Source organism: Flavobacterium sp. UMI-01, from assembly GCF_019656315.1.
Taxonomy (GTDB): Bacteria; Bacteroidota; Bacteroidia; order Flavobacteriales; family Flavobacteriaceae; genus Flavobacterium.
In genome coordinates this window covers 1-57,671 of record NZ_BPLU01000006.1, presented here as the reverse complement: position 1 = coordinate 57,671, position 57,671 = coordinate 1, and the positions used below count along the sequence as shown (strand labels likewise).

General features: G+C 34.3%; 49 protein-coding genes and 1 pseudogene (1 of these 50 running past the window's edge). 45 read left to right on the top strand and 5 right to left on the bottom strand.

What is annotated here, in order from left to right; translation table 11 throughout:
- From K5R64_RS02595 to K5R64_RS02445, 31 genes are all read left to right on the top strand, one after another.
- Positions 1-305, top strand: the final stretch of a protein-coding gene (locus tag K5R64_RS02595) for a polysaccharide lyase family 7 protein (protein ID WP_220760576.1). It extends 562 nt beyond the left edge of the window; 305 of the gene's 867 nt are visible here — the last part of the coding sequence; its start codon lies beyond the left edge, outside the window; the stop codon is at positions 303-305.
- Between the two features lie 112 nt (positions 306-417).
- A complete protein-coding gene (locus tag K5R64_RS02590) occupies positions 418-1,143 on the top strand; it encodes a FadR/GntR family transcriptional regulator (RefSeq protein WP_220760573.1) in 726 nt (241 codons plus the stop codon).
- Between the two features lie 171 nt (positions 1,144-1,314).
- Positions 1,315-2,583 (top strand): MFS transporter, encoded by a 1,269-nt coding sequence (locus K5R64_RS02585; protein ID WP_220760572.1) that lies wholly within the window; start codon positions 1,315-1,317, stop codon positions 2,581-2,583.
- A gap of 51 nt (positions 2,584-2,634) precedes the next feature.
- Positions 2,635-3,399: an SDR family NAD(P)-dependent oxidoreductase gene (locus tag K5R64_RS02580; protein WP_220760570.1), complete on the top strand. Its 765-nt coding sequence runs from the start codon at positions 2,635-2,637 to the stop codon at positions 3,397-3,399.
- Positions 3,400-3,770: 371 nt separating this feature from the next.
- A complete protein-coding gene (locus K5R64_RS02575; protein ID WP_220760568.1) occupies positions 3,771-4,793 on the top strand; it encodes a sugar kinase in 1,023 nt (340 codons plus the stop codon).
- An 11-nt stretch (positions 4,794-4,804) separates the two neighbouring features.
- Positions 4,805-5,473 (top strand): bifunctional 4-hydroxy-2-oxoglutarate aldolase/2-dehydro-3-deoxy-phosphogluconate aldolase, encoded by a 669-nt coding sequence (locus K5R64_RS02570; protein ID WP_220760565.1) that lies wholly within the window; start codon positions 4,805-4,807, stop codon positions 5,471-5,473.
- Between the two features lie 652 nt (positions 5,474-6,125).
- Positions 6,126-9,155, top strand: a complete 3,030-nt coding sequence (locus tag K5R64_RS02565; protein ID WP_220760563.1) for a TonB-dependent receptor — start codon at positions 6,126-6,128, stop codon at positions 9,153-9,155.
- Positions 9,156-9,178: 23 nt separating this feature from the next.
- Positions 9,179-10,726: a RagB/SusD family nutrient uptake outer membrane protein gene (locus K5R64_RS02560; protein WP_220760561.1), complete on the top strand. Its 1,548-nt coding sequence runs from the start codon at positions 9,179-9,181 to the stop codon at positions 10,724-10,726.
- 214 nt (positions 10,727-10,940) lie between these two features.
- The gene (locus K5R64_RS02555) at positions 10,941-11,615 is read left to right on the top strand and encodes a FadR/GntR family transcriptional regulator (RefSeq protein WP_220760559.1); all 675 of its coding nucleotides are present in this window, start codon (positions 10,941-10,943) and stop codon (positions 11,613-11,615) included.
- A gap of 148 nt (positions 11,616-11,763) precedes the next feature.
- Entirely contained in the window at positions 11,764-12,591 is an 828-nt protein-coding gene (locus K5R64_RS02550; RefSeq protein WP_220760556.1) for a hypothetical protein, read from the top strand.
- 261 nt (positions 12,592-12,852) lie between these two features.
- Positions 12,853-15,633 (top strand): chondroitinase-B domain-containing protein, encoded by a 2,781-nt coding sequence (locus K5R64_RS02545; RefSeq protein WP_220760554.1) that lies wholly within the window; start codon positions 12,853-12,855, stop codon positions 15,631-15,633.
- A gap of 185 nt (positions 15,634-15,818) precedes the next feature.
- The gene (locus tag K5R64_RS02540; RefSeq protein ID WP_220760552.1) at positions 15,819-17,057 is read left to right on the top strand and encodes a T9SS type A sorting domain-containing protein; all 1,239 of its coding nucleotides are present in this window, start codon (positions 15,819-15,821) and stop codon (positions 17,055-17,057) included.
- A 168-nt stretch (positions 17,058-17,225) separates the two neighbouring features.
- Positions 17,226-18,497: a serine--tRNA ligase gene (serS, locus tag K5R64_RS02535; RefSeq protein ID WP_220760550.1), complete on the top strand. Its 1,272-nt coding sequence runs from the start codon at positions 17,226-17,228 to the stop codon at positions 18,495-18,497.
- Positions 18,498-18,640: 143 nt separating this feature from the next.
- The gene (locus K5R64_RS02530) at positions 18,641-20,419 is read left to right on the top strand and encodes a tetratricopeptide repeat protein (protein WP_220760548.1); all 1,779 of its coding nucleotides are present in this window, start codon (positions 18,641-18,643) and stop codon (positions 20,417-20,419) included.
- 78 nt (positions 20,420-20,497) lie between these two features.
- Positions 20,498-20,809 carry a DUF4286 family protein gene (locus tag K5R64_RS02525; protein ID WP_220760546.1) on the top strand — a complete coding sequence of 104 codons (312 nt, stop codon included), beginning with the start codon at positions 20,498-20,500 and terminating at the stop codon, positions 20,807-20,809.
- A 94-nt stretch (positions 20,810-20,903) separates the two neighbouring features.
- Complete coding sequence (gene rsmA, locus K5R64_RS02520) at positions 20,904-21,692, top strand: 16S rRNA (adenine(1518)-N(6)/adenine(1519)-N(6))-dimethyltransferase RsmA (protein WP_220760544.1); 789 nt, start codon at positions 20,904-20,906, stop codon at positions 21,690-21,692.
- Positions 21,673-23,025, top strand: coding sequence for a magnesium transporter (gene mgtE / locus K5R64_RS02515; RefSeq protein WP_220760542.1), 1,353 nt, complete (start codon positions 21,673-21,675; stop codon positions 23,023-23,025). Before rsmA ends, mgtE begins: the two co-directional genes overlap by 20 nt.
- An 84-nt stretch (positions 23,026-23,109) precedes the next feature.
- Positions 23,110-23,889, top strand: coding sequence for a pyrroline-5-carboxylate reductase (gene proC, locus K5R64_RS02510; protein WP_220760540.1), 780 nt, complete (start codon positions 23,110-23,112; stop codon positions 23,887-23,889).
- A gap of 182 nt (positions 23,890-24,071) precedes the next feature.
- A complete protein-coding gene (locus tag K5R64_RS02505; protein WP_220760537.1) occupies positions 24,072-25,025 on the top strand; it encodes a 2-hydroxyacid dehydrogenase in 954 nt (317 codons plus the stop codon).
- 127 nt (positions 25,026-25,152) lie between these two features.
- Positions 25,153-25,434 (top strand): TM2 domain-containing protein, encoded by a 282-nt coding sequence (locus K5R64_RS02500; RefSeq protein WP_220760535.1) that lies wholly within the window; start codon positions 25,153-25,155, stop codon positions 25,432-25,434.
- Between the two features lie 315 nt (positions 25,435-25,749).
- Positions 25,750-26,331 (top strand): Crp/Fnr family transcriptional regulator, encoded by a 582-nt coding sequence (locus K5R64_RS02495; protein ID WP_220760533.1) that lies wholly within the window; start codon positions 25,750-25,752, stop codon positions 26,329-26,331.
- Positions 26,332-26,412: 81 nt separating this feature from the next.
- Positions 26,413-27,033, top strand: a complete 621-nt coding sequence (locus tag K5R64_RS02490) for a hypothetical protein (protein ID WP_220760530.1) — start codon at positions 26,413-26,415, stop codon at positions 27,031-27,033.
- 115 nt (positions 27,034-27,148) lie between these two features.
- Positions 27,149-27,781 (top strand): hypothetical protein, encoded by a 633-nt coding sequence (locus K5R64_RS02485; protein ID WP_220760528.1) that lies wholly within the window; start codon positions 27,149-27,151, stop codon positions 27,779-27,781.
- A gap of 10 nt (positions 27,782-27,791) precedes the next feature.
- Complete coding sequence (locus tag K5R64_RS02480) at positions 27,792-28,241, top strand: DUF6326 family protein (protein WP_220760526.1); 450 nt, start codon at positions 27,792-27,794, stop codon at positions 28,239-28,241.
- A 165-nt stretch (positions 28,242-28,406) separates the two neighbouring features.
- Entirely contained in the window at positions 28,407-29,492 is a 1,086-nt protein-coding gene (locus K5R64_RS02475) for an AraC family transcriptional regulator (protein ID WP_220760524.1), read from the top strand.
- 110 nt (positions 29,493-29,602) lie between these two features.
- Positions 29,603-30,613: an alpha/beta hydrolase gene (locus tag K5R64_RS02470; protein WP_220760522.1), complete on the top strand. Its 1,011-nt coding sequence runs from the start codon at positions 29,603-29,605 to the stop codon at positions 30,611-30,613.
- Positions 30,614-30,633: 20 nt separating this feature from the next.
- Positions 30,634-31,314, top strand: coding sequence for a hypothetical protein (locus K5R64_RS02465; RefSeq protein ID WP_220760520.1), 681 nt, complete (start codon positions 30,634-30,636; stop codon positions 31,312-31,314).
- A gap of 282 nt (positions 31,315-31,596) precedes the next feature.
- Positions 31,597-31,989, top strand: a complete 393-nt coding sequence (locus K5R64_RS02460; protein WP_220760518.1) for a hypothetical protein — start codon at positions 31,597-31,599, stop codon at positions 31,987-31,989.
- A gap of 15 nt (positions 31,990-32,004) precedes the next feature.
- Positions 32,005-32,493 (top strand): porin family protein, encoded by a 489-nt coding sequence (locus K5R64_RS02455; protein ID WP_220760516.1) that lies wholly within the window; start codon positions 32,005-32,007, stop codon positions 32,491-32,493.
- A gap of 84 nt (positions 32,494-32,577) precedes the next feature.
- Positions 32,578-33,108: a hypothetical protein gene (locus K5R64_RS02450; protein ID WP_220760513.1), complete on the top strand. Its 531-nt coding sequence runs from the start codon at positions 32,578-32,580 to the stop codon at positions 33,106-33,108.
- 64 nt (positions 33,109-33,172) lie between these two features.
- Complete coding sequence (locus tag K5R64_RS02445; protein ID WP_220760511.1) at positions 33,173-33,541, top strand: nuclear transport factor 2 family protein; 369 nt, start codon at positions 33,173-33,175, stop codon at positions 33,539-33,541.
- A gap of 122 nt (positions 33,542-33,663) precedes the next feature.
- On the opposite strand, the gene K5R64_RS02440 is transcribed toward K5R64_RS02445, so the two are convergent.
- A complete protein-coding gene (locus K5R64_RS02440; protein WP_220760509.1) occupies positions 33,664-35,466 on the bottom strand; it encodes a lysophospholipid acyltransferase family protein in 1,803 nt (600 codons plus the stop codon).
- A gap of 138 nt (positions 35,467-35,604) precedes the next feature.
- On the opposite strand from K5R64_RS02440, the gene K5R64_RS02435 reads away from it, so the two are divergent.
- From K5R64_RS02435 to K5R64_RS02425, 3 genes are all read left to right on the top strand, one after another.
- Positions 35,605-36,369, top strand: coding sequence for an exodeoxyribonuclease III (locus tag K5R64_RS02435; protein WP_220760507.1), 765 nt, complete (start codon positions 35,605-35,607; stop codon positions 36,367-36,369).
- 34 nt (positions 36,370-36,403) lie between these two features.
- Entirely contained in the window at positions 36,404-37,345 is a 942-nt protein-coding gene (locus K5R64_RS02430; RefSeq protein ID WP_220760505.1) for an OmpA family protein, read from the top strand.
- 96 nt (positions 37,346-37,441) lie between these two features.
- Positions 37,442-38,482 carry an NADP(H)-dependent aldo-keto reductase gene (locus K5R64_RS02425; RefSeq protein ID WP_220760503.1) on the top strand — a complete coding sequence of 347 codons (1,041 nt, stop codon included), beginning with the start codon at positions 37,442-37,444 and terminating at the stop codon, positions 38,480-38,482.
- Positions 38,483-38,543: 61 nt separating this feature from the next.
- On the opposite strand, the gene K5R64_RS02420 is transcribed toward K5R64_RS02425, so the two are convergent.
- Positions 38,544-40,529 carry a transglycosylase domain-containing protein gene (locus K5R64_RS02420; protein ID WP_220760501.1) on the bottom strand — a complete coding sequence of 662 codons (1,986 nt, stop codon included), beginning with the start codon at positions 40,527-40,529 and terminating at the stop codon, positions 38,544-38,546.
- Positions 40,530-40,669: 140 nt separating this feature from the next.
- Here K5R64_RS02420 and K5R64_RS02415 point away from each other — a divergent pair, with 140 nt between their 5' ends.
- The 5 genes and pseudogenes from K5R64_RS02415 to K5R64_RS02395 all read left to right on the top strand — a co-directional run bounded on the left by K5R64_RS02415 (position 40,670) and on the right by K5R64_RS02395 (position 44,959).
- On the top strand, positions 40,670-42,208 hold the full coding sequence (locus K5R64_RS02415; RefSeq protein WP_220760499.1) for an RHS repeat-associated core domain-containing protein: 1,539 nt from the start codon (positions 40,670-40,672) through the stop codon (positions 42,206-42,208).
- A gap of 10 nt (positions 42,209-42,218) precedes the next feature.
- A complete protein-coding gene (locus tag K5R64_RS02410; RefSeq protein ID WP_220760496.1) occupies positions 42,219-42,893 on the top strand; it encodes a CPBP family intramembrane glutamic endopeptidase in 675 nt (224 codons plus the stop codon).
- Between the two features lie 276 nt (positions 42,894-43,169).
- On the top strand, positions 43,170-43,649 hold the full coding sequence (locus K5R64_RS02405) for a hypothetical protein (protein ID WP_220760494.1): 480 nt from the start codon (positions 43,170-43,172) through the stop codon (positions 43,647-43,649).
- An 11-nt stretch (positions 43,650-43,660) separates the two neighbouring features.
- Complete coding sequence (locus K5R64_RS02400; protein ID WP_220760492.1) at positions 43,661-44,257, top strand: hypothetical protein; 597 nt, start codon at positions 43,661-43,663, stop codon at positions 44,255-44,257.
- A 147-nt stretch (positions 44,258-44,404) separates the two neighbouring features.
- Positions 44,405-44,959: pseudogene (locus tag K5R64_RS02395) on the top strand (transposase).
- A 170-nt stretch (positions 44,960-45,129) separates the two neighbouring features.
- Here K5R64_RS02395 and radA read toward each other — a convergent pair.
- The 3 genes from radA to panC all read right to left on the bottom strand — a co-directional run bounded on the left by radA (position 45,130) and on the right by panC (position 47,914).
- Entirely contained in the window at positions 45,130-46,491 is a 1,362-nt protein-coding gene (gene radA / locus K5R64_RS02390; protein ID WP_220760490.1) for a DNA repair protein RadA, read from the bottom strand.
- A 179-nt stretch (positions 46,492-46,670) separates the two neighbouring features.
- The gene (gene panD, locus K5R64_RS02385) at positions 46,671-47,021 is read right to left on the bottom strand and encodes an aspartate 1-decarboxylase (protein WP_220760488.1); all 351 of its coding nucleotides are present in this window, start codon (positions 47,019-47,021) and stop codon (positions 46,671-46,673) included.
- A 14-nt stretch (positions 47,022-47,035) separates the two neighbouring features.
- Positions 47,036-47,914, bottom strand: a complete 879-nt coding sequence (panC, locus tag K5R64_RS02380; protein WP_220760486.1) for a pantoate--beta-alanine ligase — start codon at positions 47,912-47,914, stop codon at positions 47,036-47,038.
- Positions 47,915-47,992: 78 nt separating this feature from the next.
- Here panC and K5R64_RS02375 point away from each other — a divergent pair, with 78 nt between their 5' ends.
- From K5R64_RS02375 to K5R64_RS02350, 6 genes are all read left to right on the top strand, one after another.
- Entirely contained in the window at positions 47,993-48,799 is an 807-nt protein-coding gene (locus K5R64_RS02375; RefSeq protein WP_220760484.1) for a glycogen/starch synthase, read from the top strand.
- Between the two features lie 20 nt (positions 48,800-48,819).
- Positions 48,820-50,382 (top strand): DUF4270 domain-containing protein, encoded by a 1,563-nt coding sequence (locus K5R64_RS02370; RefSeq protein WP_220760482.1) that lies wholly within the window; start codon positions 48,820-48,822, stop codon positions 50,380-50,382.
- 8 nt (positions 50,383-50,390) lie between these two features.
- Positions 50,391-52,235: a glutamine--fructose-6-phosphate transaminase (isomerizing) gene (gene glmS / locus K5R64_RS02365; protein ID WP_220760480.1), complete on the top strand. Its 1,845-nt coding sequence runs from the start codon at positions 50,391-50,393 to the stop codon at positions 52,233-52,235.
- A gap of 281 nt (positions 52,236-52,516) precedes the next feature.
- Complete coding sequence (locus tag K5R64_RS02360) at positions 52,517-55,396, top strand: TonB-dependent receptor domain-containing protein (RefSeq protein ID WP_374758126.1); 2,880 nt, start codon at positions 52,517-52,519, stop codon at positions 55,394-55,396.
- Positions 55,397-55,644: 248 nt separating this feature from the next.
- The gene (gene atpD, locus K5R64_RS02355; RefSeq protein ID WP_220760476.1) at positions 55,645-57,156 is read left to right on the top strand and encodes a F0F1 ATP synthase subunit beta; all 1,512 of its coding nucleotides are present in this window, start codon (positions 55,645-55,647) and stop codon (positions 57,154-57,156) included.
- 77 nt (positions 57,157-57,233) lie between these two features.
- A complete protein-coding gene (locus K5R64_RS02350) occupies positions 57,234-57,515 on the top strand; it encodes a F0F1 ATP synthase subunit epsilon (protein ID WP_220760475.1) in 282 nt (93 codons plus the stop codon).
- Positions 57,516-57,671 lie beyond the last annotated feature (156 nt).

Here is a 57,671-nt window from a genome sequence, read left to right as displayed (position 1 = left end):
AAGTACTTAAAGATTTGAACGCGCCTTATAAAGAAATGCTTTCAGAACATGCTTGGGGTGATGATGAAGGTCGAAATTTTAAAGAGAAAATCGATTTAAACACAAGGTTTACTCTAGAAGTGAAAGTTTCGGATGGGCGAATGGAAGTGATTTTAAATGATACAGAATCATTGGTTTACGATGATATTCACATGAAAAAATGGGGGATATTCGAAAATTATTTCAAAGCAGGGAATTATTTTCAATCTAAAACACCAGGGACCTTTGCAAAGGTAAAAATATATTCTTTACAAGTTACTCATTAGTAACGGTTTAGCTAATCTGTTTTAAAGTGTTCTTTTTTATTTTCGTGTTGTTTTTTTTTATAATTTTATCAACCAATCTGGTTAACCAGAAGTTTTAATTAAAATAATAAGTATGAAGTTAGAAGTAATTACCAGAAAAGATAATAAAGAGTCGCTAAATGCAATTATAGCTAAGATTAGAGATTATATTAACTATAAAAATTTAGAGCCACAAGACAAGCTTCCGTCTGAGCGTATGCTGTCTGAAAAATTTGAAGTGAGCAGAAGTAGTGTGCGTGAAGCAATCCAGAAATTGGAGTTTTACGGTATATTGAAATCAATACCTCAAAGCGGTACTTTCGTGGCTAATATTGGGAAAATAGCTATCAACGGCATAATAGACGATATTTTGAGATTAGGAACATCCGATTTTAAATCATTAGTAGAAACCAGAATTTTAATTGAATTAAAAACAGTTCGTTTGGCTGCTACTAGAAGAACAGAAGAAGATTTGGTAAACATTAAGCAAGCATTAGATGCGTATGCTGCTAAGGTGAATTTAGGAGAAGATGCTGTTCAAGAAGATTTGATATTTCATCTAGCTATTGCAAAAGCAAGTGGTAATAGCACAATCAACAACTTGATGTTGATTATCACTCCTGAGATTTTGACCAATTTTGAAAGATACCATGTGTGTGATAAAAATGGGAATGAAGGTGTAGAAAGAATTAAAGAACATACTGAAGTTTACAATGCGATTGTTGCTCAGGATCCACAATTGGCTAAACAAAAAATGAAAGAACATTTCAAAGCATTATATGAATATTGCTATAATAGTTCAGACAATACAGAAGAGTAAGTACAAAGATTAAAGGTTTAAAATCAAACACTTTCTGGGGATACGTTTTTAAACTCTAAATCATTTTTTTTTAAAATTTAATACAATTTGCCTAATCCATTAATAATAGGTACAAGGGATTCTTTGGCTTTTTTTATTAGGAAATAAAAGGTGTAATAAACAGATAATATTATGAAAGTAAAAGGTTTAAGATGGTGGATTATTACGTTAATCTGTCTCGCAACGGTGATTAATTATATTGATCGAACTGCTTTTGGAATCATGTGGCCCGAAATGGGAAAAGATTTGGGGATGGATGAGGCGGATTATGCTATCATGCTTAATATTTTTATGATTACGTATGCGGCGGGTAAGTTTTTGTCGGGTAAATTATATGATATTATCGGTACCCGATTGGGTTTTACAGTATCCATTGTAGTGTGGTCTGTAGCGTCTATTTTTCATGCTTTTGCCAAAGGATTATTCTCATTGACTTTGTTTAGAGGATTGTTAGGGTTAGGAGAAGCAGGAAACTGGCCTGGTGCTGTAAAGAGTAATGGTGAATGGTTTCCTATTAAGCAAAGAGCGATTGCTCAAGGTATTTTTAATGCAGGAGCTTCTTTAGGAAGTGTAATTGCACCAGTGTTAATTGCGTTTTTATATGCGCAATTTGGTTGGAGAATGACTTATATAATAATTGGTGCTGTGGGTGTTTTATGGGTTATTCCGTGGTTGTTTATTAACAAAGCCACTCCAGACAAACATCCTTGGATTACTGAGGAGGAATTGAATCTAATTGTTGCCAGTAGTAAAGCTACTGATAGTACTCCTACTAAAGAAAAAGGATTGAGTGTGATGAATATTTTAAAATTCAAACAGTCTTGGGGGGTACTTGTGGGGAGTTTCTTTATAGAGCCTATTTGGTGGTTGTTTGTGGGTTGGATGCCTTTGTATCTACACGATAAATTTGGATTTGGTGTAAAAGAAATTGGTTCTACTATTTGGATTTCTTACCTAGGAGGTATGGCTGGTAGTATAATTGGTGGCTGGTATTGTGGAAAATTAATTGAAACAAAATCAGTTGATGCGGCAAGAAAAATCACGATAGGTATTGGTTGTGCCCTGATATTAATGGGATTGTTAGGAATCATATTTTTGATTGACGGTAGCAATGCGATGTCGTTTATATACATTGTTTCTTTGGTTCTTTTTGGTTTTCAATTTGCTATTGGAAATTTACAAACCATATCAAGTGATTTATTCAAAGGGCCTTCTGTAGGAACTTTAGCTGGATTGGCTGGTGCTATTGGGACATTTTCAGTAATTATAATGAACTGGTTAATTCCTCAAATTACGACGGTTTCTTATACCCCAGCGTTTATCATTATAGCTGTATTAGCACCGTTGACAATTTTGTCAATCATGTTTTTTATTCGAAAAATAGAACCAGTTATCAAATAAGTAAAATAGAGTTTTTAAAATAAAGTAGTAAATAATTAATTTAGAATAAAGATGGGTAATTTAAATGAAAAAGTTGCAGTAATTACTGGAGCCACAGGTGGAATAGGTTTTGCTGTAGCGCAAAGATTGGGTAAAGACGGATATACCGTAATCTTAAATGGTATCGAAGATCAAAAAGGAGCTGAACGCGTTGCTGAACTAGCTGCTGAAGGAATCAAAGCTGAATATTATGGATTTGATGTTACTAATGATGAAGAAACAACAGCTAATATTACTAAAATTGGTGAAAAATACGGAAAAATTGATGTTCTTGTAAACAATGCAGGTGGTATTGGTATCAGAGCTAGATTTGAAGAAATGACCACTGCAGAATATAAATTTGTTATGGCTTTGAATCTTGATTCAGTATTCTTTGCTTCAAGAGCTGCTATACCATTTCTTAAAAAAGGTGAAAATGCTTCTATCATCAACTATACTTCAAATGCAGCATGGAATGGTGCAGGACCAGGAGCAGGTATTTATGCTACATCTAAAGGTGGTGTTCAATCCATCACAAGAGCTTTGGCTAAAGATTTAGCTGAGTACGGAATTAGAGTTAATGCAGTATCTCCAGGTACTATTGATACGCCTTTCCACGCTCAAATTAAAGCTACAAAACCTGAAGTTTTTGCATCTTGGAAAAGCAGTGTTTTATTAGGTAGATTAGGTGAGCCAGAAGAAGTTGCGGGTGTAATTGCTTTCTTAGTAAGTAACGATGCTTCATTCATAACTGCTGAAACAATCCAAATTGGTGGAGGTCAAGCTTTAGGAATATAAGTTGTTTTTTTAATGATTGTAGAAAGACTATAAACTAAGACGCCTTTTTTGTCCTTGATTAAACTTATAATGAGTAACAATACTGATTTCACAAAAGACTGAATTTGTGTGAATGTTATACGTTAAGAATTTTAAAAAAGGATAAGACGCTTTAATAATAACGTTTCAGGTGTTTTTTTACCTTTTGTAGTTTGTTATGAATCACTAAAAAGCGATGTAAATAGTAAGTGAAGATTGGCTTTTGATAAAAAAATAATCTGATTTACATTTAAAAAAGTTACTTTTGAACCTTCTTTCGAAAACGATTGAAGGTTTTTTTATATTTATTTAGCTAAGCTAAAATAGTGTTAATCAATTTGGAATTAAATAAGATGAAAAAAGTAGTCACTTTTGGTGAAATTTTACTCCGTTTGTCAACAGAAAGACATTTGCGCTTTTCTCAAGCAGAATCGTTCAAAGCTACGTATGGTGGAGGTGAATTCAATGTAGCAGTATCATTAGTAAATTATGGTATGAATGCTGAATATGTAACTAAAATCCCTAATAATGAATTGGGAATTAGTGCTTTGAAAGAAATGCGTAAACTAGATGTTGGTTGCGAAAATGTTTTGTTTGGAGGAGATAGATTAGGAATTTATTTCTTAGAAACAGGAACAAGTACCCGAGCTAGTAATGTTATCTATGACAGAGCCAATAGTTCTATGGCAACATTGCAAAAAGGCGAAATCAATTGGAAAGAAGTTCTTAAAGGCGCTACTTGGTTTCACTGGAGTGGAATTACGCCAGCACTTTCTGAAAACGCCGCTGAAGCTTGTATGGAAGCCATTCAAGTGGCGCACGAAATGGGTTTGACAATCTCAACCGATTTAAATTACCGTGCTAAACTTTGGAATTATGGAAAACAACCTAAAGAGGTAATGCCAGAAATGCTTAAATACAGTAATGTAATTTTAGGTGATATAGATACCGCTTACTTTATGTTAGGTTTAGATAAAGTAGATCCAGATTATACAAAAGGAGAAATATTACCTTCTTTATATGATAAGATTTTTCAATTATGCCCTGAAATGAAGTACGTAGCTACTACGTTACGTTATTCAGTAAGTGCTTCTCATCAAAGAATTGGTGGGGTAATGTATGATGGTAAAAAAATATACAATGCCGCCGTTCAAGAGGTAACGCCAGTAGTGGATCGAGTAGGTAGTGGGGATGCCTTTATGGGAGGATTGATTTATGGTTTAAATGAAGAGCCATTGGATAATCAAAGAGCCTTAAACTTTGCTGTTGCGGCTTGCTGTTTGAAACACACCATCTCAGGAGATTATAACTTAGTAACCAAACCAGAAATTGAAAAATTGCTATCAGGTGATTTTTCAGGAAAAGTTTCAAGATAAAATAATAAAATATGGCTCAATTTTCAAGAATAGAAGTAGCACAAGTGATGAAAGAAACAGGTCTTGTACCGTTGTTTTATCATAAAGATGTAGAAGTAAGTAAAAAAGTATTGAAGGCTTGTTATGATGGAGGGGCTCGTTTGCTAGAATTTACTAGCAGAGGAGATTTTGCTCATGAAATTTTTGCAGCCTTAGTGAAATATGCAGTAGCTGAGCTTCCAGGAATGATTTTAGGAGTTGGTTCTGTAACAGATGCAGCGGCAGCTTCTTTGTACATGCAATTAGGGGCTAACTTTATTGTTACGCCTGTATTTAGAGAAGATATCGCAATTGTGTGTAACCGTCGTAAGGTAATGTGGTCACCAGGTTGTGGTTCCTTGACTGAAATTGCAAGAGCCGAAGAAATGGGTTGTGAAGTAGTTAAATTATTCCCTGGTGAATTATATGGACCGGCCTTTATCAATGGTATTAAAGGGCCTCAACCTTGGACAACGATTATGCCTACAGGTGGAGTGTCACCTACCAAAGAAAGTTTGACTGAATGGATTAAAGCTGGAGCAGTATGCGTAGGTATGGGGTCTAAATTAATCAAGCCAGAATCAGATGGTAATTTTGACCTAAATAAAATTCAATCGTTAACAAAAGAATGTATTGATATCATTAAAGAGTTAAAACAATAAATAGCGTAAGTATTTATTTTAGCTCTATTTAATTTTTAAATCCCAATTTACATCAATGTGTAAATTGGGATTTTTTTTGCATTAACTTGAAATGGGTTTGCCTTCTAGAACTTGCGCTGGCTATACTACATTTCAAAGCTAAGTTTTATTCGTTAGACTTTTTATGATTTTCAAATTCCATAGAACTATTCCCAGTTCAATTAGTAAGTTCTAGCCCTATCATATTAATGAAAAATTAAAATTGGTTTATAACTATTTTTTGTTTTAACTCCTTACCTACATTTTTTATAAGAATATTATTCTTTTTATTTCTAAAAATTTTGTTAACCCTTGTCGGTACTGCATGCATAGGTGTTTTTTAAAGATTGGCAATTTTTAATATTTTTTTGCATTAAGTATATTTTTTAGTGCTTTTTTTAGGTATTTGTCTCTGTTAATTAAACTTTTTTTGAAGAAAACTTATAAAAATCTTTTTTAACAAAAAAATAATAATTACATTTGGAAAACCAGATTGGAAAACCAAACTAAAATTTCAGATTGACTTTCCACTTTTTTTTATTAATCATAAATTTTAAAAAATGTAAAGTAAAATACATTTCACACCATTGTTTCATCCTCAATTAACACATTTAATTACTAACCAGATTTAATTATGAATTTAAAAACTAAATTATCCATAATGTTGATATTGATTTTCAATATCACATTATTTGCTCAAGAGGGATATGTATTATCCGGAACAGTATCAGATGGCAGTAAAATGCCTATTCCTGGTGCTAATATTATTGTTGCTAATTCCACGAATGGCACCGCTACTGATTTCGATGGGAATTTTAAACTGAATGTTAAAAGCGGAGATGTACTTCAGTTTTCATATATAGGATATATTACTCAATCTATAAAAATTACCAATCAAAAGAAACTCAACGTAGTATTGGTGGAAAGTGAAAAACAACTAGAAGAAGTAGTTATTGTAGGGTATGGTGCTCGAAAAAAGAGTGATATTACTGGTGCAGTGTCTTCAGTAAAAGCAGATGAAATAAATGCGTTTCCATTAGCCGATGCTACTCAAGCGCTACAAGGCCGTGCAGCTGGTGTTGTGGTTCAGTCTAATAATGGTGGGGAGCCTGGTGCACCTATCAGTATTAAAGTAAGAGGGAATACTTCTATCAATGCGGCGAGTGATCCACTAATTGTTGTAGATGGTTTTGTGGGAGCAACAATGCCACAAGCAAGCGATATACAATCGATTGAGGTTTTAAAAGATGCATCTGCCACCGCAATTTATGGTTCTAGAGGTTCTAACGGGGTAGTTATGGTAACGACTAAAAAAGGTAGAGTTGGGAAATTAACCGTTGAAATGAATACTAATTATTCACTGCAAAATACATCTAACAGACTTGATTTATTAAACGCCGAAGAATTTATTGCGTATAAAAAAATAACCAATCCAAGTTTTGTTGCAGGAACAGCAGATACTGATTGGCAAGATTTATTATATAGAACGGGTAGCACACAAAATCATCAATTTTCATTTTCTGGAGGAAGCGATAAAATTAATTTTTATGCCTCAGCAAATTATTTTAAACAAGAGGGTATTGTTATCAACTCTGATTTTGAAAGATTAACTTTTTTATCCAATATTGACGCACAAGTGACCGATAAATTAAAATTAGGTTTTAATCTTTTCAGCAGTCGAGGAACTAAAAATGGAGTGCCTACACAATCTACAGGTTTAACAGCTAACGGAGGTGGTGATGATGTTATTTCGTTAATGTTTAGATTTAGACCCGATTTTGGTGTCAAAGATCCTGTTACGGGTTTGAATACAACAGATGCTACTGGAGATGAGGTAGATAATCCGTATGCAATTGCTACTGAAGCAGTAAATAACACGAAAACGGATATTAATAGATCGAATTTATATGCCAATTATGACATTATCAAAAACCTAACTTTTAAAACTACGTTTGGTTTTAGTACAACTAATGAAACTTTCGGAACTTTTAGACCATCAACCTTATTGGTTACCGCTGGTAGAGGTACAGGAGGAAAAGCGAGTATCTCTAATCTTAAGAAAACGGATGTATTGAGTGAAAGTTACCTTACCTACAACAAAGAAATAGGCAAAGGAACTTTGAATTTATTAGCAGGTTACTCTTATCAAAAAACAACTTCAGAACGATTTTCTGCTGGAGCTCAAAAATTTGTTGATGATAGTTTTTCATACTATAATTTAGCGGGTAGTGCCGTAACAGTGTTGCCTACCTCTTCATTCACGGAGCAAGAAATTGAATCACAATTTGGAAGATTAAATTATGATTACAATGATAAATACCTTTTAACGGCTACATTAAGAAGAGACGGGGCGTCCAACTTTGCTAAAAATCATAAATATGCGATTTTCCCATCAGGTGCTTTGGGATGGAAAATTTCGAATGAAGATTTCTTAAAAGATAGCGAGACGATTTCAAATTTAAAAGTAAGAGCTAGTTATGGTGTAACGGGTAATCAAGCGATTTCTCCATACCAATCTTTGGCAAGTTTAACCACCGTTTATACCGGTATTAATAATCAGGTAGTAGGAACTGTTGTTCCTAATCAAGCTGCCAATGACAATTTAAAATGGGAGTCTTCTTATCAAACCAATTTTGGTATTGATTTAGGATTGCTAAACAATAAAATATCTCTTTCGTTAGATTACTATAATATTGATACAAAAGACCTTCTTTTGGCTGACCAAAGTCAATCTGAATATTTAGGTTTTGTAACCTTAGCAAGTATTAGAAATATTGGAGAAATTAATAATAAAGGTTTCGAAATTTCATTAAATACCAGAAATATTACCAATGAGAATTTTAGATGGACAACTGATTTCAATTGGTCCACAAATAAAAATGAAGTAAAAAAATTAATTGGAGGGATTGATGTAATTCAAAATGCGGCACCGGGTTATTTCAGTAATCAATCAGGAACGCATATTTTGAGAGAAGGAGAAGCGGCTGGTGTTTTCTATGGATTAGAATACATGGGGGTTTATCAAGGAGGAACTTTGCCTACAGGAACTGCTACTACGGCTGCCGCTGCAACACGTCAAGCGGGTGATCCTTTATTCTTGGATGTAGATGGTTCAGGTGTGATTACTACTGGAGACCGAAAATTAATTGGTGACCCTAATCCAGATTGGAACATGGGGATTACAAATAATTTCACCTATAAAAACTTTGATTTGAATATCTTTTTCCAAGGTTCTTATGGTGGTGATGTTTTTAATCTTACAAAAGCACAATTGTATAGAGGTAATTCAAATGCACTTAAAGAGGTGCTAAATGCTTGGACGCCTACCAATACCAACACAGATATTCCTCGTGTAGTAGCGGATAGAAGAGAAATTTCATCTCGATTTGTAGAGGACGGAAGTTACATTCGACTAAAAAACATTGCATTAGGGTATAATTTCCCTTCCACTGTAATTGATAGGTTGGGTGTAGAGAGTCTTAGATTTACCATTAGCGCACAAAATTTGTTAACTTTTACTAAGTATTCTGGCTTAGACCCTGAAGTAAGTTACTTTGGTTCAGGTGGAGGAAATACAGGAACTGCTAATACCACTAAAGGATTTGATTTTGGAAATTTCCCAACAGTTAGATCAGTGAATTTTAGCCTTAGTTTAAAGTTTTAATAAATAATTAAAAAAAATAGAAGATGAAAAAATTTAAATATTTGTCCCTATTGATTGTACTTTCAATTATGGGATGCTCAGAATTAGAAGAAAAACCAGTAGGATTGTTAACTCCTGCTACGTATTTTACGTCTTTAGATAAAGTTCAGTTGGCTATTAATGGAGCTTATGGACACATGACCCACCGCTATTTTATGTCAAGAGAATTGTCAATGTCCTTGATGTTAGCGAGTGATATGGTTGATTTAAATCCAAATGTTACTAATCCTGAACGTGTTCAGTTTAGTAATGTTAATGTGCAAGCAGATAACGCGAATATTGCAGTTTATTGGCCAAAATGTTACCAAATCATTGGTGCTGCAAATGAGGCTATAGCAGGGGCATCGTATGTGCAAGCGGATGCAGCTGAAAAGAATAAAGTAGTGGCGCAAGCTTACTTTGTTCGTGCTTTTGTATATTTCCATTTAGTGAGACAATTTGGTGCAATTCCTTATTTAGATGCTCCAGTGACTGATGTACAAGCAGCGGGTAAAATAGGTAAAACACCTGTTGCAGAAGTATATGCTAAAATTATAGCCGACTTGCAATTTGCTAAAGAATGGTTGCCTAATACACAAACGTCCAGAGCACTGCCAGCTAAGTCGGCTGCAAGTTCCTTCTTGGCTTCGGTTTACTTGACAATGGGGCAATATGATAGTGCTAATTATCAAAAAGCGTATGACGAGGTAAAAGATATCGTTTCTAAAGAGTCCATTTACAACCTAGGATTAGAGGCTGATTTCCAAAACTTATTTGATTATTCAAAAGTTGATGCTTCAAAAGAACCCATTTTTGTAATTGATTTTATTGGTTCATCTGATGGCGATCAAGGAAGGGATTATTTGGCGGCATTTACAGGTATTAGAGCTGATGAGCAATACGGTTATGGCGGTGGTTGGTCTGTATTAGTGCCTTCATTAAATGTTTATAATTCTTGGAATAATTTGGATTACAGAAAAGCGGTGAGCTTTGATGCCACCGGAGTTTTTAAAGGTGTAAGACAGCCTTATCAAACCTTTACAACCTATTTTGCGGCGGGTGATAACAGACCTCATATTGCAAAATATACCCGTAAAGCAGGTCCAGCAGCAGATGGTAATGGTAGAACAACTAAAAGTAATTATTTGATGATGCGTTATGCCGAAGTATTACTAATAGGTGCTGAAGCAGCTAATGAAGTAGGACAAACAGGAGATGCTGAAACCTGGTTGAATCGTGTCAGAGCTAGAGCTAGAGCAGGTGCTGCGGGGAGTACACCAAGTGCATTTCCGGCGAATGTTTCTGGATTATCAAAAGATAATTTTAGAATGACTGTTTTAGAAGATCGCAAATGGGAATTGGCTTTTGAGTTTTCAAGATGGTACGATATTGCAAGAAGAAAAATGGCTGAAGCTCCTTATAATGTATTTGGTACTTCTGGTTTAGAAGGAACCAAAGCAGGTTATCTAGCTTCTAGAAATTATCTGTTCCCTTTGCCTGCTAACGAGCTTGTAAGAAATCCTAATTTGTTACCACAAAATACAGGATACTAAAGAAAAGAGGGTTTGATAACCGATTTAATTTTTTTTTTGAGTCAGCAAAAGGATAGTACTGGTTTGTTTTGTCAAACCAGTAACCCTTTTCTGTTTTTCAGAATATAGAGGTGTAGCAAAAACTACGTCTTTTCTTGTTGTAAAACCAACGCTAAGACTTTATCTCTGGAGAAGAAATGGAGTGTTCAATACAATTTGATAAGCTTGCAATACGATGGATAATTACGAGATACAAAATTTAATTATCTCTAAAATTAGAGATTTAATCATTCAGAAAAATTTAGAACCTGGCGACAAGTTGCCTTCGGAAAGGGTATTGTCTGAAAGATTTAAAGTAAGTAGGCGAAATATCAATGAGGCGATTAAAAAACTTGAATTTTATGAGTTGGTAAAATCAATTCCGCAATCTGGAACATTTATCGCAACGATTGGTCAAACAGCGCTGAATGGTATTATTGAAGATATTTTGAAATTGAGAGATCAGGATTTTAAATCGCTGGTGGAAACCCGAATATTGTTGGAATCCAAAGCTGCTGGTTTAGCCGCAGCAAGAAGAACTGAACAGGATTTGGAGTCCATTGAAAAAGCATTGAATGATTTCAAAAACAAAATGATAAACAAACAAGATGCTTTACAAGAAGATTTGTTGTTTCATCTTGCCATAACAAGAGCCAGTGGCAACATGACGATGAATGCATTGATGTTGCAAATTACACCTAAAATAATATCGGTTTTTGAAAATAATCGTGTGTGTAATGACGAAGAATATTTGTCTGAAATTCAAAGACATGAAGCTATATTCGAAGCTATAAAAAATCAAGATGTAGAACTAGCTGTGCGCAGTATGGAAAATCATTTTAAAATGCTCGTGGAGTTTTGTTCCAATTAAGATTGACTCAAGTTCTAAAACAAAGTCGTTTTTGCAAACAAATCTTTTTTGTGGTTATTTCGAAACCGACTTAAGGGTTTCAAATAATCTCTAAAAACTGAAAATATTTACGTTTTTAAAAATACTTTCTATTAATAAATTAATCAAAATGAAAAAAACAATTATAACATTGTTGGCTTTTTACGCAGGTGCCATTTCCGTACAAGCCCAAGAAATTCCAATCGAGAATTTGAACATGCATTGGAATAAAAATACACCACAGTATTCAAAATCCATTATAAATAATGAAATAAAAGGCATTCTAGTGGAACACATGGCTATCACGGGTGAAAAAGCGTTGGTTGATGTGGCTAAGCCAGGTTATAAAACAGTTTATTTATTTGTAAAAGGAAAAGGGAATATAGTAGCTGAAAATAAAAATTATGAAATCGTTCCTGAGACCATTTTTTTGCCAAATATCGTAAAAAAGATTGCTTTTACTTCTGCTAAAAATGATACCATTCACTACTTGAAAATATCAAGTAAGTTGACTGCTCAAGACCTGATAGATTTAAAAGAGTTTCCTAAAGAAAATACTCAAAAAGTGTATTATGCCAAATTTACGGATTGCAAACCTTACACAGAACCCATTAAAAGCCCAAATACCGTAAGCCGAACAATTTTGCCAAACAAAATTATTCCAAGAATTGCCATGGGAACCGTGCAGACAAAAGGGCCTGATAAAGTAGGTGCTCATGAACACCCTATGCTGGAACAATTATTTTTAGGACTTACAAATAATGATTGTGTGGTTTACGCTGATAGTGCCAAAGTGCATTTTCCTCAGTATTCCGTTTTGCATATTCCATTAGGTTCAAGTCATTCTGTATCAGTTGAAAAGGATAGCGTCCTGTACTATGTTTGGATGGATTTCTTTTTAGATAAAAAAGGGGAAGAATGGCTAAAAACACACAACGTAAAAGAAGACAAAAAGTAAATAAACCAATTTTTAAGGATATAGAATAAAAATAGTTTTTGAACTATTTGAAAACAGCTATTGACTTTTTATTCCTTTAAAATGCCCAATTGACAATGATGTCAGTTGGGCATTTTTTTATTTTTCTTTAACGTGTTCGTTACCAGTGCTTTTTTAAGTTATAAAGTATTTTAAATACCATTTTTATTTTTATATTTGGTTTTTTAGATTGGAAAACCAATATGGTTGCCCAATAAATTAACTAACCAAAATGATTTAATGATGAAAAAAATTACTTTTTTTAAAGGCAAAATATTGCGTACGTTGGTATTGCTAGTGAGTCTTTTATTTTTAAATGTTATCGAAGCCCAAACACTTTATACTTCTGCTTCGACCTTACAAACGGCGATAAATGCTGCAGCAACCACTGGGGGGACTTTTATTATAAAAGATGGAACGTATAACAGTTTTAAAGTAACCACCACTTCAGCAACCGCTACTAGCGACAAACCGATTATCATTAAGCCTCAGTCCGTAGGAGGTGTGACTTTTACCGGTGATTCTTATTTTTCTTTTAAAAAATCATCCTATATCACCTTAGAAGGATTTAATTTTAATTGTACTGGAAATAGTACCATCGTCAAGTTAGAAGGAAGTAATAATATTAGAGTTACTCGTAATACATTTAAGTTGACCACCACTAGTTCGATTAAATGGGTTTTTATAGGAGGTGTTTGGGATGACACTGTTGAACCATATCAATTTTTGAGTCATCACAATAGAATTGACCATAATATTTTTAAAGACAAAAATACCCCAGGACATTACATCACCGTTGATGGGACTAATTCTAAAGTACAGTCGCAATACGATCTTATCGATCATAACCATTTTAAAGACAATAGCCCAAGAGCGGTAAACGAACAAGAATCGATTCGTGTGGGTTGGAGTGCTATGTCTAAATCCAGTGGATTTACAACAGTAGAATACAATTTATTTGAAAATTGTGATGGTGATCCTGAAATTGTTTCTGTTAAATCAAGTGATAATATCATTCGTCACAATACATTTAAAGGGAGTTATGGAACATTGTCTTTTAGACACGGGAATCGCAATAGAGCGGAGGGGAATTATTTCTTTGGCAATAACAAGCCCATAAGTACTTCACCTGATGGGGCTACATTATATACTGGTGGAATGCGTATTTATGGTACTGACCATGTTATCATTAATAATTATTTTGAAGGACTTAATGGAACCAAATGGGATGCGCCCATTACATTGACACAAGGTGATGCCATTGAAGGGCAAAGTTCTGATTTGACCAAACATTACAGACCAGAACGAGTGGTGATTGCTTACAATACATTGGTAAACAATGACCAAGGGATTGAAATAGGGTTTACAAATAATAACAATTACACAAAAGCGGTGAGCCAAATTACCATCGCAAATAACCTGGTTACAAGTAACCGAAATAGTTTGGTGAAAATTGTGGACGGTAAAGATCAAGGCAGTGCCATCACTTGGTCTAATAATTTAATGTATCCTACTGGAACGGCTACATTGATTAGTGGAGGAACAGTGACTACATTGTCAAGTACAAATCAGGTTACCAATGAAAATCCAAATTTAGTTTATAATAATACGGATGGTACCTGGAGATCTACAGCTAGTACTCCTTTATATGCTAATGGGTCAACAATTTCCATTTCAGAAGATGCCGATGGACAAACCAGACCGGAGCCAAGCAACCCGGGTGCGGATCATTACAGTTTAGGCTCTGTACGTTATAGACCCATGACAGAGGCAACAGTGGGGCCCTTGGCTTATGAAGATATTCCTCTCGCCTTATCGCCAATTGCCAGTTATACAATTGGAGGTGAGTCTAAAACTACCACGGTTACTTCAAACGTAGCCTGGACAGCTAGTGTTGATAGTCCAAGTTGGTTAAGTATTGATACCAATTCTGGTTCTAACAATGGTGTGATTACCGTAACCGCTAAAGCTAATAATTCAGGCGCGAGTAGAACAGGTTTATTGACTGTTACAGGTGCAGGAATAGATCCAGTGACCCTGACAATTACACAAGTTGGGCCTACATTGTCATTGTCTTCTGTTGCCCATTTGGTTTCAGCTGGAGAAACAAAAAATACAACCGTTACCTCAAATGTATCTTGGACTGCAAGTGTAGATAATACAACTTGGTTAAGCATCAATACAAATTCAGGGGTAAATAATGGAACTATTTCCATTACAGCAGCAGCAAATTCTTCTACTTCCGCAAGAACGGGAACACTTACGGTGACCGGAAGTGGCATGGCACCAGTCACTTTAACAATTACACAGCAAGGAGCTCCATCAGGAGCAGTGTTGATAAATTCAGGAGCAGCAGGTGCGCCTGTAACGGTGTCTGCTGATAAAACGCAATCACCTAATATTGCAACCAATACGTTGGATAAAGACACCAGTACCAGATGGTCTGATAATGCTGACGGAGGGATTATTATTTATGATTTAGGAAGTACTTACACATTAGAATCTATAAAACTAGCTACTACGGGGTCTTCTACCAAATGGTATTTTTATGATATTCAATTTTCGACAGATGGAACAAATTATACCACTCCAGTAGCCATTCAGAGTGCTGCTGCAGGAGCTACGACCTTTGCAACCTATCAATTCTCTAATCTTACACGTTATGTGAAAATTACAGGAAAAGGAAATAACACATCGAGTTTTACGACTATTTCAGAGATTGAATTTTATGGTATAGCAACTCCGTTATCGGTGTCAAAGAACAAATTGGATACTGTTTTTATGGTCTACCCTAATCCAGTTTCAAATACCTTGAACTTATATGCTTCTGTATTGACTAATGCTAGTCATGCCGTGATTTACAGTATGGACGGTAAACAAGTATTAGAAAAACAACTTCAAAATTATAATAACAACCACTATGCCTTGGATGTTAGTGCTTTACGCAAAGGCATTTACTTAGTGAAAATAGTAAATGATAAAAATAACATCGTAGGTACAAAACGACTTGTAATCAATAATTAATACCTGAATCGACTCTACTTATGTAGTATTTGGATTGTTTTTTGAGCAATTATCTACTTGAAAACTAATTTTTTAAGGGTGGTGTATTGTAGAACAGAAAATATTATTTATATTTGGTATTCCAAACTGGTTATCCAGTTTGGAATATCAATTCAAAACAAACTAATTTTTAAATTTTTAACATTATGAAAAGAAAATTACTTTTATTAGCAGCTATGGCTTTTGTTTCAGTGAGCTCTTTTGGGCAAACAACACTTTTTGAAGAATTTTTTGATCCAGCTACTTTTATTGGCGCTACTGAATTAACACATTTTTCTGGTGAAACCGATGGTACTGTGACAGGTTTTGCGTCAGGACGCACAATCACTGGATTGTTTACTGTGTTGCCAACAGCAAGTACACCTAGTGGTGGTTGGACAAAAACTCATGCTACCATTGCAAGTGGACGTAGTGTTAATTATACTGCTGCAAGTGGCGGTAATCCAGAATCATATAATACATTTTTCTCTATAATGGGAAGCTCTCAAACAACTCCTACAACTTTAAGAGGTACATCAACAGCGTCAATATCATTGAGTAATTTGGGTACTGGTTTTAATCCAATCTTAACGAATAATAATGCGGTAATTACTTGGTCATTTGGATTTCGTATAAATAGAAGTACTAAGTTAACAAATTTGGCAACAGCTTTTACTCCTGGAGCAGGTCATTGTGGAGGAGTAATTTTAGCCACTAATATGGCAAATAATTCATCTATTTCAACGGATACAAATGCAAATGGTTATGCTGTAATAATGGCTGGTGATGATGTTGACGCTACTAATTCTGTTTATTTGGGTTACTTTACAGGAGGACTTAGTACTGGGACATTTACTGTCTTGTCTAAAGTAAGTGGCGTAGTTGCTAGTTCCTCAAATGGAGTATCGGTGATTGTAGATTATAATCCAGTAGATGATACTTGGTCTATGAAAGTAAGAAAAGAGGGTACTACAGCTCAGAGAGATCCTTATTTAGAGTATACTCCTGTTGTGCCTTTTACGAATGCTACACCAGCAACTGTTATTAATACAACTCATACAAGTATTACTAATGTTAATATGATGATGTATTATAACTGTAATGCGGGAAATGCTTTTCTATTAGATAATTTAAGAGTTAAAAAAGGAGTTCCTTTAAGTGTTACAAAAAACGAAATTGAAGGATTGAAAATTTATCCAAATCCAGTTAAAGAAGGTAAATTGTTCATTAGTTCAAATAGTGCTGAATCAAAATCAGTAGCGATTTACGACATATTAGGAAAACAAGTTTTAGCAGAAGAAGTTACTGCTGGTTATGTAAATGTTTCCGCTCTTATTAAAGGAGTGTATGTTTTGAAAATCACTGAGGCTGGAAAAACAAGCACAAGAAAAATTGTTATCGAATAATTTAGAAACACATTTTCTATTCCATACTATTGAAGACCGTCTATTGAGGCGGTCTTTTTTAGTTTTATACCTAGTTTAAGTTTGTAATATTCTCCACTTTATATGAAACATTTCCTTAAATTTGCGTACTTTATTGAAAAAAACAACTAGGGTTATAAAAATCAAACTATGTTACAAATTACATTTATTAGAGAAAATCAGGAAAAAGTTATTCAAGCTTTAGCCAAAAGGAATATCGATGCTAAAGAAGTAGTGGAAGCAATTGTCATTTTAGATGAAAAGCGTCGTGCTTCCCAAGTGGAATTGGATAATGTATTGGCTGAGTCTAATAAATTGTCAAAAGACATAGGGGGATTGATGAAAAATGGTGAAAAAGAAAAGGCCGCTATTTTAAAAGAAAAAACAGTTTTTTTAAAAGAGAAAAGTAAAGAATTGGCTGAAAAAGCTGAAAGTTTAGCCTCTGAATTAACTGAAAAATTATATACGTTGCCTAATCTTCCTGCGGATATCGTTCCTGAAGGGAAAACTCCTGAAGAAAACCTAAATGTGTTTGAAGCAGGCGAGGTACCCGTATTGCACGAAGGTGCGCAACCACATTGGGATTTGGTAAAAAAATACGACATCATCGATTTTGAATTAGGAAATAAAATTACTGGTGCGGGATTCCCTGTTTACAAAGGAAAAGGAGCGCGTTTACAGCGTGCTTTAATCAATTATTTTTTGGATAAAAATACCGCTGCTGGATATAATGAAGTACAAGTGCCTCATTTGGTAAACGAAGCCTCAGGTTATGGAACAGGACAGTTACCAGATAAAGAGGGACAAATGTACCATGCTACAGTCGATGATTTGTATTTGATTCCTACGGCCGAAGTGCCAGTGACCAACTTGTTTCGTGATGTGATTTTAAATGAGACAGAGTTGCCTGTTATGATGACAGCTTATACACCTTGTTTTCGTCGTGAGGCAGGATCTTACGGTGCTCATGTACGTGGTTTGAATCGTTTGCACCAATTTGATAAAGTAGAAATTGTACGTATTGAACATCCTGAAAAATCGTATGAAGCTTTGGACGGAATGGTAGAGCACGTGAAAGATATTTTGAACGAATTAAAATTACCGTACCGAATCTTGCGTTTGTGTGGTGGTGATATGGGATTTACCTCGGCATTAACCTATGATTTTGAGGTGTTTTCAACTGCACAAGACCGTTGGTTGGAAATTTCATCAGTTTCTAACTTTGAGACTTTTCAAGCCAATCGTTTGAAATTGCGTTTTAAAGACAAAGATGGCAAAAACCAATTAGCACATACCCTTAACGGAAGCTCATTGGCATTACCAAGAGTTTTAGCAGGAATTATAGAAAATTATCAAACACCAGAAGGAATCGTTATTCCTGAAGTATTACGACCTTATTGCGGGTTTGATATAATTAATTAGTGAATAATATTCTGTTTTTTAGTATTCAGTTTGCACATCATTCGATTTAAAATAGTTGTAAACTGAATACAAAAAAACGAAACAAGGAATACTTTTGTTTACTGTGCTGAACACTCAAAAACGGACAACTGAACACTTTCAAAATGAAACATCTAATTTTACATATTGTTTTATTATTCTCAGTTTTCGTGTTTTCGCAAAACGAACAACTCGCACAGTATTACTACGATAAAGGCGATTTTGAAAAAGCCAAAATCAGTTATGAGGAACTGTTGACCTCGGTACCTCAAAACCAACAGTATTTTCTTCGTACCATTGATTGTTACCAACAATTACAACAGTTTGAACTGGCAGATAAAGCCATTTCACAGCGACTATCACAATACAAGCAAGCGAGTCTTTTGGTCGAATTAGGGTACAATTTTCAATTACAAAAGAACGAGACCAAGGCTAAAGATTATTATAACGAAGCCATTGATAAAATCAACAGCAATCCCTACGAAGTTTATTCGGTGGCTCAATCATTTGAAAAAAAAGTTTTGCTAGATTACGCACTTAAAGCCTATGAAACCGCTGAAATAAAAATGCCTAATTTGAATTTTAATTATCAAAAAGGCTTGCTTTATGGACAGCTAGGCAATATGGAAAAAATGATTGATACTTTCCTTGAGGAAGCTATTCTCAATCCTCAAAATTCTATTTTGATTCAAAACCAAATGTCCCGTTACATGACTAATGAGGGAGATTCTAGTTTTAGTGATTTGTTGAAAAAAGCTTTGATTATCAGAGTCCAAAAAAATCAAGAGGTGTTTTGGAACCACTATTTGAGCTGGTTTTACGTGCAATCAAAAGAATTTTCAAAAGCATTTGTTCAGGAAAAGGCCATTTACAGACGCAACCCTGAATCCTTGTCTGCAATAGTAAATTTGGCTCAACTGAGTATTGAAGAAGACGATTCCGAAACGGCGAAGATGATTTTAGATTTCGTTTTAGAAAATACCAAAGATTTGGAATTGTTGATTCAAGCCCATTCGTATTTGTTGCAAATGAAAATTGACAAAGCTACTCCAAATGATTTTGTAGCGATTAATACTGAAATCGAAGCCCTGCTCAAACAATATGAAATCAGTCCTTTTAGCTTATCTTTGCAACTGATTCAAGCACATTTTGTGGCTTTTAATTTGAAAAAACCAGAGCAAGCTCGAGCGATTATCAAAAAAGCGCTCGAATTGCAATTGAACGACTATCAAAAAGCACAGGTCAAAATGGAATTGGCTGATATTTTGCTTTTTGAAGAAAAATTCAATCAAGCCTTGTTGTATTATTCCCAAATCGAATTGGATTTAAAGAATGATGCCGTAGCGCATGAGGCCAGTTTAAAAGCAGCCAAAACGAGTTATTTTAAAGCGGATTTTCCTTGGGCCTTAAAACAGTTCAAAGAATTAAAATCAGCCAGTACGCAGTTGATTGCTAATGATGCACTAGAATATTTTCTATTAATCAATGACAATACCGTGGCTGATTCGACTCAAACGGCTTTAAAAGAATTTGCTAAAGGAGATTACCTATTGTATCAAAATAGAAATGAAGAAGCAATTGCCCAGTTTCAAGCGATTCTAAAGAAGTTCAAAGGAGAGGAAATCGAAGCAGTAACGCTGTTGCGTTTAGGGAAAACATACGAAAAATTAGGTGATTATACTTTGGCTTTAAGCCAATATCAAAATATGATGGATCATCACAGTGACGGAATATACATAGATGAAGCACTCTATTTTTCGGCTGAGATTTATAATAAAAAATTAAAAGATACCGAAAAGGCGCAGCCACTCTATGAAAAAATACTCTTTAACCATCAAGATAGTATTTACTTTGTAGAAGCACGAAGGAATTTCAGGACTTTGAGAGGGGATAAAAATTTGTAAGAACAAATGTCAGTCTGAGCTTGTCGAAGACAAATTGAAAACACTTCGACAAGCTCAGTGTGACAAAAAAAAGAAAACATGATAATATACAACGTAACCACAAACATACACGAGAGCGTGCACGACAAATGGATGATTTGGATGCAACACAAACACATTCCTGAGATGATTGCTACTGGGAAGTTTGTTTCTGCCAAACTGGTTCGAGTCTTGGTTGAAGAAGAGATGGGTGGAGTGACTTATTCTACACAATATACTACCGATAGCAAAGAAACCTTAGAAAGGTATTATCTCGAAGATGCTGCAACATTACAAGCCGAAGGACAAAAACTGTTTGGGGACAAAATGCTCACTTTCCGTACGGAGTTACAGGTGATTTCAGAGCATTAATAATAGTAGTTAGTTTTAGTAATCAGTGATCAGATTTCAGAGAATAAAAACTTAGTATCTAAGTGACTTAGTAACTTAGAACCTTATAAAAAACATGGAAAAAGTAAAAGCAAAAAAACACCTCGGACAGCATTTCTTAAAGGATGAAAGCATCGCAAAAGACATTGCTGACACCTTGAGTTTAGAAGGATATGAGGACGTGTTGGAGATTGGGCCAGGGATGGGGGTGTTGACCAAATACATGTTAGAGAAACCTGTTACTACCTACGTAGTCGAAATTGATACCGAATCTGTGGAATATTTAGGGGTGAATTATCCTAAATTAGAGGGTAAAATCATTTCGAAGGATTTTTTGAAATACGATGTCAACGAAATTTTCGCTGGAAAACAATTCGCAATAGTAGGTAATTTCCCATACAATATTTCGACGCAAATTGTTTTTCGAATGTTGGAATACAAAGCACAAATCCCTGAATTTTCAGGAATGTTCCAAAAAGAGGTGGCAGAACGTATTTGTGAGAAAGAAGGAAGCAAGTCCTACGGAATCTTATCTGTTTTGGCTCAAGCATTCTATGATGCCGAATACCTATTTACAGTGGACGAAAATGTATTCAATCCGCCTCCAAAAGTAAAATCAGGTGTGTTGCGTTTGCGACGTAAAGAAGATTTTAGTTTGCCTTGCAGCGAAAAATTGTTTTTTACGGTCGTTAAAACTGCTTTTCAACAACGCCGAAAGACTTTGCGCAACAGTTTAAAAACCCTAAATTTGTCCGACGAATTGAGAGAGCAAGAGGTTTTTAATCTTCGCCCTGAACAATTAAGCGTTGACCAATTTATCAAATTGACTCAAAAAATTGAAGCCGATGGAATTCAAAATCAGTAAAGAATTAATACACGAGCTAGAACAGCACATTGCAAATAAAAATGACAGAGAACTAGAGTCTTTGTTAAATGACATGCACCATGCTGATATTGCCGAGGTATTAGACGAACTTGATTTTGATGAGGCAACCTATATTTTTAAGGTTTTAGATTCTGAAAAAACCGCAGAGATTCTTCTGGAATTAGAAGATGATTTGCGTGAAAATATATTAAACCGCCTTTCGGCCAAAGAAATTGCTGAAGAGCTGGACGAGTTGGATACCGATGATGCTGCGGATATCATCGCCGAATTATCTCAGTCTAAAAAAGAAGAGGTAATCTCCGAATTAGAAGATTTAGAACACGCCAAAGACATCATCGACTTATTGCGTTATCCTGAAGACACTGCTGGGGGGTTGATGGGAAAAGAATTGGTAAAAGTCAATGAAAACTGGAATGTACTTACTTGTGTGAAAGAAATGCGAGCGCAAGCCGAGAATGTTTCCCGTGTTCATTCCATTTATGTGGTAGATGATGAGAACCGATTAAAAGGACGTTTGTCACTAAAAGACTTATTGACATCATCGACCAAAGCCCAAATTTCAGAAGTTTATATCAAAAATGTAACCTCAGTAAGTGTCGATGCCGAAGATGTAGAGGTGGCACGTATTATGCAAAAATACGATTTGGAGGCCATTCCCGTAATTGATGCCATGGGTCGATTGGTAGGACGTATTACCATCGATGATATCATTGATGTTATTCGTGAAGAGGCTGATAAAGATTACCAATTAGCAGCGGGTATCTCACAAGACGTTGAGGCCGATGACAGTATTCTGGAATTGACCAAAGCGCGTTTGCCTTGGTTGGTTTTAGCCCTATTAGGAGGGTTCATTACCGTGAGAGTCTTAGGATTATTTGAAGGAGCTATGGCGGAACATGGTAAATTGTTTTTCTTTACACCGCTAATTGCCGCAATGGCTGGAAATGTAGGGGTGCAATCTTCAGCGATTATTGTACAAGGTTTGGCTAACGACACTTTGAGTGGCTCTTTATTCAACCGATTAATAAAAGAAATTTCACAGAGTTTATTGAGTGGTTCTATTCTGGCGACCATCTTGTTTTTAGGGAGTTATTTTATATTAGATGAGCCCGTGATAATAGGATTTGTTATTTGTTGTGCTTTAATTTCAGTGATTATTATTGCTTCGTTGATAGGGACATTTATTCCGTTGTTGCTAGATAAATTTGGGATTGACCCTGCTTTGGCAACGGGACCTTTTATCACAACAAGTAACGATATTTGCGGAATTTTAATCTATTTTTCAATAGCCAAATTGATTTTAGGTTTTTAAATTCATTCTAACAAATTCAGAAAATCAAAAGCTTTATAAGCTCTTTTTTAGAAAATCATACACTATTTTAATTATTCAATAAATATGAAAATACACATTATAGGAGGGGGAAACCTTGGTGTTTCAGTTGCTGTAGGAATTGCTAAATTCACCCAGGGAAATCAAGTCACTGTCACCAGACGCAACGTGGCTAACATCAAACACCTTGAAGGTTTAGGGATTACGGTTTCATCAGATAACAAACATCAAATTCAAGAGGCTGATGTCATTATTTTAACGATTAAACCTTACCAAGTAGATACGGTTTTGGCCGAAATCCTTCCTGTAATTTCAAATAAAACTATAGCCTCGGCGGTGAGTGGATTGTCAATTGAAACCTTGCAAAATAAAATAGGAAGCAACCACCAAGCAATCCGAATCATGCCTAATATCGCAGCACAATTTGGTGCTTCAGCAACCTGTATCACTTTCCAAGAGGACAATGTTGCTCAAGGACAAAAAGTAGTGACCTTGTTTGAAGGACTTGGAACTGCTCCTGTGATAGACGAAAAATTAATGGATGCAGCTACGGTATTAGCAGCAAGTGGAACGGCTTTTGCCTTGCGTTATATGCGTGCTTCGATGCAAGCGGGTATCGAGATTGGTTTCGACTGGAAAACAGCTTTAGCAATCTCTGCACAAACAGTAAAAGGGGCTGCCGAAATGCTAATGGAAGAACAAATTCACCCTGAGCAATTAATCGACCGTGTGACTACTCCACAAGGCTGTACCATTGCAGGGTTGAGTGAAATGGAATCTCATGGTTTTAGTTCTTCATTAATACGCGGAATCAAAGCAGCTTTGAAAAAAATTAAAGGAAATTAAGTAGCTATAAACACAAAGTTTTTTTAAACATATAAGTCATATAAGAAGGTATAAGTTGTAATGCTTAAAAAACTCTTATATGACTTATGTGTTTAATAATGAGGTATTCACCACAATGCTTATTTGTTCTTATATTTCTTAAATGGTTTTTAAAAATAGGCTTCATGTTTAAATAAAATAATATGTTAGATAAAATAAAGATTCTCCATATAGATAGCAATAATCCCATCATGATGGAGCAATTGCAAGCAGCGGGGTTCACCAATCACGAAGATTTTACGTCATCTAAAGAAGAAATTGAAGCCAAGATTCAGGATTATCAAGGGATTGTGATACGCAGTCGTTTTAAGATTGACAAAACATTTTTGAACAAGGCTGTTAATCTGCAATTTATTGCCAGAGTAGGCGCAGGATTGGAAAGTATTGATTGTGATTATGCGGAATCTAAAAATATTACACTTATCGCTGCGCCTGAAGGGAATCGTAATGCGGTTGGAGAGCATACTCTTGGAATGATTTTGTCATTGTTCAATAATTTAAACCAAGCCGATAGAGAAATTCGTGCAGGTCACTGGAATCGTGAGTCCAATCGCGGTCACGAACTCGATGGGAAAACCGTCGGAATCATTGGCTATGGCAATATGGGAAAATCATTTGCTAAAAAACTGCGTGGTTTTGATGTTGAGGTTTTGTGTTATGATATCCAAGAAAATGTAGGGGATGACAATGCCAAACAAGTTTCGTTAACCGAATTCCAACAAAAAGTTGATGTGGTGAGTTTGCACATTCCTTGGACTCCTGAGACCGATAAGATGGTGAATGAAACTTTTATAAATGCATTTGCTAAACCTTTATGGATTATCAATACCTCGCGAGGCAAAAACATTGTAACTGCCGATTTGGCTGCAGCCTTGCAATCTGGAAAAGTATTAGGAGCAGGATTAGATGTTTTAGAATATGAAAAATCATCTTTTGAAACTCTTTTTCAAGAAAATGAAACTCCTGAGGCTTTTCAGTATTTATTAAACGCTCCTAATGTAATTTTAAGCCCTCATGTAGCAGGATGGACCTTTGAAAGTCATAAGCGTTTGGCGCAGGTCATTGTGGATAAGATAAAATTAAAATACCTTTTATAGTACTTTTGTACTGCTGTAAATAAGGTTGTTTGAATTGTATGGTGTTTGTAATCAGGTTATTGTATGGGAGTATTGTGATTTTTTTTGTAAATTTAGGAAATGTTTAATAGCCTAAATTTACGTAATCATGGAAAATTCAAGACATGTACATTGGAATGAAGCTCACCATCATGAAGAAGATAGCAAGCGATTAGCAGCAGGTTTATTAGCTATTGTTTTAGCTCCTTTTGGAGTTCATAAATTTCTTTTGGGTTATACTAAAGAAGGAATTTTGTGGCTTATTATGAGTATTGCTACTATGGGAATCCTAACGGGTTTTTTAGGAATAATTGAAGGAATTGTTTATTTGTCCAAATCAGATAGTGAATTTTTTAAAACCTATCAAGTACATAAAAGAAAATGGTTTTAAAACAAAAAAGTCTCGATAATTCGAGACTTTTTTGTTGAGCGACTTAGATTATTCTTCTACTTTTATATCAAGTGATACCTTTTGAAAGGGCTATTTTTAAAAAGTTATATGAAAGGATTCAGCTCTTTGTTTTCGAGACGATTAAAAAAATAAATCTATTTAAAAGAATTCTCAGGCTAATTTTGACATTGTTTTTTTCTTACTTTTGTGCAAAATGAGCTTGGTTTTTTGCATAATGCTTTGCTTAGCATGGTTAAAGCATTCTCAGAGTACAGTAGAAGAAAAATGTAATATCAACCATAACCCCATATAAAAGTGCAAGATTTACTATTTAACTTTATATCAAAATACATTTCTCTGACTGAAGATGAAAAGGAAATCATAGTTTCATTAGATATATTTCACTCCTTAAAAAAAGGGACAACGCTATTAAAAGAAGGACAAAAATCCCAAGAAAGTTATTTTGTTCTAAAGGGTTGTATTCGTACTTATTATGTTTTAGATGGTGAAGAAAAAACAACTGCTTTTTACACTGAAATGGAAGCTTTGACACCTCCTTGTGTAATAAGTAAAACGCCTTCGGAATATTTTGTAAGTTGTACAGAAGATACAATACTTACGATTTCAAACAAAGATATGGAAGTAGAAGTAAACACTAAGTTTCCAAAGTTTGAAATAATGTGTAGAAAATTATCAGAAGAATTATTGGCCAAACAACAAATGGACTTTGATGAATACAAGACTTCTTCTCCTGAACAACGCTACCTTAATTTACTACAAAAAAGACCCGATCTTATACAACGTATTCCTCAACACCAATTAGCAAGTTATCTAGGTATAAAGCCACAATCTTTGAGCAGGTTAAGGGCAAGAATTTTAGATAAAAGTAAAGAGTAATATTTATTACTTAACTTAGGTGAATGACATTATATAGTAGCCTATCTACTTTTACTGTATCAATCAGTAAAAGAAAAAGATATGCAAAAGAAATTACTATTTATCAGTTTTGTACTTATTATTGTCAGTACTCATCAACTCCTAGCTCAATCAATTCCAAAAGACAGTATTTCTAAGAAGTTTTTTATTGGAAGTTCACTTTTTATGTTGGGGAATTTTTCTAGAGTAAATAATCCTGAATATGTACAATTAAATTTTGGTTATAGGATAACCCCAAAAGATGTTATTTCAATTGAATTCAAACGCTCTATTTATTCCTGGCCAATAGGTATTCCTTTTGGCTCCTCTTCATTTGATGCCAGTGGCGAAAATTACCCAGGTCATGCACGCATATTGGCACCTACAATAGGCTACCAACGTTTTTGGTGGAAAGGCGTTTATACTTCCCTTTATGCGTTGAATGCGTTTGAAAAATATAAGAATATGGATAATATTAAAATAGGCAATGGATATACCTTATATATGAACTTCCATTTAGGTTATCAGTTTAAGTTTTTTAAAAATCGGTTCTTTTTTGAACCAGCTATTGGATGCAGTTATTGGCCTGTGCGAACGAATGTCCCAGAATCTTTTAAAGCTGTCGAAAAAAAATGGCCTAATTATTTCATTCAACCAGGCCTTCATTTTGGATTTAATTTTTAATAGAGTATTAGTAACTGCTAGAATTATGGAGGGAATTCTTTCTTAACTTTGGTGAACGATTTTTAGCTTGCAGCCCATCTAATTTTGCTATATCATTTAACAATATAAAAAAGATATGCAAAAGAAAATTTTATTTATAAGTGTTGCTATTGTACTACTAAGTGCACTCCCACTTAAGGCGCAATATGCCAAAAATGACAGTACTAGTACATATAAACGTTGGTTCGTAGGAAGTACTTTGTTTTTATTGGGTAATTTGGCTACTACAAATCCACCTGATTTTGTTCAAGTCAATGTAGGGTACCGTATTACAGAAAAAGAGGTCATTACCTTAGAACCTAAAACTTGGAAATACGCTTGGCCTAATGGTATTCATCCTTTTTTAAACAAATCATACGGAAAACCAGAAGAAGAATTTCCAGGATATATTCGAGAGTATGGTATATCTGTTGCTTACCAACGATTTTTATGCAAAGGCTTATATGCAGAACTCAATGTAATGCCTTCTTTGCAAGATATTAGGAATGTCGAAGATATAAAAATTGACAATGGTTTTCAGATTTTCAATACGTATCGCTTGGGGTATCATATCAAACTTTTAAAAGACAGGTTTTTTATTCAACCCTCCATAGCAATAACACACCGTATATATCACACAACATTACCTGATGGTTTCAAGCAGTTAGATGATAAATGGTCAAAATTTGTTTTTGGAGAACCAGGATTTCATTTCGGATATAATTTTTAATCGCTCATTTATGGATACACAAACAACACAACAAATGGAACTTCAACACAGTGAAATTAAGGTGAAATTAAAGCTTGCAACCTTGTGGACGAGTTTTATGTTTCTCTATATTTATATTGATTACTTTCACTTATATATGCCTAATACATTGGCAAATATTTTAAAAGCAAGGGTGTTTGTTTTTGATATTACACAAGTGTTTCTGTTGATTGCGCTAGTCTCGGTTACCATTCCAGCAATTATGATTGCTTTATCGGCTATTTTGCCAGTTAAAATAAATCGTTGTTTAAATATTGGTATAGCTATCATTTATATCCCCTATACATTGTTTAATCTAGCAGGAGAGTCTTGGATTCACATGTTTTTCGGCGCATTTGTAGAAGTGGTTCTCCTTAGTCTTATTATTTTTAATGCATTTGATTGGAAACGAAATGAAAAATATAATTCTAAAATTGGTTAATAATGAATGTTAATTAGCAAATAGAACGTGTATGAAAAATGTAAAAGAGCTATAGTTAAAATGCAATTCAAATGAAGTTATTTTAAAGATTACTTTAACAAGAGGATTACAATTAAACTATAGCTTTTTTTTAAATACTTTTATAAAGTTTTAAAAAACAATTTAATGTTATTTATAGGTATTGTTATCTCAATATTTTTGTCAATTATTTTAATAAGTAAAACAAAAAAAACACAAGCCGATTGGATTTTAGTAGTTTGGTTGATTGCTGTAGCAATAAATTTATTTCTTTACAGTTTTCAAGAGAAAGGAACTATTTTTCAAAATCCCTTAATTATGGGGTGGATTTTTCCAATGCCTCTACTTTACTGGCCTTTTCTTTATTTATATGTAAGGGCCTTAACTTTTAAACAAAAGTTGCAACTAATACATCTAATTCATTTTGCTCCTTTTGTATTATCAGTATCCATGTTTTCAACTTTTTATATTTTACCTTCTTTTACAAAAATTGAAATATTTAAAAGAAATGGTGTTGGATATGAATTTGAAATGAATATTAATCTTCTCGCTATTTATATATCAGCATTCATCTATACAGTACTATCCCTCAATAGGCTAAAAGAATATTCAATTTTGCTGAAAAATGAGTTTTCATCCATTGAAAAAATCAATCTTTACTGGCTAAGGTATTTAATATTAGGAATGACAATTATCTTTTTTGTTGTCATCTTTGGTAACGATGCATTAATATATTATTCTGTAACTGTTTTTATAATTTTCATTGGATATTTTGGAATCAAACAAGTTGGCATCTTTAGTCAAAACAATTTTCAAATTGAAGATTCTACCCCAGACATAATAAAATATGAAAAATCAACATTGGTGGAACAAGTGGCACTCAAAATTCAAAAAGAAATGAATTTGTTAATGACCCATGAAAAATTATTTAAAGATGCTGAGATAAATTTAGAACAACTTGCAGAAAAATTAAATGTTTCTTCAAATCATCTTTCTCAGGTAATTAATTCATTAGAAAATAAGACTTTTTACGAATACATTAATCATTTAAGAGTGGAAGAATTTTGTTCATTGATTGAAAATGGAGATAATAAAAAACTAACATTACTCGCTATCGCTCTGGATTGTGGATTTAATTCTAAATCTACTTTTAATAGAAATTTTAAAATGATGAAAGGTATAACACCTTCAGAATATTTAAAACAACTTCAAGAAGGAAAATATAGTTTTTAAATAACTATATGGTAACTATCACAAAAACAATGATTTAAAATTAGTCCCACTTTGTCTTTTGAGACGATTCGTGTGTGGTAATTGAGTTTTATTTGCATAAAAAATATATTATGCAAAAGATTATTCAATCATTTTTAATGACCATTTTATTTTTTATGTTTTCTTCATGTTCAGAGGAGCGATTAATAAATGAACCTGGTAATTTAGTTCCTAAAACTGTACTTGAAGATAGTTCTCTGTCTCAAATTACTGTAAATGGTGTAAAACTACACTCAGAAGCCTTTGGAAATCCATCACACACGATGGTAGTAGTTGTTCACGGTGGTCCCGGTGGAGACTATCGGTATTTATTAAACTGTAAAGAACTTGCTGATCAGGGATATTATGTGGTTTTTTATGATCAAAGAGGTTCAGGTTTATCTCAAAGATTAGCTGATCATGTTTATTTAGATAGGGGGATTGAAGCTATTAGTGATTTATACATCGAACTAAGAGGCGTTATTGAACACTACAAGACGAGTCCTACTCAAAAAGTAGTTCTTTTAGGTCACTCTTGGGGCGGTATTTTAGCTTCTGGTTTTGCAGGTAGCTATCCAAATTTAATTAATGGGTTAGTTGTTTGTGAACCGGGTGGTTTAAAATGGAATGATATTAAATATTATGTTGAAAAATCACGGTCTTTTAAATTATGGAGTGAGTTATCTAATGATGCAGCTTATATGGATCAGTTTTTAACAGGGAATAAAAATGACCATGAAATATTAGATTATAAACTTAATTTATTGGCTTCAAAAAATGACATAACTGATGAAGATAATACTAAACCAAGTAGTTTCTGGCGTTCAGGAGGTGTTATCATAACAACCCTTTTTGAAATTGCAGAAAATTATAACCCTGATTTTTCTGAAAATCTTCAAAATTTCACTCCAAATACTCTTTTCTTTTATAGTGATAAAAATAGAGCCTATCCAACTAGTTGGGCAAATAAAATTGGCACTTCATTTAGTTCGGTAACAATAAATAGAATCAATGGTGTGGGGCATGACGGAATAATAAGCAATCAGCAAGTGTGGCAACAACAAACAATGCCAAGAATAATTCAATACATCCAATCACTATAATTAATCCACAAAAAACACAAATGAAAAATTTTAGATTAAAATCTACTTTGATATTAATATTCTTATTTATTGTAAGTAATGCACAAGTTATAAATTGGGGAAATATAGAGCAGAATAATACTATTAGTACAGGTATAGGACTCGAATATGGTTCAATATATAGTTTTGGATATGGGCATAAAATAGATAACGGAAAATCTCCCATTATTTTAAATACCGAAATAGCAATTCCTTTTGGAGAAAAAAAAATTGATGATTTTAAAACAAAGGTTGGGGGGATAATTAGAATTTTAAAATTTAAAAACTTAAATATTGGATTAAAAATTAATGGAGTTTTTAGAGTTTATAATAATGATTTTGTTAGAATTTTGAACTTTGGAAGTGATTTTTCAACTACAATTGGCTATTATAAACCCAAATGGTTTATTGCTACTGAATTTGGATTTGATAAAGCAATCGTTTCTAATTTTACACATTCAGCTTTGTATAAATCAAACTTTACAGATGTAAAAGATGGGTGGTATGAGCCATCAACTGGAGGTAATTTTTATTATGGAATTCAATCTGGTTATTCATTTAAAAAACATGACATAACATTCAAAGTTGGAAAAATATTTGCACAAGATTTTAAGACACCTCCTTTAATACCTTACTATTTGCAATTAGGTTATGCTATTAGATTCAATACAAAAAAGGAGTAAATATGAACTTGGGTTTAATTATACAAGCGTGGGTTATTTGGGTAAATACCACCATTAGCCCTTTTTTTCAATTGTACTCTAAATTAAATCTTGTTTATTAATACCGTATAGTTTTATTGGAGAAATAGTGTTTGTCATGATTGTTTATGCAGTTTCACTATTTTAAAAAACACTATAAATATGAAAATTAAATATGCGATTCCATCATTTATTAACTTAAGTTAATTAGTAAATGATTTACTTCAAAATAGATTTGCATTCTAATTTTATAAATTCTTAAATATGAAAAATAAATGCTTAAAATTTTTTAATCAAATACTAGCATTTGGTTGTATTACATTCCTGTTTTTTTCTTGTAATAATGATGATAATCATGATGATTCTGGAAAATACCCCAAAAGAGTATCTATTGAATATAAATTGACAAGTACTACTGCAGTAACTGCAAATGTTCAATATAGGAACGAAACCGGAGGGATGACCTCTTTGGATAATCAAACATTGCCATTTTCTAAAACAATCACCAGAGAGGTGAATAAATTCGAAGATGCTTCAGTAGGGTATGGCGCTAATCAATCAGCTACAGTTAAAATGGATATTTTAGTGAATGGAATCCTTGTTAAAACCCAAACTAATACATCCTCTACAGGAGCTTTAGTTTACTTATTTGAATAACTTAAATTTTAAAACATGAAAAACGTATTATTATCGATTAGTTTGTTAATAGCTACCTCAGTATTAGGTCAAGCTCCTTTAGAGAAAAATAACATACAACTTAATGCAGGGTTTGGCGCTTCTAGCTGGGGAAATCCAATCTATTTTGGGGCGGATTATGGTTTAGACAACAATTTTACAATAGGTGTTCAAGCGTCCTATCAGTCCTATAAAACCTTTGGAATTACGAGTACCATTCTTGGAATTCAAGGAAATGGTAATTATCATTTTAATGAGTTGTTGAAAATTCCATCAAAATGGGACGTATATGCAGGATTGAATTTAAATTACTATAGTTGGAAAATCAAAGACGATAACTCTTATTTTGTTGATGATGAGCCATTTGGTGTTGGTGGGCAAATTGGAGGAAGATATTTTTTTAATGATCAATTAGCTGTAAATATGGAATTGGATGGAGGTAATGCTACAAGTGGTTTGAAGATTGGAGTAACTTATAAATTATAATGAGATACTGTAAGAATCTTGCATGGAATAAGTAGTTAAAATCAACACGATGTTGTTGGAATAAAAATACTAAATCAACATAATATGATGAAAGTGAAGTCTTTGTTTGTCATGGTCTTTATCACTATGGTTTGGTCCTCTTGTACCAGCGATTCCAAAGAGGATCAAAACAAAAATACCTCAGAGTATTACATTAAAGCTAAGGTAAACGGAAATAGTATAAAAGTTTCCTATCTCGCACAAGCGTTACAATATAAGGAATCAAATAAACTTGAGATAGCCATGTATTCTGGAAATTCTTTAAGCAATATTTATCCATTTTTTAGTGGAAATCTTACGGATTTAATACAAATTACACCAGGAAGTTATCAAGGGTCGAACCAATTGTTTTTCCAATTTTACGATAGTAATAAAAAAGGATTTCGTACCTATAATGCTAATAATAGTACTAATTTTAATTTGAATATTCTTGAGGTTACAAATTCTTATATTAGAGGAACATTTGAAGGTGTTTTGTATGAGGAGGTTTATTTGACAGAATTTGTAACCGTTACAGATGGGGAATTTATTTTACCAAGGTATTATGATGAATATGGCAAAACCACCCCAAATTGAGGGCTATAACCCCTGTAATTTTAGTAGATTATTTTTTTAAAATTGTAATATAAAATTTGCAGTTATGGCAATGGAAAGATTAGAAATTGAAAAACTAGAGTACCATTTAATTGAAGCTATAAAAAATAGCGACTTAAAATTCCTTGATGAAATAATACATGATGATTTAGTGGGAATTTTGCCTAATGGAGATATTATCGATAAGCACATGGACTTAGCTTCTCATAGAGCGGGACATATGATTGTTGAAAAATTAATTCCTAACATTGAGAAAATAAGTTTGATTGATGATTGCGTCCTCGTCATTATTACTTATGACACTAAAGGAATGATGTTAGGAACGCCAATCGAGGGGAAATTTAAGTATAATCGTGTGTGGAAAAAAAAGGATGAAAAATGGAAGATTATCTCCGTTAGTTGTCTGCAAGTATAGAAAGGAAGTGAATGAATGCAAACCGAAACCACAATTTTTCAATTTATACAGTATAGTAAATATTCATGCTCAACAAAAAAGTCTCGATAATTCGAGACTTTTTTGTTGAGTGACCTAAAATATTATTCATCTTTTTCAGTAAGCTTACGCTCTAATTCGGCCTGAAATTCTTCCATTACGGGTTTCATGGTGCTTTCGGGAATGTCCTCAATTCGGATGTACATTAAGCCATCAATAGCGTTGTTAAATAATGGATCCACATTAAAAGCGACCACTCGTGCATTTTGTTTGATGTATTTTTTGATTAATACCGGCAAACGCAATACGCCAGGTTCAAGTTCGTCAATGATTTTGTCAAATTTATTCAAGTCGGCTTCAGTTTCGTTAAAGATGAAATCCTTATCGGCATCTTTCAGTTTTACTTTATACGCTTTTTTAGGATGAATGTATTGTGCAATATAGGGATCGTAATAGTTTGATTTCATAAATTGAATCATCAACGATTTAGAAAAATCTGAAAATTGATTACTAATACTCACACCGCCCATCAAGAACTTATGTTCAGGGAAACGCAAAGTGGTATGAATAATTCCTTTCCACAATAGGAATAAAGGCATTGGTTTTTGCTGGTATTCTTTGATGATAAAAGCACGTCCCATTTCGATGGTTTTACTCATCATATCGTGTAATTCAGGTTCAAAACGGAACAAATCATTGAGATAAAAACCTTCGATACCGTGATTTTTGAAAATTTCTGAGCCCAACCCCATCCGGTAAGCGCCGGCAATTTTTTTAGCATCTTCATCCCACAAAAATAAATGATGGTAGTATTGATCAAATTTGTCTAAATCAATAGACTCATTAGTACCTTCGCCAACTTCTCTAAAGGTTATTTCTCTTAATCGTCCTATTTCATGAAGGATATTTGGGATGCTTTCAGCTCCAGCAAAAAACACTTCATAGTTTTTACTTTGAAGCAAACGGCAATCCGTGGTACGCAAGGCCGTTACCTCGGTGATTATATTGTCAATGTTGGCCGGAGTTGCAATTTCTTTGGGACTCTTCGGTAATTTTAAACTTGGAGTAGGGATTAATTTGCTTTCCTTTTCAAAAGGATTGGCCAGCATATAGGTTTTTTTTCTTAAAAATTCCGAATACGTTTCAAGGGTTTTGTATTCATTTTGTTCATTTACTGAAATCGGTTTGCCAATGCGTACCTTAATTACACGCTTTTTCTGACTGAATAATTCAGAAGGCAATTTAGCCGTTCGCAAAGTGTCACTAAGTCGGGATAAAATATAAAAAAGGTGACTGTTTTTGGCATGGAAATAAATAGGTACTACAGGTACTTGTGCTTTTCTAATGACTTTCATAGCGCCTTCTTCCCATGGTTTGTCCACCATCAACTCGCCATCTTTATAGGTTGAAACTTCACCTGCTGGAAACATTCCAAGTGGTTTTCCGTCGCTCAAATGACGTAAAGTTTCTTTGATTCCTATTACACTAGATTTGGCATCCTTATGATTTTCAAAAGGATTAACCGGCATGATATAAGGCTTAAGCGGTTCAATACGATGCAATAAAAAATTGGCTATGATCTTGAAATTTGGTTCTCTTTCGAGCATTAATTTCAATAATAAGATACCGTCAATCCCTCCTAACGGGTGGTTGGAGATGGTAATATAAGGGCCGTCTTTAGGGATGCGTTTAAGGTCATCTTCTGGAATTTCGAACTTAATCTGGAGGTCATCCAAAACACCATTTAAAAAGGCAACTTCACTTAAATGTTTGTTTCGATTATAAACCTTATTTAAAGTTGATATTTTTAGCACTTTCATTAATAGCCAACCTGAAAAAGTTCCTAAAATCCCGTATTTTTCAATATTGATAGCTTTTGCAACTTCTTTGGCAGTAACTAGACCCATATGATTTTTTATTTTTGAGCGAAAAACAAAGATAGAAAAAAACTCCATTATTCGGCTATGAGTACTTTCTATTTTGGGTTTTAAGGCGTATCCTTTTTATTTTTTACTACTTTTGAATCACACAAAAAAAATAAGTTTATGAAGATTATATCGTATAATGTTAATGGAATAAGAGCTGCAATTTCTAAAGGACTCATTACTTGGTTACAACAGGCAAATCCTGATGTGATTTGTTTTCAGGAAATTAAAGCAACACCTGAACAAGTGCCGCTTGAAGACTTTGAGGCAGCGGGTTATCCCTATCATTATTGGTTTCCTGCTACCAAAAAAGGCTATAGTGGTGTGGCTATTTTGTCAAAAATAAAACCTAATAATGTTGTTTATGGCACGGGAATTGAGCACATGGACTTCGAAGGTCGAAACCTTAGGGTAGATTTTGATACGGTTTCAGTGATGAGTTTGTACTTGCCTTCAGGGACGAATAGTGAGCGATTAGGACATAAGTTTAAATATATGGATGATTTTCAAGAATACATTACTCACTTGAAAAAAGAGATTCCTAATTTAGTAATTTGTGGCGATTATAATATTTGTCATGAAGCGATAGATATTCATGATCCTGTTCGAAATAAAACGGTTTCAGGGTTTTTGCCTGAGGAACGTGCTTGGTTAGATGCGTTTTTAAAGAACGGTTTTATTGATAGTTTTCGCTTTTTGAATAAAGAGCCTCATCATTACACTTGGTGGACGGCTAGATTTCCTACGGCTAGATTAAATAATAAAGGCTGGCGCATTGATTATTGTTTGGTTAGTGAGCCAATGAAAGACCGTATTGCAAGGGCTGTTATTTTGCCCGAAGCCAAACATTCAGACCATTGCCCGATTGTCGTTGAAATTGAATAATTAACGAATACATTAATTTTTAAAATTGAATTGAATGATAAAAAGAATTTCTATTGGATTGTTGCTTGTGGCAATGTCTAGCTCTTGTGTTTCAAAAAAAATATATACTGATTTAGAAAGTAAATATGCTACTTTGAAAAAAGAAAACCGAACGCTTTCAGATGAAAATGAAGCGCTTTTGAAAAGTAAAAACCAACTAGAGTTAGACCAAGAAGCCTTAAAAGGCGAATTGGATAAAATAAAAACAGAACGGGAGAAACTCAAAGCGGCCAATGCAGCGCTGAATGATAAATTCAAAAACTTAGAAGATTCTTATAAAGCACTGGAAAAAAACAGTAATGAAGCCTTACAAGCCAATATGAGTAAAAATAGAGAGTTGCTTTCTCAACTGGATGCCAAATCCAAAGCATTGGCCATCGAGCAAGAACGCTTGAATAAAAATGCGAAACGTTTGCAAGAACTCGAATCATTGATTGCGGCTAAGGAGGAAAATATGCGTAAGCTAAAAGAAACGTTATCTAATGCCTTAAATGGTTTTGAAGGCAAAGGGTTGACTGTAGAGCAAAAAAACGGAAAAGTTTATGTTTCTATGGAAAATAAATTACTTTTTGGTTCTGGAAGTTGGTCAGTAGGTACTGAAGGTCGTAAAGCAGTGGTCGAAGTAGGGAAAGTGTTGGGAGCAAATCCTGAAATTGCAGTTTTGATTGAAGGGCATACAGATGATGATCCTTATCTAGCTTCTGGGCCAATTGCGAATAACTGGGATTTGTCAACCAAAAGAGCAACTGCGATTGTGGCTATTTTAAGCGAAAATAAAGCCATTAATAAACAAAACTTAACCGCAGCAGGACGAGGCGAATTTTCACCATTGGCCAGTAATGCAACGGCTGAGGGTAAAGCTAAAAACCGACGTATTGAAATTATTTTGACTCCAAGATTAGATGAAATTTCCAAAATGTTGAATGAAATTGACTAAAATAAGAGTGCAAAATTTTAAGAAAAGGTTCAGAGTTGTTCTTTGAACCTTTTTTCTTTTTTGGATACTTTTGCGATGCTATAACGAAAAATGAAAATGAAATACAATAAACTACCTCAATTAGACAGTAAAGTGAGTGAAGTATGTCTAGGGACAATGACTTTTGGACAACAAAATACAGAAGCTGAAGGGCATGCACAAATGGATTTGGCTTTTGAAAAAGGGGTCAATTTTTTTGATACTGCCGAGATGTATTCTATTCCTAGTCATAAAGAGACTTACGGAAGTACAGAGAAAATTATAGGAACTTGGTTTAAAAATACAGGTAAAAGAGACAAGATAGTACTGGCCAGCAAAATTGCGGGTCCTAATCCAAATTTTGGGTACATGCGTGAAAAATTAGATTTTTCGCCCAAGAGTTTGCATTATGCGTTGGATAATAGTTTAAAACGTTTGCAAACAGATTATATCGATTTGTACCAATTGCATTGGCCAGAACGAAAAACCAATTTTTTTGGACAAAGAGGGTATAAAGTCACTTCTGATTCATGGGAAGATAATATTCATCAGGTTTTGGAAACATTGGATGGATTTATAAAAGCGGGAAAAATTAAAGCGATAGGTGTTTCTAATGAAAATCCCTGGGGATTGATGCGCTATTTAGAAGAAAGCAAGCAGTTTAATTTGCCAAAGATTGCTACGGTTCAAAATCCATATTCTTTATTGAATCGCTTGTTTGAAGTAGGTTCAGCCGAGATTTGCCATCGAGAAAATATAGGTTTATTAGCCTATTCTCCCTTAGGTTTTGGTGTGTTGACTGGAAAATATTTGGACGAGACAAAAAACCATTCTAAATCAAGATTGCATTTGTTTCCACAATACAGTCGTTACAACAATGAGCAATGTAAAGCAGCGACTTTAAGATACCACGACATTGCTACCAAACACGGATTGACTTTAACTCAATTGGCGTTGGCATTTGTGAATCAACAACAATATGTGACGAGTACTATCATTGGGGCTACGACTACGGCGCAATTAACAGAAAACATTGAAGCCTTTAGAATCAAACTTTCGGATGAGATTTTGAGCGAAATTGAAGCGGTTCAGGCGGTGTATCCTAATCCTGCTCCATAATTTAAATTTGGACTTAAATCACTTCTTTTAAAAATAGCCGTTTTTAGTTTTCTAGAAACGGTTATTTTTTTGGTGTAGGGACAACTGGCATAGGAGCAAGTTTAGGAATGTATAAAGAGTCGGTTTTGGTCGAATCCTTGACCGTGATTTTGAGTAACGAACGCGCACGACCCGAAATGATTACGGGTTGCGATTTGTAAATAGTGTCGTCCAAAGTCAAAAGCCCTCTTTTCATCATGATATTCGTTATATAATCAGCCACTTTTTTGGAAGTATCTTTTAAATTGCCTTCGGTGTTGAAATGGTACATGAATTTCTTGGGACTTGGAATAATTCGCGCCAAATATAAGCATTCGTTTAAGGTTAAGTCAATTGGCTTTTTTTGAAAATAATACTCACTAGCTTCGCCTATTCCGTACACATCAGGACCCCATTCGATAATATTAAAATAAACTTCCAGCATGCGTTCTTTGGAGGCAATTCGGTTGTTTTCTAATAAATACACTAACAAGATTTCTTCGAGTTTTCTGGACAATGTTTTTTCTCTGGTTAAGAATACATTTTTTACGAGTTGCATGCTAATCGTACTGGCACCACGAGCAAATTTTTTGGTTTTAATGTTTTTGGCAATAGATTGTCTAAATGCTTCATTGATAAAACCTCGGTGGTTAAAAAAAGAAGGGTCTTCTGAGGTCAATACACATTTTTGTAAAAAAGGAGCTATTTGATCCAGCGGAGTGAAATAAGGATTAGCTGCGCCAACAAAAATGGGTCGTTGCGGTACGTCGTTGATTATGGCTCGATAGGTGAATTCGCCATTGATTTTGCTAAGGTTGGCTTCGCCGTATTTGAGAATGCGCAGGTTGTCTTTTTTGATATTACTGTCAAAAACAAGTTGATTGGGTTTGTTTTTGTTGAATTTAAAATTCAATTTATAATCAAAATAACCCGTAGTTTCCATTCCTTCAAAATGGGTAAATAGCCCTTCAGGAAGCGAAGTGATGAAGTCTTGGGCTTTCATTTTTGGGAGGACAACTTTAAGACGATACAAAGTGTCTTCTTCGGTAGAATAGGAAAGATAAGGGTGTAGTTTTATTTTGTTCAATTGAACTGTCGAGCTGCTGTCTATCGAAATAAAATCGGCTCCTAAAAGAAAACGATAGTCAAAACGAGCTTTTTTTATAATTACATCTTTACGCGCTATTTTAGGATGATTGATTTTTAAATTGCTAATGGACGCAAAACCATCCAAATGAAATTCACCACTACTTTTATTAATATTATCAATGTTGAGTCTGATGGAGTCAAAAGTAGAAACGAGATGGTAACGTTCGTCAAAATAAGGCAATCTTATGGGACCTGCATCCATATTGAAAAAGTGTAGGTCAGCTTGTTTGTTTCTTGGGTCAGCCAATCCTTTGATTTTCCATCGTTGCGAGAAAGTATTGGTTTGTACATGAATGGCTGTTTCAAGATTTTTGCGAATAAGAACCAGTTTTTTGATGTCAATTTTAGCCTTTTTTCCATTGTCGTCAAGCTTGAATACTAAATTTTCGATATTCATATCAGTAGGCACCAGATTCAAAAGTTTTGAAATGGTTTTGTGGGCAAAAGAGGCATAATTTAGTTTTTCGTCGCTAAGGGTTTCTGTGCTGTCTTTTTTTATAAAAGCGGCAAAGTTTTTAATCTTTCCTTTTTGAGTCAATTGAACATAGCCATTGTTTATTTTGAGCGTACCCAGTTGAAGATCGCCTACTAACAAATTCCAAAAATTGATGGTAGTCTCTATTTCTTGAATTTTGAATAGCGTGTCCGCATGTTTGGGAGCTAAAACGACATTGGAAAATTTTACACTAGACAATCCATCAAAAGTGGCTTCTTTTATGGTGAAATTGCAATCGTATTGGTAATTGGCTTTGGAAGTCGTACGCGTTAAGAGTTGTTCCAATAAGGTATTTCTAAAACTAAAAAGGCCTATGATAACCAGAATAATAAAAGCTGTGGCTATTTTGAAAAATAAAAAAATCTTTTGTTTTTGTGTTCTCATGAACGGGCTAATATTTTGCAGTAAGCTAAAATAATAACTTTTTTGTGTAATTAGGTGTTCGCGAGAAGATTAATTATTTAGTTGTATTAAATAGTTTACTCATATATTACTGTTAATAAAATCACTACGGTCGTAGTACAATGTTCTACGGTAATCTCGCTAATGATAAATCATTACGACCCTTACGTAAATACTACAGTGCCGATGGTAGTATGGAGATAAAACATAATAGCACCACTAGAGCTGTTGAGTTTATAACCTATATCGGCGGAGATGCCTACGATGCGCCTTTGTATGTGGAGAAAATAAAAACCATAGCCACAGGGGCTGTTGTCGATAAAAAATATTATCTTCACAGAGATTATTTGGGGAGTATCATAGCCATTTCAGACGAAACTGGAGCGGCTATAGAAAGAAGACTGTTTGATGCTTGGGGGAATTTAGCTAAATTACAGCAAAATGGAGCGGCTATAACCTTGCCTACTGACGGTACAGCTGGAGGGCTGATGTTATTGGATAGAGGCTACACCGGTCATGAGCATTTAGCTGAAGTTGGACTCATACACATGAATGGGCGTTTGTATGATCCTATTTTACGTTCGTTCTTGATGCCGGATAATTTTATCCAGCAACCAGAGAATACCCAAAATTACAACCGTTACGCTTACGTTCTTAATAACCCATTAATGTACACTGACCCTAGTGGGGAGTTACTAGTAGAGGCTATCATTATAGGTACATTAATTGCTGGCGCGACTTATACTTTGACTGCCTTACTGACTGATGTACCATTTACTGTAGGAGGTTTGGTAAAATCTATGTTTATAGGAGCAGCTAGTGCGGCAGTAACTTATGGTATAGGTTGTGGAGCTGAGAGTATGTTTACGAATTTCTATTCTAAAGCTGCATTTCAAGCGTTGGCACATGGAACTTTTCAAGGAGGCATGACAGCTATTTCAGGAGGCAAGTTCTGGAGTGGTTTTGCAGCGGGAGCATTGAGTAGTATTGCTTCCAGTGCTTGGCAAGGAGGAGGAGCAACAAGTAATTACCATGGAGCAGGTAGTTTTGCAAAATCAGGAGCTGGAATGATTGCTTTTGGAACGGTTTCAGGAGGAGTTGGTGCTAGATTAACAGGAGGTAATTTCTGGCAGGGGGCTGTTACAGGCTTGGTTGTTAGTGGGCTGAATCACGCAATGCATCAGATAGAGGATCCAAATAAACAATTGGCAAAAAGAATTGCTAGTGAATATGGATATGATTGGAGAGAAGTGAAATCCTTTTTAGATGCAAATCCTTTTGAATTGACTCATAAAGGAGTGGCTATGGGTGGCAAAGAAGCATTAAGTTCAAAATATATAGAAAATGATAAAACGGTTATAGATTACGCACAGGATCAAGTAACTTCAGAGGTGCAAAGCAGAATTATTGAATATTTATCTCCTAGAGCTGGAAAAATATGGGGATTGGGAAGTGAATTATTATCATCTCAGACAGCACATGCTCCAGATTCAAATTATTTAGTCAAACAAAACCAAAGAATAATGGAGTGTAAGGAAACTTTAATACGTTATTATTTTCAAAAACCAGCGACTGTTCAAACACCTTCGATGTTCAATAATCAACAAAGCGTGCAGTATCACTCTAGTAGATTTGATATTATGCAGCATAGACATTACTAATTGAAGAAAAATGAATAAAGAATTAAAGTTTTGTTTATACATCATTATTTGTATCGCAATAGGGTTTGTTGATTTTTTCTTTTCTTTAAGAGGGCTATTTACTCTATTGTTTGATATTGTGCTAGCTGTAATATTGATATTAAAGAAAAGAAAAGAACTAGTGTTTTGTTATAAAGCTAATATTAATAATTCTTACTCTCTTTTAATATTAGTTTTATTGTCAATTACAATCAATTTGGCTATTCCGAAAGGATCTGTAGAAAACACTCGTTATATTGATTTGTATTTTATTATGTCAATATTTTTGAAATCCTTTACAGAGGAAGTGATTTTTAGAGGTTATTGGTTAAGTTATTTTTTAACGACTAAAAATAAATGGTTTTCTGTAATTTTTATTTCTTTAGGTTTTACAGTATTACATTATTTTTCAGGAGCTGATCTTATTTTTGCTTTTTTGGGAAGTATAACCCTTTCATTTTTATATATAAAAACAAAATCAATATTAAATACTTATATGGTGCATTTATTAAGTAATCTTTTTTTTATTTATGGATTACCCCACATTATTGCCTGCTATTCTAATACAGAAGCTAAAATTAAAGTCAAAACGATTATAATAGTTTTTTTAGTGATAATTTATTTGTTTAAATTATTATTTAAGAAGTCAGATGATAAAAATAACTAAAGTCATACCCCCGATGGCGCAAACTTGTCTACAAAGGTTCTTCGTTAGCGCAGGCATTTGCCTGTGCCCGCAACAGTGAGCATTTTAAATAAAAAAAGTTGTAGTTGTAAAAAGCTACAACTTTTTTGTTTAATTTTAAAGTTAAAAAACTAGAGTTATATATTTGTTTTGTCAATCTTTGGGGGCACAGGTAAATGCCTGCGCTAACTTTAGTGGTTACGTAATGTAAGTGTGCGCCATCGGGTAGTTAGTGGACTGAATCACGCAATGCATAAAATGCAGGAAAAACAAGATCTTGACGCATATGCAAAAGAGAAATTTGGAGCAGATTATAAAACTAAATATAATGTAAAATCTCTTAAATGGGGCAGTCAAATGCCTAAAAAAGGGATAGCAACAGATGGCGGACTTGCCAAATACAATTCTAAAGACGAATTAATATATGTTGGAAAACAAGCAGTAGGTGGTGTAACAATAGGAGGAAACAGTATTTATATTTCAGATACTTTTGCAAGTTATCCATCAATGTTTTTAGAAAGTACGATTGGACACGAATTTGTACATTCATATCAACATATGAAATTCGGAAGTAATTATAATTCTTCTTATTCGGAATTTTCCGCATATCAATATTCAATTGATTTTTCATTAAAAAACAAGTTTGACAGCAGTATGACTCAGCAATATAGAAGTTATCAATCTGGTTATACAAAAGGTCTAAAAAGTTATAATTATCAAAATATACCGGGATTTTAAAACAAAATATTATGAAAAAAGTTTTTTATGTTGGCGTTTTTAGTTTGCTTTTATTGAGTAATACATTTATTGACAAACAATTGAATAATAAAATAAAAATAACATATTTAGGCTTTAGAAGCGATGTGTACCGTTCTGATTTTCCTACTTTGGAATTTGAAATAACAAATAATAGTCAAGATACAATATATTTATCGAAGCAAAATATTGTTGTAACAGTGATAAAAGGAAAGTCTATTATCAAAGAGGAAAAACCGTCAACAATTGGGACGCCATTTGTGAAACCAATTATTAGAAATACGATATTTTGCAAAGAGCAAAAAGAGAATCAAGAAAAAATAAATTCTTTAAAACTCAAGTTTGCCAATAAGCTTTATAATAAAAATTTTGCTTCAAATACTTTATACAAAAACGATAAAGATTTTATTATAGAAAATATAATCAGGGATTGTGTTGTTTTAATGCCGAATGAATCAATAGATTACAGTAGTGGCTTTTATAGTAAGTTATTCGACAAAACTTGTAAAATATCTGTAAAATATTCAGATAGTAAAAGGTTTACTTATTTTGTAGATGATAGTGGGAAAAAGATTGATATTGATAATTAATTTTAGCCCGATGGCGCAAACTTGTCTACAAAGGTTCTTCGTTAGCGCAGGCATTTGCCTGTGCCCTCAACAGTGAGCAGATATTTTAAATAAAAAAAGTTGTAGTTGTAAAAAGCTACAACTTTTTTGTTTAATTTTAAATTAAAAATGTCAACAAAGTACAAAGCAACTATTGCAGATGAAGCCTATTTTGTAACTATAACAACAGTAGGCTGGATAGATGTATTTACAAGGTTAAATCAAAAAAATAACATTATAAAAGCCTTGCAGTATTGCCAAGTAAACAAAGGGTTAGAAATTTATGCCTATTGCATTATGAGCAGTCACATACACATACTTTGCAAAGCAACAGAGGGTTTTATTTTGGCAGATGTAATGCGAGACTTTAAACGATTTACTTCTAAGAAAATCATACAAATAATTGTAGAAGAGCCGGAGAGCAGAAGAGAATGGATGTTGGAATATTTTGGCAAGTCATGTGAACATTTAAAAAATAAACAAAACTAAAAAGTATGGCAAAATGGCTATCATGCAGAACATATTTATAGCAATAAATTTATACGTCAAAAAATAGATTATATCCACAATAATCCTGTGAAAGATAGAATTGTAACATTGCCCGAAGATCATTATTTTAGCTCTGCTAGAAATTATGCTAGTTTAGATAATGATTTAGATGTAATTGTATTAGATTTGTTTTGAAGTAATATTGTGTTTTCCAATCTTTGTGGGCACAGGTAAATACCTGCGCTAACTTTAGTGGTTACAAAATACAAATGTGCGCCATCAGGGAACACAAAGTAGTCTTGCGAAGGGGAAGAAGTTTTTTTGCTTCTTTCCTTTCAAAAGAAAAAAAAGAACGAATGATTTTACTACCCAAATAACATACTGGCTACATCTTCAATTTTGGCGACCATTTGGATTTTGATTCCCGTGTTTTTCAGCGCTACTTTACTGTATTTGGATACAAAAATAGTCGAAAAACCTAATTTCTCAGCTTCTTGAATTCTTTGGTCAATACGGTTTACTGGTCGTATTTCGCCAGAGAGGCCTACCTCGCCTGCAAAACAAAACCCTTTGTCAATAGGAATGTCTTCGTTAGAAGATAAAATCGCAGCTACTACTGCTAAATCAATAGCGGGATCATCAACCGAGATACCGCCTGTTACGTTTAGGAATACGTCTTTGGCACCAAGCCTAAAACCAGCTCTTTTTTCCAGAACGGCCAGAATCATGTTCAACCGTTTGGCATTATAGCCTGTAGTGCTTCGTTGCGGTGTGCCATACACTGCTGTACTAACAAGGGATTGAATTTCAATCATCAAGGGGCGCATGCCTTCGAGTGTGGTGGCAATAGCAGTTCCTGATAATTCTTCGTCTTTGTGCGAAATTAATATTTCGGATGGGTTGGATACTTCTCTTAAGCCACTGCCGAGCATTTCGTAAATTCCAATTTCGGCTGTAGAACCAAAACGGTTTTTTAACGAACGCAAAATGCGATACACATGATTGCGATCGCCTTCAAATTGAAGCACGGTATCAACCATGTGTTCCAAGATTTTTGGACCTGCAATGTTTCCGTCTTTGGTAATGTGACCAATAAGGATCACTGGAATATTGGATTCTTTAGCAAACTTGATGAGTTCAGCAGTGGTTTCCCGAATTTGTGAAATACTGCCAGCGGTGGATTCGATATAATCCGTATGAAGGGTTTGAATAGAATCGATAATAACGATTTCAGGTTCAATAGCTTCAATTTGTTTGAAAATATTTTGAGTTTTGGTTTCTGTAAGTATGTAGCAGTTATCACTAGCATCCGTGATGCGTTCTGCTCGCATTTTGATTTGTTTTTGGCTTTCTTCACCAGAAACATATAAGGTTTTGTAAGGTAATTTTAGGGAAATTTGAAGTAATAAAGTGCTTTTTCCAATGCCGGGTTCGCCTCCCAACAGAGTCAAGGAGCCGGGTACTAATCCACCTCCTAGAACGCGATTTAATTCGGAGTCAGTAGTATTCATTCGTACTTCCTGCGTCGAATCAATTTCTTTTATTTTTAAAGGTTTGGATGCCCGATTGTTTGGGGAACTTTCGGTTTTCCAAGCGACCTTTTCTTGTTTTTGAATGATTTCTTCGGCTATGGTGTTCCACTCTTTGCAAGAATTGCATTGACCTTGCCATTTTGCAAATTGAGTACCGCAGTTTTGACAAAAAAAAGTTGTTTTTACTTTTGACATAGCTTTCTGTTAAATCATTTGTTGTGTTCAAAAATAATATAAATATGCCATTAGAAGCTTTCTATATTGTAATTTAATTGATGGTAGGACAGTTATTTGTTCACAAAGGTGATGTAAAATACAAAGAGGAGCTTGTTGTGGAATAAACAGGCTCCTCTTTAGATTTGTTGTTGTTTTAATTAGGTTAACGAATTGTCTTTTTCATTAGGGAAAATGATCCAAGGCTTGAAAGTTTTGGCCTCTTCAAAGTCCAATGTAGCATAAGATATAATGATGATGATATCGTCTTTTTGAACTTTTCGAGCGGCTGGCCCGTTAAGAGTTATTTCACCTGAATTTCGTTCGCCTTTGATGGCGTACGTGTCAAAACGTTCTCCGTTATTAATATTTACAATGGCTACTTTTTCGCCTTCAATAATGTTAGAAGCTTCTAATAGCGCTTCATCGATGGTAATACTGCCAATGTAATTTAAATCGGCTCCCGTTACTTTTACACGATGAATTTTTGATTTTAGTACTTGAATTTGCATGGCGCAAAATTAAATTATTTTAATGAAATTGTATCAATCAATCGGATATTATTAACAAAAACAGCTATAAATGCACGATAATTTTTATCTTTCAGAGGCGTAATGCATGGTGTAAGTGTTTCTTCGTCAGCAATTTCAAAATATTCTAATTCAAATGTTGGGTGTGTGGCGAATACAGCAGTTACCCATTCTTTAGCTTCCATTAGACTTTTGTTTTTAAAGCGTTCTTTGGCCTGTAAAAGTGTTTGATGGATAAGACTAGCTTCTTGACGTTGTTGCGGCGTGAGACGCTCATTTCGAGAACTCATGGCTAAACCGTTAGGTTCTCTAAAAATAGGACATGCAACTATCGAAACAGGGAGATTGTTCTTTTGGGTCATTTTCTTAACAATTTGTAATTGTTGAAAATCTTTCTCTCCAAAATAGGCTTTGTCAGGGGTGATGATTTCAAATAATCGTTTGACTATTGTGCCAACACCATCAAAATGCCCGGGACGAAATTTGCCTTCCATTTGATTTTCGAGTCCGTCAAAATCAAATTTTTCTGCATGAACATGGCCTTCATAAATGTCTTCAGTTGAAGGGGCATAAATGATAATATCAGAGTGTAATTGCTGGATTTTTTCAACGTCTTGGCTTAGGGTTCTAGGGTATTTAGTAAGATCGTCAGAATTATTGAACTGAGTAGGATTGACAAATATGCTTACTACGGTATGGTTGTTTTCTTTGAGCGATTGTTGCATTAAAGAAAGGTGACCTTGGTGTAATGCGCCCATAGTAGGTACGAAGCCAATAGTGGTATTTTGGTTTTTGACTGACTTTAAAAAAGTATTCAAAGCTACTTTTTCGTAGAAAATAGGCATGGCTATTTTATTAAAATTAAATGCAAACATAATATTTTAGTTAATAACTGCATAAAATTTTGTAATTTTGCATGGTTTTTATTGCCAATAAATAAAGCAAATTACAATATGAAAGACAAGAGGATATTATATGTATCATCTGAAGTGGTGCCTTATCTTGCTGAAAATGAAGTTTCTTTGATGTCATACGATGTCCCTAAGATGGTAAACGATCAGGGAGGACAAATCAGAATTTTTATGCCAAGGTACGGAAATATTAACGAGAGAAGACATCAATTACATGAGGTAATCAGGCTTTCGGGGATGAATTTGGTAGTCAATGATTTAGATATGCCTTTAATTATCAAAGTCGCCTCTATTCCTAAGGAAAGAATTCAGGTTTATTTTATCGACAATGATGAATATTTTAAACGAAAGGCTACTTTTGCTGATGAAGAAGGAGTGCTCTATCCGGATAATGATGAACGAGCTATTTTCTTTGCAAAAGGAGTTGTAGAAACTGTTAAAAAGTTAAATTGGGTTCCTGATATTATTCATGTTCACGGTTGGATGGCAGCGATGCTTCCTATTTACATGAAGCATTTTTATAAAAATGAAGCGTTGTTTTCTGAAACTAAAATTGTAACCTCAGTATATGGGCAGTCATTTGATGGTACACTAGATGCTGAAATGGTAAACAAAGTACAATTAGACGGTGTGCCCGCAGATTCAGTAGCTGATTTGACAATACCTGATTATGAAAATATTATAAAAGCTACTGTTAAACATTCGGACGGCGTAATTATTGCCTCGGAAAATGTTTCTTCAAGTTTAACAAAATTTATAGAGTCTTCTGGTAAACCTTTTTTACCTTTCGTACCCAAAGATGCATTTGCGGAAGCATATAGCAATTTTTATAATAATGAAATTCTATAATTAAACTCTTATTATCAAATATGTACCATAATTCTTTTTTCAAGAAAGTCCTTATAATATGTTGTGTTGTTTTTTTGTATTCTTGTGATAAAGATTATAATTCAATTGGTGATAATTTAATAGGAGGAAGTCATTTTGTTTTTGATGATTATACTTCGGATGTAGTAGCGTATAATCAAGAGATTACAGCAATACAATCCAACAATCAGGCGGTTAATCCTTTGGGGATTTATCAAGACCCAGATTTTGGGACTACTACAGCTAATTTTGTAACACAATTAACATTAGCGGCACCCAATCCTACTTTAGGTACTAATCCTGTCGTTGAAAGTGTGGAGCTTTCTATTCCTTATTTTGTAGATGCAACCCAAACCACAGTCAATACAGCAGGGGGTAATAATTATGTATTGGATTCAATCTATGGAGATGCCAATGCTAAGATGAAATTAAGTGTTTATCGTTCTGGGTATTATTTGCGAAACATCGATCCAATAGGGGGCTTTGTAGAACCTCAAAAATATTATACTGATCAAAACAATGTTTTCAATCAAGTAAAAATAGGGGATAGATTGAATAATAATACCATAGATCGTAATGAGAATGACGAGTTTTTCTTTAGCAATGCTCAACATTCTGTAACAACTACGACGGATGGAGTATCTACCACTACTTATTCAGTTCCAGGTATGAAATTGAGTTTGGACGTAGATTATTTTCAAACCTATATTATAAATGCTGTAGCTTTGGGTAAGTTGGCTTCCAATGATGTTTTCAAAGATTATTTTAGAGGATTGTATTTTCAAGTTGAAAAAATAAGCAGTACTTCTAGTTTGGCAATGTTGAATTTTGCAGGTGGTACGATTACCATCAAATATAAAGAGGGTGAAGATGGAGCCAGAGTTGATAATTCAATGGTATTGAATTTAACGGGCAATACTGTAAGTTTGTTAGAACAATCCAATTTAAATCCAACATATACAAATGCTATTCAGTCCTCGGATTCGAAAATTGCTAATGGCGATAGTAGGCTTTATGTTAAAGGAGGTCAAGGTGCTATGACGAGACTAAGACTTTTTGATAAAGGAGATTTAGCTACTATTAAAGGAAACGGTTGGTTGGTTAATGAAGCTAATTTGGTTTTTTATGTTGACGATGAGTCTTCGACCAGTAGTCATAGACCACAACGTTTGTACTTGTATGACTTTACAAATCATAGACCTATAACTGATTACTATGATGGCGTATCAGGAACTACAATCAAAAACGGAAAGACCATTTATGGAGGGATATTGACAAAAGATGCTTCGGGTAATAGTTATTACAAGTTTAGACTCACGAATCATATCCGTAATTTGATTCAGAAAGATTCAACGAATATTGAATTAGGATTAGTAGTGACGGAGAATATTAATACTATTACGAATGCTAAATTAAAAACTCCAACAACTACAATTACCCGAGCGCCTCAGGCTTCAGTAATGAATCCGTTGGGAATAATTTTATTTGGAAATAATATACCTTTGGGAGATCCCAATTATGATAAGCGTTTGAGATTACAAATTTATTATACAAAACCTAATTAATTAAATATATGTGTGGAATTGTTGGATATATAGGTCATAGAGAAGCGTACCCGATAGTCATCAAAGGATTAAAACGATTAGAGTACAGAGGGTACGATAGTGCTGGGGTGATGACTTATGATGGTGATTCAATTTCGGTATGTAAGACCAAAGGGAAAGTTGTTGACCTTGAAGCTAAAAGCGAAAAAGAATGCAATAAAGGCTCTATTGGAATGGGGCATACTCGTTGGGCAACACATGGGGTTCCTAATGATGTAAATTCGCATCCACATATTTCTAACTCTGGTGAATTGGTAATTATTCATAATGGAATTATTGAAAATTATGCTCCATTAAAAGAAGAGTTGATTAAGAGGGGATACAGTTTTAAATCAGATACGGATACAGAAGTATTAGTAAATTTGATTGAAGAAATTCAAAAAAATGAAAATTTAAAATTAGGGAAAGCGGTGCAAGTAGCTTTGAACCAAGTGGTTGGCGCCTATGCTATTGCTGTTTTTGATAAGAAAAAGCCAGATGAAATTGTTGCGGCACGTTTAGGAAGTCCTTTAGCGATTGGGGTGGGTGAAGGAGAATATTTTATTGCTTCTGATGCATCTCCTTTTATTGAATATACTGCAAATGCTGTTTATTTAGAAGATGGTGAAATTGCTATTATCAAAAAAGACAAACCTTTAAAAGTACGTAAAATTGCTAACGATGCGCCAGTAGATACCTATATTCAGGAGTTGCAAATGAATTTGGAGCAAATTGAAAAAGGAGGCTATGAGCATTTCATGTTAAAAGAAATCTACGAACAACCGAGTGTTATTAAAGACACTTACAGAGGAAGATTGTTAGCTGATAAGGGAATAATCCAGATGGCTGGTGTAGAAGATAATATTGAGAAGTTTCTAAATGCAAAACGAATAATTATTATTGCTTGTGGTACTTCTTGGCATGCTGGACTGGTTGCTGAATATATTTTTGAAGAATTTGCGCGTATCTCTGTTGAGGTAGAATATGCTTCTGAATTCAGATACCGTAATCCAATTATCAATAGTGATGATGTGGTTATCGCTATTTCACAATCAGGAGAAACAGCTGATACCATGGCAGCTATAAAACTAGCGAAAGAAGCTGGGGCTTTTGTGTTTGGAGTGTGTAATGTGGTAGGGTCTTCAATTTCAAGAGAAACGCATGCTGGGGCTTATACACATGCGGGACCTGAAATTGGAGTGGCTTCAACTAAGGCCTTTACAACACAAATAACTGTTTTGACGATGATTGCTCTTCGATTGGCCAAGGCTAAAGGAACATTGTCTTACTCTGATTTTCATAGGTATTTATTAGAATTAGAATTAATTCCTGAAAAAGTAAATGACGCTTTGGGTACTAATGCTATTGCTGAAGAAATTGCGGGAACCTTCAAAGATGTTTCAAATTGCTTGTATCTTGGGCGAGGGTATAATTTTCCAGTGGCATTAGAAGGCGCATTGAAATTAAAAGAAATATCTTATATCCATGCAGAAGGATATCCTGCAGCCGAGATGAAGCACGGTCCAATTGCTTTAATTGATGAGGAAATGCCTGTAATTGTAGTAGCACCTATTCAAGGTCATTATGATAAAATTGTAAGTAATATTCAGGAGATCAAATCAAGAAGTGGTAGAATTATTGCAATTGTAACTAAAGGAGATACTGAAGTTCGAAAATTGGCTGATTATGTGATTGAAATTCCAGAAACATCAGATGCGTTGTCTCCATTGATTACAACTATTCCATTGCAACTATTGTCTTATCATATTGCGGTATTAAGAGGATGTAATGTAGATCAACCCCGAAATTTAGCAAAATCAGTTACGGTTGAATAACGATAAAGAGAATTAAAATGTGAAAGAGATTGCCACTATGGTAATCTCTTTTTTTTTATTTTAATTTTTATGAAAAATATAGAATATGTTGGTTGCTTTTGTATGCATGCATATAAAAAATAAGGTTATGAGATTTTCTTTGAATTAATCTCAAAAAAATGAACTAAAGTCTTGATTTTTAAGGATGTTTTTTAGGCTAATTTTGATGAAATTTTAAAGGGTTTTTTGTTAATAGTTAAAAAAAACGTAAATTAGAGTTAATAATCCTTAAAAATCTACCTATGCAAATGCGATTTCTATTTATTGTATTGTTTTTTAGCGGGCTTAGTTTTGCTCAGAATTCAGTTACAGGTGTGGTAACTGACAGTGCTAATCAACCTCTTTTTGGTGTTAATGTTGTGATCCTTGGGGATTCTTCGGGGACTGTTACAGATGCAGCTGGAAAATTTATTCTCAAATCGAACAAGAGTTTGCCTTGGACGGTTGAATTTTCAAGTGTAGGTTTTGAAAATAGGATACTGACTGTAAGTTCTAATAAAGAAAAGGTAGCTGTTGTTTTGAAAAGTGAAGAAACCAAACTCAACGAAATAGTTATTTCTGCATCTAGAACTCCAGAGCGAATTATTGAATCGCCAGTAACTATCGAGAGAATGGGAATTTCGGATATCAAAAAAACTGCCTCTCCGTCTTTTTATGATGGCCTTGAAAATCTTAAAGAGGTCCAAATGAATACGAGTAGTTTGACTTTTAAATCAATTAATACTCGTGGTTTTGCAACTGTAGCCAATACTCGTTTCATGCAGTTAGTCGATGGGATGGATAATTCTTCACCGTTATTAAATTTTGTTTTAGGGAATATGATTGGGGTGTCTGAAATTGATGTGCAAAGTGTTGAGCTGTTGCCGGGTGCCTCTTCTGCTTTATATGGAGCAAATGCTTTTAATGGGATTATGTTTATGAATAGTAAAAGTCCGTTTCATCATCAAGGAATTTCTACCTATTTAAAGTATGGTCAAACCAGTCAAAAAGCTGCGGGAACAAATGGATATTATGACTTTGGAATCAGAATGGCACATGCTTTTGATAAACATTTTGCTGCTAAATTTAATTTCACGCACATGGAAGGTACTGATTGGTTTGCGACTAATTATGATGACAAAACAGTAGTGGGGAGGACAAGGAGTCATCAAAATTATGACGGTATAAATGTTTATGGTGATGAGGTTAGTACCAATATTTACAATGTAGGGCAAACATTGGTTGCTAATTCACTTTTGCCAGCAAATCTTGCTGCGCTATTACCCAGGGAGAATGTTTCTAGAACAGGATATAATGAAACTGATTTGACAGATAATAAAGCTAGTAATACTAAAGTCGATTTCTCACTTCATTTTAGACCAATGGGAGATGAAAAGTTAGAAATTATTTGGCAAAGCAAATTTGGTTTAGGTAATGCGGTTTATCAAGGTGGGAATAGGTATTATTTGAATAACTTTTTCATGCAGCAACATAAGTTAGAATTTAAAGGCAAAAACTTTTTTGTTAGAGGTTATATGACTACTGAAGATGGAGGAGAATCCTATGATATGCAATTTACAGCATGGAATGTTAATAAGGCATGGAAGTCTAATGAAAATTGGTTTGGTCAATATGCGGGGGCCTATGCTCAAGCTATGGCTGGATTATTTGGGCCAACTAATCAAAATCCAACAGCAGCGGCTGCTCTTGCTCGCGCGGCTGCGGATACGGGTAGATTGGTTCCGGGTACGGCTGCTTTTAAAACAGCATTTGATAAAGTAATTGCTGATCCTAATATTTTAACGGGTTCCAAATTAGTTGATAATTCCAAAGTTTATCATTCAGATGCTAATTATAATTTAAAAGATATAGTAAAATTTGGAGAAATTCAAATTGGAGGTTCCTATCGCTTGTATCAATTAAATTCTCAAGGAAGGATTTATACTGATGCGAATAGCAATATTAATTATGATGAGTATGGTGTGTATTCCCAATTGCAAAAAAAATTGCTTGAGGATAGATTGAAATTTACAGGTTCTTTACGTTATGATAAATCTAAGAATTTTGAAGGTAATTTTTCGCCAAGAGTATCCTTTGTCTATGCTGCTGGTAATGAAAAACAACATAATTTAAGGGCTTCATTTCAAACAGGTTTTAGAAATCCAACTACACAAGATCAATATATAGGGTTTAATGTTGGTCCAGCGGTACTCATTGGTTCAGCGCCAGATAATTTATTAAGATATGTTGAAACAGTAGCGGTTAGTAATGGTTCTCCAGCGGTAGGGCAGTTGTATGCTGGGGGTGCAACTACCACCATAACAGGTGTTAATGCGTATCAAAATTCCTATACAGCAGCGTCTGTTGGAGCTTTTGCAGCTTTCGCAGCAGCAAATCCTACCAATACACCAGGAGCGGCTGCATTATTAAGAAAAACAAATGTGAATAATGTGAAACCAGAGCAAGTGAAAGCATTTGAAATAGGTTATCGTTCTCAAATAAATGATATGAGTATCGATTTAAATGTGTACTATAATATGTATAAGGATTTTATTGGTAACACAACAGCTATAGCACCTTATTATGGTAAAGCTAGTGAAACATTTGATTTTACAGCAGGAGCTCCAACGTATGCTACTAATCCTGAGGTTCAATCTTTACATGCTATTGGTAATGGAAACTTTAGAGTTTTCCAATTATATACAAATACTGAGGTTGAAATTAGCTCATTGGGTGTGGGTGTCGGTTTGTCGAAAAAACTATTTGGGGATTATGTTGCAGGTATTAATTATAACTATGCGCAGTTAGATTTTGATAAATCGAAGGATCCAGGTTTTGAAGCAAGTTTTAATACGCCAAAACATAGAGTTAAAATGTCCATTGGCAATACTAAGTTGTTTAAAAACTTTGGCTTTAATATTAGCGGAAGATGGAATAGTGAATATATATGGGAGTCTAGTATGGTAGATGGTGTTATTGAATCGGCTACGGTTATCGATGCGCAAATGAATTATGAACTGCCTTCGATTAAGTCAATTATAAAAATAGGTGCGGCTAACATAGGTGGGAAAGAATACAATCAAGTGTTAGGAGCAGGTGCAATTGGTAGGCAAATATTTGCTTCATTTGTTTTAAAACCGTGATTTTTATGTAGAAATGTTATGTTAAACCATCTTATTTAACGATAAGATGGTTTTGTTTTTTTGAATGGATTCTTCGTATTTTCTGGTGTGGTAAATGATTCGTCAAAAAAAACAACTTTTTTATATAAAAAATTATTGATTTTTTGTTTTAAAAAATTATCTTTGCACTCTGAAAAAAGCAGTCAGTCAATACAGTTTGATTGGGTGCATTCATAAACCTAATTAGCTATTTAATAAATACATAAGTAATGTCAAAAGTAATAGGAAAAGTTGCGCAAATCATTGGTCCAGTAGTCGATGTGGTTTTCAACGGTAAGGATGTTGAACTTCCGAAAATTTATGATTCATTGGAAATCGTAAGAAAAGATGGTACTAAACTAATTTTAGAGGTTCAATCTCATATTGGTGAAAACACTGTTCGTACCATATCTATGGACTCAACAGATGGTTTGAGTAGAGGTTATGAAGTAGTGGGGACAGGAAATCCTATTCAAATGCCAATTGGAGCAGATGTTTATGGGCGTTTGTTCAACGTGGTTGGTGATGCTATTGATGGTTTGCCAGAATTACCTAAAACAGGTGAGAACGGAATGTCAATTCACCGTCAAGCACCAAAATTCGAAGATTTATCAACTTCATCTGAAGTTTTATTTACAGGTATCAAAGTAATCGATTTGATTGAGCCTTATGCAAAAGGGGGTAAAATTGGATTGTTTGGAGGTGCTGGTGTAGGTAAAACGGTATTGATTCAGGAGTTGATTAACAATATTGCAAAAGGTCACGGTGGACTATCCGTATTCGCAGGAGTTGGAGAAAGAACACGTGAAGGGAATGACTTGCTTCGTGAGATGTTAGAGTCAGGAATTATTAAATACGGTGAGGAATTCATGCACTCTATGGAAAATGGAGGATGGGACTTATCTAAAGTAGATTTGCCAGGGATGAGAGAGTCTAAAGCTACTTTCGTTTTCGGACAAATGAATGAGCCTCCAGGAGCTCGTGCTCGTGTAGCATTATCTGGATTGTCTATCGCTGAGTATTTCCGTGATGGAGCGGGTTCTGATCAAGGTAAAGATGTATTGTTCTTCGTTGATAACATCTTCCGTTTTACACAAGCGGGTTCTGAGGTATCAGCGCTTTTAGGACGTATGCCTTCTGCGGTAGGTTACCAACCAACATTAGCAACTGAGATGGGTGCGATGCAAGAGCGTATTACATCTACTAACAAAGGATCTATTACATCTGTACAAGCGGTTTACGTGCCTGCGGATGACTTAACTGACCCTGCGCCAGCAACAACGTTTGCTCACTTAGATGCTACAACAGTATTGTCTCGTAAAATTGCTGAGTTAGGTATTTATCCAGCGGTTGACCCGTTAGATTCTACTTCTCGTATCTTAACACCACACATCTTAGGTGATGATCACTATAACTGTGCGCAAAGAGTAAAAGAAATTCTTCAAAAATACAAGCAATTGCAAGATATTATTGCAATTTTAGGTATGGAGGAATTATCAGAAGAAGATAAATTAGCAGTGTCAAGAGCTCGTCGTGTACAACGTTTCTTGTCTCAACCTTTCCACGTAGCGGAGCAATTTACTGGTATCCCTGGAGTTTTAGTAGATATCAAAGATACTATCAAAGGATTTAATATGATTATTGATGGTGAGTTAGATCATTTACCAGAATCAGCTTTCAACCTTAAAGGTACTATTGAACAAGCTATCGAGGCAGGAGAAAAAATGTTAGCAGAAGCTTAATTGATTTAGGAATAAGGATATAAGAATTAGGATTTCTAATTCTCAAATCTCAAATCCAAAATCCTTAATTATAAATTATGATTTTAGAAATAGTATCACCAGAGACGTCCTTGTTTAAAGGAGAAGTAACTTCAATAGCTGTACCGGGTGTTGATGGAAGTTTTCAGATTTTAAATAATCACGCGCCTATAGTTTCGATACTTCAACAAGGAATAATTAGCATTAAAGCGCCAAGCTTTAAGTTTAGTAAAGAATCTGCAGGATTATTTACGAAAGTAAATGATCAAAATTATACTTTAGCTATTACTTCTGGAACAATTGAAATGAAGGATAATAAAGTGATTGTTTTAGCAGACTAAAATAATTATCTTAGATATTGAAAAGGCTGTCCATATTTGGACAGCCTTTTTTTGTTTGAACCTTGTCCCGTCCTGAAATAACGATACACAAAAAAAAACATCGTTATGAAAGAAATCTCTAGTTATGTAAAGCGAACTCAAAAAGACTATTCAATG

What these genes read in the sequence shown, in the direction of transcription:
- K5R64_RS02565 (WP_220760563.1), top strand. Translation starts at nt 6,126, where the DNA reads ATGAATTTAAAAACTAAATTATCCATAATGTTGATATTGATTTTCAAT.
- K5R64_RS02435 (WP_220760507.1), top strand. Translation starts at nt 35,605, where the DNA reads ATGAAGATTATATCGTATAATGTTAATGGAATAAGAGCTGCAATTTCT.
- K5R64_RS02575 (WP_220760568.1), top strand. Translation starts at nt 3,771, where the DNA reads ATGAAAAAAGTAGTCACTTTTGGTGAAATTTTACTCCGTTTGTCAACA.
- K5R64_RS02400 (WP_220760492.1), top strand. Translation starts at nt 43,661, where the DNA reads ATGAAAAAAGTTTTTTATGTTGGCGTTTTTAGTTTGCTTTTATTGAGT.
- K5R64_RS02460 (WP_220760518.1), top strand. Translation starts at nt 31,597, where the DNA reads ATGAAAAATAAATGCTTAAAATTTTTTAATCAAATACTAGCATTTGGT.
- K5R64_RS02540 (WP_220760552.1), top strand. Translation starts at nt 15,819, where the DNA reads ATGAAAAGAAAATTACTTTTATTAGCAGCTATGGCTTTTGTTTCAGTG.
- K5R64_RS02430 (WP_220760505.1), top strand. Translation starts at nt 36,404, where the DNA reads ATGATAAAAAGAATTTCTATTGGATTGTTGCTTGTGGCAATGTCTAGC.
- K5R64_RS02440 (WP_220760509.1), bottom strand. Translation starts at nt 35,466, where the DNA reads ATGGGTCTAGTTACTGCCAAAGAAGTTGCAAAAGCTATCAATATTGAA.
- K5R64_RS02590 (WP_220760573.1), top strand. Translation starts at nt 418, where the DNA reads ATGAAGTTAGAAGTAATTACCAGAAAAGATAATAAAGAGTCGCTAAAT.
- K5R64_RS02485 (WP_220760528.1), top strand. Translation starts at nt 27,149, where the DNA reads ATGCAAAAGAAAATTTTATTTATAAGTGTTGCTATTGTACTACTAAGT.
- K5R64_RS02505 (WP_220760537.1), top strand. Translation starts at nt 24,072, where the DNA reads ATGTTAGATAAAATAAAGATTCTCCATATAGATAGCAATAATCCCATC.
- K5R64_RS02420 (WP_220760501.1), bottom strand. Translation starts at nt 40,529, where the DNA reads ATGAGAACACAAAAACAAAAGATTTTTTTATTTTTCAAAATAGCCACA.
- mgtE (WP_220760542.1), top strand. Translation starts at nt 21,673, where the DNA reads ATGGAATTCAAAATCAGTAAAGAATTAATACACGAGCTAGAACAGCAC.
- K5R64_RS02370 (WP_220760482.1), top strand. Translation starts at nt 48,820, where the DNA reads ATGTACCATAATTCTTTTTTCAAGAAAGTCCTTATAATATGTTGTGTT.
- K5R64_RS02445 (WP_220760511.1), top strand. Translation starts at nt 33,173, where the DNA reads ATGGCAATGGAAAGATTAGAAATTGAAAAACTAGAGTACCATTTAATT.
- K5R64_RS02555 (WP_220760559.1), top strand. Translation starts at nt 10,941, where the DNA reads ATGGATAATTACGAGATACAAAATTTAATTATCTCTAAAATTAGAGAT.
- glmS (WP_220760480.1), top strand. Translation starts at nt 50,391, where the DNA reads ATGTGTGGAATTGTTGGATATATAGGTCATAGAGAAGCGTACCCGATA.
- K5R64_RS02545 (WP_220760554.1), top strand. Translation starts at nt 12,853, where the DNA reads ATGAAAAAAATTACTTTTTTTAAAGGCAAAATATTGCGTACGTTGGTA.
- K5R64_RS02425 (WP_220760503.1), top strand. Translation starts at nt 37,442, where the DNA reads ATGAAATACAATAAACTACCTCAATTAGACAGTAAAGTGAGTGAAGTA.
- K5R64_RS02480 (WP_220760526.1), top strand. Translation starts at nt 27,792, where the DNA reads ATGGATACACAAACAACACAACAAATGGAACTTCAACACAGTGAAATT.
- radA (WP_220760490.1), bottom strand. Translation starts at nt 46,491, where the DNA reads ATGTCAAAAGTAAAAACAACTTTTTTTTGTCAAAACTGCGGTACTCAA.
- K5R64_RS02475 (WP_220760524.1), top strand. Translation starts at nt 28,407, where the DNA reads ATGTTATTTATAGGTATTGTTATCTCAATATTTTTGTCAATTATTTTA.
- rsmA (WP_220760544.1), top strand. Translation starts at nt 20,904, where the DNA reads ATGGAAAAAGTAAAAGCAAAAAAACACCTCGGACAGCATTTCTTAAAG.
- K5R64_RS02560 (WP_220760561.1), top strand. Translation starts at nt 9,179, where the DNA reads ATGAAAAAATTTAAATATTTGTCCCTATTGATTGTACTTTCAATTATG.
- K5R64_RS02490 (WP_220760530.1), top strand. Translation starts at nt 26,413, where the DNA reads ATGCAAAAGAAATTACTATTTATCAGTTTTGTACTTATTATTGTCAGT.
- K5R64_RS02375 (WP_220760484.1), top strand. Translation starts at nt 47,993, where the DNA reads ATGAAAGACAAGAGGATATTATATGTATCATCTGAAGTGGTGCCTTAT.
- K5R64_RS02415 (WP_220760499.1), top strand. Translation starts at nt 40,670, where the DNA reads ATGTTCTACGGTAATCTCGCTAATGATAAATCATTACGACCCTTACGT.
- K5R64_RS02500 (WP_220760535.1), top strand. Translation starts at nt 25,153, where the DNA reads ATGGAAAATTCAAGACATGTACATTGGAATGAAGCTCACCATCATGAA.
- K5R64_RS02530 (WP_220760548.1), top strand. Translation starts at nt 18,641, where the DNA reads ATGAAACATCTAATTTTACATATTGTTTTATTATTCTCAGTTTTCGTG.
- serS (WP_220760550.1), top strand. Translation starts at nt 17,226, where the DNA reads ATGTTACAAATTACATTTATTAGAGAAAATCAGGAAAAAGTTATTCAA.
- K5R64_RS02410 (WP_220760496.1), top strand. Translation starts at nt 42,219, where the DNA reads ATGAATAAAGAATTAAAGTTTTGTTTATACATCATTATTTGTATCGCA.
- K5R64_RS02360 (WP_374758126.1), top strand. Translation starts at nt 52,517, where the DNA reads ATGCAAATGCGATTTCTATTTATTGTATTGTTTTTTAGCGGGCTTAGT.
- K5R64_RS02455 (WP_220760516.1), top strand. Translation starts at nt 32,005, where the DNA reads ATGAAAAACGTATTATTATCGATTAGTTTGTTAATAGCTACCTCAGTA.
- K5R64_RS02470 (WP_220760522.1), top strand. Translation starts at nt 29,603, where the DNA reads ATGCAAAAGATTATTCAATCATTTTTAATGACCATTTTATTTTTTATG.
- K5R64_RS02580 (WP_220760570.1), top strand. Translation starts at nt 2,635, where the DNA reads ATGGGTAATTTAAATGAAAAAGTTGCAGTAATTACTGGAGCCACAGGT.
- panC (WP_220760486.1), bottom strand. Translation starts at nt 47,914, where the DNA reads ATGTTTGCATTTAATTTTAATAAAATAGCCATGCCTATTTTCTACGAA.
- panD (WP_220760488.1), bottom strand. Translation starts at nt 47,021, where the DNA reads ATGCAAATTCAAGTACTAAAATCAAAAATTCATCGTGTAAAAGTAACG.
- K5R64_RS02570 (WP_220760565.1), top strand. Translation starts at nt 4,805, where the DNA reads ATGGCTCAATTTTCAAGAATAGAAGTAGCACAAGTGATGAAAGAAACA.
- K5R64_RS02550 (WP_220760556.1), top strand. Translation starts at nt 11,764, where the DNA reads ATGAAAAAAACAATTATAACATTGTTGGCTTTTTACGCAGGTGCCATT.
- K5R64_RS02450 (WP_220760513.1), top strand. Translation starts at nt 32,578, where the DNA reads ATGATGAAAGTGAAGTCTTTGTTTGTCATGGTCTTTATCACTATGGTT.
- K5R64_RS02585 (WP_220760572.1), top strand. Translation starts at nt 1,315, where the DNA reads ATGAAAGTAAAAGGTTTAAGATGGTGGATTATTACGTTAATCTGTCTC.
- atpD (WP_220760476.1), top strand. Translation starts at nt 55,645, where the DNA reads ATGTCAAAAGTAATAGGAAAAGTTGCGCAAATCATTGGTCCAGTAGTC.
- proC (WP_220760540.1), top strand. Translation starts at nt 23,110, where the DNA reads ATGAAAATACACATTATAGGAGGGGGAAACCTTGGTGTTTCAGTTGCT.
- K5R64_RS02350 (WP_220760475.1), top strand. Translation starts at nt 57,234, where the DNA reads ATGATTTTAGAAATAGTATCACCAGAGACGTCCTTGTTTAAAGGAGAA.
- K5R64_RS02525 (WP_220760546.1), top strand. Translation starts at nt 20,498, where the DNA reads ATGATAATATACAACGTAACCACAAACATACACGAGAGCGTGCACGAC.
- K5R64_RS02405 (WP_220760494.1), top strand. Translation starts at nt 43,170, where the DNA reads ATGCAGGAAAAACAAGATCTTGACGCATATGCAAAAGAGAAATTTGGA.
- K5R64_RS02465 (WP_220760520.1), top strand. Translation starts at nt 30,634, where the DNA reads ATGAAAAATTTTAGATTAAAATCTACTTTGATATTAATATTCTTATTT.